The sequence below is a fragment of the Yoonia sp. SWMV100 genome, from assembly GCF_056108365.1.
In genome coordinates this window covers 507,474-562,190 of the sequence record NZ_JBWBAQ010000002.1, presented here as the reverse complement: position 1 = coordinate 562,190, position 54,717 = coordinate 507,474, and the positions used below count along the sequence as shown (strand labels likewise).

The following is a 54,717-nucleotide window of genomic DNA, read 5'->3' as shown; positions in this document are numbered from 1 at the left end:
CGATCTCGATTTCCGGCTATCACATGCAAGAGGCGGGCGCGAACCTTGTTCAGGAACTGGCGTATACGCTGGCTGACGGGCGCGAATACGTGCGCGCGGCAATTGCACGGGGTATGGATGTCGATGCTTTTGCCGGGCGGTTGTCGTTCTTTTTTGCCATCGGCATGAACTTTTTTATGGAGGCTGCAAAGCTGCGCGCCGCGCGTCTTTTGTGGTCGAAGATCATGGAAGAATTCGCCCCGAAAGACCCGAAATCGTCGATGTTGCGCACCCACTGCCAAACCTCGGGCGTGTCCTTGCAGGAACAAGACCCCTATAACAACGTGATCCGCACCGCCTACGAGGCGATGGCGGCGGTTCTGGGTGGCACGCAATCCTTGCATACCAATGCGTTGGACGAGGCGATCGCCCTGCCCACCGAATTCAGCGCCCGCATTGCACGCAACACCCAGCTGATCTTGCAAGAGGAAACCGGGATCACCCATGTTGTCGATCCATTGGCAGGGTCTTACTACGTCGAAAGTCTGACCGCTGAACTGGCGGATAAAGCATGGGCGCTGATCCAAGAAGTCGAAGAAATGGGCGGCATGACCAAAGCCGTCGCATCGGGTATGCCAAAGCTGCGGATCGAAGAAACCGCCGCGCGACGGCAGGCCGCGATTGACCGTGGCACCGAAGTGATTGTCGGCGTCAACAAATACCGCAAAGACAAAGAAGACCCGATTGATATCTTGGATATCGACAATAACGCGGTGCGGATCGGACAGATCAAACGGATCGCCGCGACCAAGGCCGCGCGGGATCCGGGCATTGTTGACGCGGCATTGGCCGAACTTAGTCGTCGTGCGGACGAAGGTGGCAACCTTCTTGAAGCCGCCGTCGAAGCCGCGCGTGCGCGCGCCACAGTCGGAGAGATCAGCATGGCGATGGAGAAAACATTCGGACGGCACCGGGCCGAGGTCAAGACGCTAGCGGGGGTTTATGGCGCGGCATACGAGGGGGACGCGGGCTTCGCAGAAATCCAAGCCAGCGTCGATGCCTTCGCAGCAGAAGAAGGCCGCAGGCCGCGGATGCTGGTCGTTAAAATGGGCCAAGACGGTCATGACCGGGGCGCAAAAGTTATCGCAACCGCATTTGCAGACATCGGTTTTGACGTGGACGTCGGCCCATTGTTCCAGACACCAGCCGAGGCCGCGCAAGACGCGATCGACAACGATGTCCATGTTATCGGGATCAGCTCTCAGGCGGCAGGACATAAAACGCTGGCGCCGAAACTGGTGCAGGCGCTCAAGGATGCAGGCGCGGGCGATATTTTGGTGATCTGCGGCGGCGTGATCCCGCAGCAAGATTATCAGTTTCTCTACGATAACGGCGTCAAAGCCATCTTTGGGCCGGGAACCAACATCCCCAAAGCTGCAAAAGATATTCTTGCTTTGATCAAAGCCGCACGCGCCTAAGGCGGTGTGGGCCGCGTAAACGCAAAAAAGGCAGCGGCTGTGTCACAGCCGCTGCCTTTTTGTTTAGGCGGCGCTGCGTGGGGCCAGCATTAAAACGGCGTACCCCAAAAGCCCGGACACCAATGACCCTGACAGCACACCAAGGCGCACTTGGTTCATGAGCAAGGCGTCATCAAAGCTGAGCGATCCGATGAAAAGTGACATCGTAAAACCGATACCGGCAAGGCATGCAACGCCATAAATATGCGCCCAGTTCGCGCCGTTTGGCAGGCGCGCGAGCCCCATTTTGATCATCAGATAGCTCACGCCGAACACGCCGACCTGTTTCCCGACAATCAGACCCAAGGCAATGCCAAGCGGCAGGGGGGCAATCAGGTCACTGAAGGCAAGACCTGTCAGAACGACACCCGCGTTGGCAAAAGCAAAGATCGGGACGATCAGATACAGGACGTAAGGCGTCAGCCCATGTTCCAGCGCGTGCAACGGGGATTTGCCGAAGCGATCAACAAGAGGAATACAAAATGCGGTAATGACCCCTGCCAAGGTTGCATGCACACCCGATTTCAAGACAAAGAACCACATGATCACACCCAGCAGGATCGCGGGGGCCAGACGGTGGGTGCCACGCAAATTCAGCACGATCAACCCGATCAGCGGCAAAAGCGCGAGAACCAGATAGTCGACCTTTAACTCTGCGGTGTAAAACAAGGCGATGATCACAATCGCCCCTAGATCGTCCAGAATGGCGAGCGTTAGCAAAAATACTTTCAACGACGTCGGTGCGCGGCTACCGACCAACGCCAAGATACCAAGCGCAAAGGCGATGTCAGTCGCGGCCGGAATAGCCCACCCGCGGATCGTCACGGCATCGCCCCAATTGAAATAAGCAAAAACAAGCGCCGGTACGACCATCCCGCCCACGGCGGCCATTCCGGGCAAAATCACATCGCGCGGGTTTTTCAGTTTGCCTTCCAAAATTTCGCGTTTGAGTTCGAGGCCGATCAAAAAGAAAAAGATCGCCATAAGCCCGTCGTTAATCCACAAGATAGCGGGCTTTGCCAGTCCTTCGCCATTGACGGTTACTGCGAAATAGGCGCCTAAAAAACGATCATAATAGGGTGCGAGGCTTGAGTTTGCGACAATAAGTGCCGCAAGCGCCGAAGCCATAAGCAGTATACCCCCAAAAGCGTCGTGACGAAAAAAACGATCGAGCGCGGCGCGAAGAGCCATATGATATATTCCTGTCTGATTAATTTGTATCTGATTTAGGACGTTGTTGCGTTGCATCAAGGCGCAAAACCGCGTTTCTTGGAACCCATAAAGTGTGTCGCAGTGGAATTCTATGATAGAACTTGATCATCTTGCCGTTGCTTGCACGGATCTGGCACAGGGCGCGGACTGGGTTGCGGCGAAATTGGGTGTTCCACTACAAAAAGGTGGGACACACGTGCGCTATGGCACCCATAATATGCTGCTTGGCCTCGCAGACGGTTTGTACCTAGAGGTGATCGCCAAAGACCCTGAAACGGCGCCTGAGGCCGGACACAGTTGGTTTGGTATGGATCACTTTCAAGGCGCACCGCGCTTGGCAAATTGGATATGCCGGGCAGATGATTTGTCGACCCACACGGACATCACTGGTCCGGTGCAGGCGCTCACGCGCGCAGACTTGCGCTGGGACATCACCGTTCCCGATGATGGCAGTTTGCCATACGGCGGCGCGTTCCCCACATTGATGAAGTGGGCCCCTGATACGGTGCATCCAGCGCAACGGTTGACCCCGACGGGTCTGCGATTAGTCCAATTAACAGTGTCACACCCCGATGCGGCTTATGTTGCCGCGCAACTTGCGCTGTCGGACCCGCGCATCCGGTTTGAAACAGGGCCGGCCGGGTTTCACGCGTCGTTCGACGGCCCTGATGGCCCAAAGGACCTGTCATGATCCGACCAGCAACACCCCACGATGCGCAGGCGATTGCTGAGATTTGGAACGCCGTCATCCGCGACACCACCATCACTTTTAATCCTGACGAAAAATCACATGAAGAAGTGGCGGCATTGACGGCGCAGGGCTGCCTCGTCTGGCAGGAAGGCGTTCGAATTCTTGGCTTTGCGCGCTATTTCCAGTTTCGTGGCGGCGCAGGCTATCGGTTTACTGCCGAGCATACGATCATGCTCCACCCCGATGGGCATGCGCGCGGCGGCGGTCGTGCGTTAATGCAGGCCCTTTGCGCGCACGCAAAAGCGGCGGGTATTCATACATTGTTTGCAGGGTGTAGCGGTGAAAACCCCGGCGCCGTGCAGTTTCACGCGGCACAGGGTTTTGAGACGGTTGCAACTTTGCGGGAAGTGGGGTTCAAGTTCGGCCGTTGGATCGATTTGGTATTGATGCAAAAGCGCCTTTGAAAGGACCGCTATGTCGCTCTGGACGCGCATTGCCGAAGCCGTTGCCGCCCTTGCCAAGGGCGAGGGGTTGTTGGCGGTCTTCGAAAAACTTCGCGTTTCGCCAGATCGCACGGTTGCCTTTGCGATTGCTGTCATTGCGCTGGGCGCAAAGATGGCAAAGGCTGACGGGGTCGTCACCAAGGATGAGGTCGTCGCCTTTCGAGAGGTGTTCAGCATTCCACCAGAGGAAGAGGATAACGCCGCCCGTGTGTTCAACCTAGCACGCCAAGATGTTGCGGGCTTTGAAAGCTATGCCAAGCAGATTAAAGCGATGTTCGCTGCTGACGACGCGGTGTTGTGTCACCTGATGGAAGGTTTGTTCCAGATCGCGCTAGCCGACGGCGTTTATCATCCCAAGGAAGACGATTTTCTTTTGACCGTCGCCAAGATATTCGGCTTCGACGACCGGCGGTTTCGCGGCATTCGCGCACAATTTGTCAGTGACGCCGAACGCGACCCGTTTGATGTTCTGGGGGTTTCGCCAAGCGCCCCGATGGACGAAGTTCGCGCCGCATGGCGCAGCTTGGTGCGTGAAACCCACCCTGACCGGATGATTGCCCGCGGGGTCCCGCAAGAGGCGGTAAAGCTGGCCGAGCGCCGATTGGTCGCGATCAATCGTGCATGGGAAGAAATCCAGGGCGTGCGGGCATGAGGATCGCGACATATAATGTCGAGTGGTTCAACGCACTGTTCGATGACCAAGGCCGCCTGATCGATGATGACGGCTGGTCCGGGCGGTGGAACGTGACGCGCGCGCAGCAGACCGCTGCCGTGGGGGCGGTCTTTGCGGCGATAGATGCCGACATGGTTATGGTCATCGAGGCACCTGATACCAGCCCCAGCCGCAGTGCGATCACCGCGCTTGAAAACTTTGCCGCACATTTTGGGCTGCGGACAACTGCTGCCGTCACCGGCTTTGGGAACGACACGCAACAGGAAATTGCGCTTCTTTATGACCCCGGTGTTGTCACGGCGTTACATGATCCGCGCGAAAGCGATGCCTTTCCACGCTTTGATCAGGCATTCGCGATGGATGTTGATATCGATGCCAGCCCCGACGCTATCCAGTGGTCGAAACCGCCATTGGAACTGTCTGTGGATGGTGCCGCGGGGATGCTACGTATCATCGGTGTCCACGCGAAATCCAAAGCACCGAACGGGTCCAAAAGCGAGACCGAGGCGATCCGTATTTCAATCGAAAACCGGCGCAAACAACTGGCTCAATGCATATGGCTGCGCGGCAGGGTCGAAGCCCATCTTGTTGCGGGCGAAGACCTGATCGTGTTGGGCGATTTTAATGATGGTCCGGGGCTTGATGAATACGAAAAGCTGTTTGGCCGATCCGGCGTCGAAATTGTGTTAGGCGAAGGGGACGGCACGCAGATGTTCGATCCGCATGCCCATCTGGTGCTCAGCCGCCGTTTCGGCGCGATGCCCGCAACTGCGCGCTTCAAACGGCAAGGCGAACCTTATTTGCAGGCTTTATTGGACTACATCATGGTTTCGCCGGGGCTGCGCGATCGCACGCCAAACTGGCAAATTTGGCATCCTTTTGATCACCCTGACTGTTATGAGAACCGGCAACTGCGGCATGCGCTGTTGCTGGCGTCAGATCACTTTCCTGTGGTGCTTGACCTTTAGGGGCGCGGTCATTTCGTAAATTTTACCGTGACAGACGCCTCTAGCGCGCTTGCCAGCGCGGACAGGCGGTTCTCGGCGACCTCCCCGAATAGGGGGCGTGCGTGTTCGGTCAGCACAAGCGTCAGCACCCGGGTATTGGCCTTCCACTTTAATACCCCCGGAGGCTCGTCCGCAGATAGCCAAAGCATGGCGCCAAGCCGCATTGCCTTGCCCAAAATCTCGGCCTCTTTGACTTGGGTTGGCGTGAGCATGGCAATCAACGGCTCAAAGCGGCTTTTGTCAATTTTGTTGGTGTAGCGATTCATCAATGCCAACCCCAACATCACCCGTTCGGCATGTTTCAGGCCGCCCAAATTCGCGCGGGTGGCGTTATCAAAGGTGACTTCCCCGCGGTAATCGGGATGTGCGCGCCAGCTGACGTCATGCAACAGACACGCCGCCTTAATGATCCGTTTGCGTTGCCACGTGGCACGGGGGAACAGCGGTTTGACAAAATCATACAGCAACCGGCCAAAACCGGGCAGGCGGGCATCTTTGGCTTCCGCGAACCGGCATGCCTCAACCAAGGGATCGCGTTCGCGCAATTCGCGGGGCATCTGTTCAAACAACATGCCTTCGCGAATACCATAGGACGACACTGCCACGTCTTTGGGTTTGAAAACGCGGACCAATTCCTTGAGGACAATAACGGCCAATGGCACCAGCGACATTCGGCTGTCAGAAATATTGCAGCGGTTGCGCAGATCAAGAAGATCGGATTTTGAAATATAGTCGGCGGTTTTGCTGATTTGCCGCGACGACATGCGGTATTCATGCAGAACCGTCAGGGGGTAGTCTCGCCGTTCCATATCGACGCGGGCGATGGCGCGCCAAGAGCCACCCACCAGAAAAAGCCGCATGCCCGTTTCATGACCCATTTCGGCATGAAGCTGCGCCATTACTTCGCGCACATATGCTTTGACGGCTTTTTTGCCGCCCTTAATTTCGCGCAGCTTCAGCGGACCAAGCGCGGATGTGACCCTTTGGCCAACCTTGCCATCTGCCAAGTCGGCCAGTTCCATCGAGGATCCGCCAATGTCACACACAAGTCCATAGCTGCCCGGCCATCCAAGCAGGACACCTTGCGCTGACAGCCGCGCCTCTTCTTTTCCGTCGATCACCCACAGTTTAACGCCCGTTTCGCGCAGCACCTCTTCGCGAAAATCTGCGCCATCGCTGGCCTCTCGGACGGCGGCGGTGGCGACAGCAGTCAACGGCAGAATGCCCATGCCTTCGGCCAGTGCGGCGAACCGGCGAATTGCTGAAATCGCACGAACTCGCCCTTCGGGGTTCAGGTGCCCGGTTTCGGACAGGCCTGCACCAAGTGCGCACATTATTTTTTCGTTGTAAAAATACGCGGGAGACCGCGCCGCGCCATCAAACACCACCAAACGGACAGAGTTTGACCCAACGTCGATCACGCCAACACGACTTAGGTTTTTCGAGCTTGCGTCTTCGAATAACGGACGCCCAAAAGGGCCCCAGTCGATGGCGTCTGGTTCTGCTTGCGTTGTCATGTGGCCCCCGGCGTCATACCCTTTAGGTATCTGTCAGTCGTCGGTATGCGTCAACCTCGGAACGTCAGAAGCACCGGCTGATCCACGCCCTGAAAGCGACGGGTTTTCCATAAAGAACCGGTGGCAGTTGAATGCAAACTCACCATCCGGGATGATTGCGCGGGTAAACGTGCCGTCCGGTGCCATGACCCAACTTTGCGCGACATCGGCCATGTTGGCGGCCATGACTTGACTGACGATCTGTGCTTTGACGGTTGGGTTTTTGATTTCCACAAGCGTTTCAACCCGCCGATTCAGGTTCCGGCCCATCCAGTCGGCAGAGCTGATGTAGACTTTTGCCTTTTTCGACGGCAGGGCGGCGCCATTGCCAAAACAGACAATCCGCGAGTGTTCCAAGAACCGCCCGACGATGGATTTGACACGGATGTTTTCGGATAGGCCGGCAATGCCCGGACGCAGCCCGCAGATGCCACGCACAACAAGACTGATTTTGACCCCTGCCTGAGACGCGTCATATAGCGCGTCAATCACGTCTGCCTCGATCAGCGAATTCATCTTGGCCCAGATCGCCGCAGGGTGTCCGGCACGGGCATTTTCTGCCTCGGTTGCGATGCGGTCAAGCAAGGTTTGTTTGAGACTAAGCGGGGAAATCGCCAGATTTTCGAGCGTCTCAGGCTGCGCGTAACCTGAGAGATAGTTGAACACTTTGGTCGCATCCCTGCCCAGTTTGGCGTCGCAGGTGAAAAGGCTGAGGTCGGTGTAAATACGTGCGGTAATCGGGTGATAGTTCCCGGTACCAAAGTGGGTATAGGTCACCAACTTGTCGCCTTCGCGGCGTACAACCGTGCTGATCTTGGCGTGCGTTTTATAATTCGTGAACCCGTAGACCACATGGGCACCGGCCCGTTCCAATCGGCGCGACTGCCGGATGTTGGCCGCCTCGTCAAAACGCGCCTTTAACTCCACCAGTGCGGTGACGGATTTGCCATCTTCTGCGGCTTCGCACAAGGCCTCGACGATCGGTGAATTCTTCGATGTCCGGTAAAGCGTTTGTTTGATGGCGACAACATCAGGGTCGCGCGCGGCTTGGTTCAGGAACCGCACGACCATATCAAAGGTTTCATAAGGATGGTGCAGCAGCATATCTTTTTGGCGGATCGCTGCAAACATATCGCCGTCGTGGTCTTGCACGCGCTCGGGGATACGCGGGCTGAACGGCGGCCATAGCAGATCGGGGCGACTGTCCAAAACCAGCGCGTTCAGGTCGGCGATCCCGATCATGCCGCTCACTTCGACAACGGCGTCGTCGGTCACGTGTAGTTCCGCCATGATCAGGCTTTGCAGGGCGGGCGGGGCATCTGCGGAAATCTGAAGGCGCACCACTTCGCCGCGGCGGCGGCGTTTGAGGGCAACTTCGAATTCGCGCACCAAATCTTCGGCTTCGTCTTCGACCTCTAGGTCGCTATCACGCAGGACTTTGAACGCGCAGTTCCCTTTGACTTTGTAGCCCGGAAACAGTTGGCCAATCTGTAGGACCAGCAAATCCTCAAGCGGAAGAAACCGGTGGCCCTGTTCCGACGGCAGCGCGACAAAGCGGTCGATCTGGGCGGGAACGGGCAAAAGCGCGCGCAATGTCCGTTTGTCACCGCTGCGTTCAAGTTGCAGCGCCAGTGCATAGCCTTCGTTCGGCAGGAATGGAAATGGGTGGGCAGGGTCAATCGCCAACGGTGACAACACCGGAAAGACCTGTTCGATAAAGGTATTTTCCAAATAGGCCCGATCGTCTTTCGTCAGTGCATCACAGGTCAGGATATGAATGTCCTGATCCGCCATCTCGGCCTGAAGCGTCGTCAGTACCTCTTGTTGGCGTGTCATAAGGTTGCGGGCATTCACGTCGATCAGCACAAGTTGTTCGGCGGGCGTCAGCCCATCAAGACCGGGTGTCGTGTTCCCGGCATTGGCCAATTCACGCAGACCAGCCACCCGAACGGTATAAAATTCATCCAGATTTGCAGCGGATATCGATAAAAACCGCAGGCGTTCTAGCAGCGGCACCCGCGGGTTTTCTGCCTCTTCCAGCACGCGCCAGTTAAAGCCAAGCCAGCTAAGCTCGCGGTTGAAGAACCGCGCAGGCGTTGCCGTGTCGATGTTGCATTGTGCAGGGGCGGGAAATGCCCCGTCTAGGAAATTTGCTGAGTTCATTGCGGCCTTATGCGCCGCGATTGTTGCGGCTTTGTGACAACTATCGCGGGCCGCGCGTTAGTTGTCCAGCAACTCCGCAGCCAGTGCTTTGTTGATCTTGCGCCCTGAACTGAGCGCCGCGGTGTCAAGCCGTGCAACGATATCCGCGGCAGCCGCAAAAGACCGTTCAATCCGGGTTGTCAGGTACTGCACGAGCGCTGGCTTCGGCATCATCTGGCGATCTGCAAACAGCTTCATAATCAATGCTGAGAGCAGCGCATCATCAGGGTCAGCGATTTGCGTGACGGTGGTGGCCTGCATCCGGCTGGCCAGATCGGGCAACGCGATTGTCCAGCGACTGGGCGCACTGCGGGCAGTCATGAGCAAGGTGCCACCGGTGTTGCGCAGATGATTATGTAGGTGAAACATCGCCTCTTCTGCGGATGCGGGCAGGGTGTCGGTATCTTCGACAATGACTGTCGTGGCATCGGTTTGAAAATCGGCGGGCATGGTTGCTGCCGCGACGGTTTCGCCCCCTGACTGTATCTGGAAAATGCGGGCCAGGTGGCTTTTGCCACAGCCCTTCGGGCCTGCGATGACCAGCTTGCGATCCGGCCACGATGCGGGGGCCGTGAGCATCGCAAATGCATGTGCGTTCGCGGCTGAAACAAAGAAATCGTTCGGCCCCAGCGCGACGCCAGTCGGCCAGTGAAAGGTCAGTTGATCCGCCACGTCAGTCGTCCTTGGACAAGCCGCGATAAAGCAGGCTTTCTTTGTAGTGAGCCAGCCCATAGCGGGTCAAAACGCCTAACACAGCGGCGACAGGTACGGCCACCAGCATCCCGACGAAACCAAACAGCGATCCGAAAACGGACAGCGCAAAGATCAGCCAAACCGGGTGAAGTCCGATCGAATTGCCCACCAGTTTCGGGGTCAGGATGTTCCCTTCAAAGAACTGCCCGACAGCAAAGATGGCTGCCACGGCGATAATCGACCCCCACGCGCCCCAAAATTGGAAAACCGCAAGCCCGATTGCCAAAACTCCACCAACAAGCGCGCCGACATAGGGAATGAATGAAATCAGGCCAGCGATAAAGCCCACAACCAGCCCGAAATTCAGCCCGGCGATCATCAGCGCAACGGCATAATAACTGCCAAGTATCAGACAAACCGTGCCTTGGCCGCGGATGAATGATGCCAGCGTTTTATCAATATCACGTGCCAGCCTGCGAACGGTTTCAACATGATCGCGCGGCAGCAGTTCGTCGATGCGCGCGGTCATGTTGTCCCAGTCAAGCAGCAGATAGAATGCAACCACGGGCACAACCACAAGCAATACCACGATGTTGATCAGCCCCACAGCCGAGCTAAGCACACTGTTGATCAACTCGCCGCCTTTGGACTGGATGGCCTCGCCAATGGCGAGCAATTGTTGGTGGACCGTGCTTTCAGCATCGACGAGCGATGGAAACCTGTCAGTCAAAGCCGATTGCAGGCGGTCGAACAGTTCAGGCGCCGTGTTAATCAGTTGTGTGGTTTGGGTGATCAGCGTCGGAATAACCAAAAGGATGAGCAGAATAAAAATGACCGCTGCAACCAAGGTTATAATGCTGACAGATACTGTTCGGCTAAACCCGGCGCGTTCAAGGCGATCCGCGATGGGGTCAAGGCAATATGCAATCGCGCCACCCAAGATAAACGGCAAGATGACATCGCCAAGCACCCAAAGGGTCGCAAGGAACACGACAGCCGCTATTCCCCAGTATTTTGCTTGTTGTTGTATGGGCAAAGCCATGGTCATTCCTTTGTGCGTTCACCAAATAAATGCGGCATGGGGCACGGTTGCGCAAGGGTAAGCTGCAAAAGACTGTTCATCTGAGAGCTTGCGAGGGCCGCGCCTGCGGATTAAACCGACCCCGACATCGCTTATAAAAAGGGCCGCACCCATGCGCATGAGCCGCTATTTTCTACCTGTTCTCAAAGAAACGCCGCGCGAGGCGCAGATCGTCAGCCATCGCTACATGTTGCAGGCGGGTATGATCAAACAGGCCAGCGCCGGAATTTATTCCTGGTTGCCGCTGGGTTTCAAGGTGCTGCGCAAGATCGAAAATATTGTGCATGAAGAGCAAGAGCGCGCCGGGCACATTGCAATTCAAATGCCAACAATTCAATCTGCGGACCTGTGGCGCGAATCCGGTCGTTATGACGCCTACGGCGAGGAAATGCTGCGGATTAAAGACCGGGGTGGCCGCGAAATGCTGTTTACACCCACCGCCGAAGAGTTGGTGACAGATATTTTTCGCGCCCATGTCACCAGCTACAAAGATTTGCCGCTGACGCTCTATCAAATCCAGTGGAAATTCCGCGACGAAGTCCGCCCGCGCTTTGGCGTCATGCGGGGCCGCGAATTTTACATGAAGGATGGTTATAACTTTGATCTGACCAAAGAAGACGCGCTGCATGCCTATAACCGCCATCTGGTCAGCTACCTGCGGACCTATGAACGTATGGGCCTGCAAGCGATCCCGATGCGTGCGGATTCCGGCCCCATCGGCGGCGATGACACCCACGAGTTTCTGGTTTTGGCTGATACTGGCGAATCCGAGGTGTTTTACGACAGCCAAATCACCGACCTGAAATTCGGTGACCGCGAAATCGATTATGACGACAAGGTCGCCTGCGCCGCCGTGCTGGACGAATTCACCAGCCGCTATGCCCGCACCGATGAAACGCATGACGAAGCCTTGTTCAACGAGGTTCCCGAAGAACGCCGCAAGGTTGCGCGCGGCATCGAGGTTGGCCAGATCTTCTATTTTGGCACGAAATACTCTGACGCCATGGGTGCCATGGTGGACGACGGAAAAGGCGGCAAAGTGCCGGTGCACATGGGGTCGCACGGCATTGGCGTGTCCCGCCTGCTGGGTGCCATCATCGAGGCAAGCCATGACGACAAGGGGATCATTTGGCCCGAAGGTGTCACGCCTTTCCACGTGGGCATATTGAATATGCGCAGCGGTGATGCCGATTGCGATGCCGCCTGCGAGGACTTGTACAAACAATTCACCGCCGCCGGGCTGGAACCGCTGTATGACGACCGTGATGAACGCGCAGGCGCCAAGTTTGGTACGATGGATATGATTGGCCTGCCATGGCGGATTACCGTCGGACCGCGCGGCGTGAAAAACGGCGTTGTCGAGGTGACCTGCCGCCGGACAGGCGAGGCGACCGAAATGCCCGCCGCCGAGGCAATTGCAAAAATCGTGAAGATTTACGATGGCATCGCATAGGTTTTGCCGCACATTGATGTGATGAAGTGGGCGCGATCCTTGCGGATTGGCGCCCATTTTTTCATGGTGCTTTAACGGCGCGCTGTTTTCCTGTTAGTGTAGCCAAAAATTGGGTGTGTTGAGGCAAAAGATGACACAACTTCAGATGATCCGAGGGCGGCAATGATCCGCGTGCTTTGCCTTGCAGGTGGCCTTGCGGGGGCGGCGAGCCTGTCGCAATTTCCAGAATTTTCGCAGCAATATATGCAACGACTGGCGGGGCAAGTGGACGAACTGACCCGCATTGCCAAAGACTTTGACGCATCTGCGCTGGCCGAAGGGTTGGGGCGTGAAGACGCGCTTGAACAGTTGGGCGGCACTGGATTTGCCGACCGCCATCAGGCGGATTTGCGGGCGACTTTTGCGCGGCAGGCACGTTTGACTGAAAACCTTGCCGTATTGCAAAATGCGACCCCGCTTGACCGGCTTTTGATGCCGCAGCGGATGATGGATCCGGAAACACTCGGGGCAGCGTGGGATGATTTTACACCAGCCGTCCCGCTCAGCATGGCTGGCGCCGCTGCTGCCGGAACCGGTTTTTTGGGCGGTTGGGCGGCGTTTGCCGCGTTGATTGGGTTGATCCGTCTGCCATTTCGCCGAAAACCCAAGCCTGCGCAGCATCGCAAAGCGCCAGTGGTCAAGCATGACCCGCCTGTCGCGCGCCCCGTTGTTGTACCCGAACATAAATCACATATCCGCCCACTATCAGGAGCAAAAAGATGACGACAGCATTGATTACGTGGGGCGGTTGGGACGGCCATCAACCTGACAAGGTCGCGGCGGTTTTTGATGCGATGCTGACCGAGGCAGGGATCAAGACGACAGTCACAGACACGCTGACATGCTTTGACGACGCAGAAGCATTGCAAACCTATGACCTGATTGTGCCGGTCTGGACCATGAGCGAGATTACACGCGAAATGGCGACGAATGTGTCAGAGGCGGTGGCGCACGGAACCGGGATTGCAGGGTGTCACGGCGGCATGTGTGATGCGTTTCGTGGCAGCCCGCTGTGGCAATTTATCACAGGTGCAAACTGGGTCGCGCATCCGGGGGGGGACGGCGTCAAGCACAGGGTGAACATTGTGTCGGATGACCCGCTCGTCGCGGGGATTGCGGATTTTGAAGTTGAAACAGAACAGTATTATTTGCACGTCGATCCGGCGAACAAAGTTCTGGCCACAACCCGGACCGATGTTGTGACATGGTACCATAGCCCCAACGGGCCGGTCGATATGCCTGTTGCGTGGACGCGGGCGTGGGGTCTGGGTCGGGTGTATTACAATGCCTTGGGCCACCAAGCCGATGTCATCGCAACAGGACCAGCCTACGAAATGTTGCGCCGCGGAATGCTATGGGCGGCCGAAGGCAAAGCGGCAGGTGCAGGGCAGGACCTGAGCCAGTATCAAAATGCGGGCAATCACGGTTAAATGCGCCCGTCACCGCGTCCCGCAAAGCCCCAAGGATAAATCTGCTTCATTGCGCATAGGCGGTTGACCCGCGCCCAAGGAGCAGAAATATCCGGTCGCACAGGCGGCGCGTCCGTCACATTTTCTTAGCGAGGTCCAATGTCAGCAACAGCCCCTTTTGCGAAATTCGAATGGATGATCGCGTGGCGCTACATTCGCGCCAAACGCGCCGAAGGCGGCGTGAGCGTGATGACGTGGATCAGCCTGATCGGTGTGACCTTGGCGGTCTTTGCGTTGATCGCAACTTTGGCGGTGCGGTCCGGTTTCCGGTCCGAATTCGTGGACACAATCGTCGGCGCCAACGCGCATGTATCGGTGGTCCGATCCGGCGGGGTGATTGACGATTACGTCGATATGGCCAATCGGATCATGGATGTCGATGGTGTGGAAACCGTGATCCCTTTGGTGCGCGGGCAGGCAATGGCCGGTGCCGCAGGCCGGTTGGGATTAGCAGATATATACGGCATTCGCCTTGCGGATTTAAAGGCATCTGACGCCATCGTCCAAAGCGAACGGTCGTACGGTGATTTGGACCGCCTTTCCGAAGGGATCGCGCTTGGGTCGCAATTGGCCGCAAATTTGGGCCTTACGGTTGGTGACAAGATTGAAGTCACCATTCGATCAGGCGCTTCGACACCGATGGGTCAGGCGCTGCGTCGCAACGTTTACGAGGTTGTCTATATCTTTTCGACCGGTCGGTATCAGATCGACGAAATTCGCGCCTATTTGCCATTTGACGTCGCGCAGACGATTTTTAACAGGGATGGCATGGCAGACGAGCTAGAGGTGCGTTTGTTCGATATCAACCGGTCAGAAGAGCTGAAACAGACCATCGCGAATGCAGCGGGTGCCGGTGTCTGGGCCTATAGTTGGCAGGACCGTGTGGGGCGCTACCTGCGGGCACTGACGATTGAAGACAATGTGATGTTCATCATCTTATCGATCCTTGTTCTGGTTGCATCGATGAACATCATCAGCGGATTGATCATGCTGGTGAAAAACAAAGGCCGCGATGTGGGGATTTTACGCACGATGGGCCTGACAGAGGGGTCAATTTTGCGCATTTTCTTTATCTGCGGTGCTGGGATCGGGACGATTGGTACGCTGTTTGGCGTTGTATTGGGGTGTCTGTTCGCGATCTATGTGGATCAGATTTTCAGCCTTGTGAACTATGTCTCTGGTGGTGGTGTTTGGGACCCGTCGATCCGTGGGATATACAGTGTCCCAGCGGAACTGCATCTGTCAGACGTCTTGAAGTCCGTGTCGTTGTCGCTTGGTTTGTCATGGATCATCACGATATTTCCGGCCCGCCGCGCGGCCCGCATGAACCCAGTCGAGGCGTTGCGCTATGAATGATTTCACACTGAAGCTGGCCGACCTGACCAAGACCTACAAAGCCGGCAAACCCGGAGAGGTACGCGTGCTGCAAGGCGTGTCACTGGCTGTGAAGCCCGGAGAGGTGGTGGGACTTGTCGCACCTTCAGGCGCGGGCAAGTCGACCTTGCTCCATATCGCGGGCCTGCTGGATACACCGGACACGGGTTCGGTGATGATCCAAGGGACGGATATGACCAACCTGTCTGACCGCAAACGCACCGCCGTGCGCCGTGAGGCGGTTGGATTTATCTATCAATTCCACCACTTGCTGCCCGAATTTACTGCGCTTGAAAATATTGTTCTCCCACAGTTAGCCAATGGGGTAAGTGAAGGAGACGCCAAAACGCGCGCCATGGAACTGCTTGATAAAGTTGGGATTGCGCCACGCGCCGGCCATCGCCCGGCTGCTTTGTCAGGCGGGGAACAGCAGCGCGTCGCTTTTTGTCGTGCGCTTGCCAATGAACCGGCCTTGCTGCTGGCGGATGAACCCACGGGCAACCTTGACCCCGAGACATCCGAGCGCGTGTTTGAAACCTTGATGACATTGGTACGCGAAACCGGGTTGGCAGCTGTGATTGCGACCCACAATTTGGAATTGGCAGCGCGGATGGATCGGCAGGTGCGTCTGTCAGGCGGCACACTTGAGATGATTTAGATCATGGCATCAGCGTTCTTCCAACGTTAAGCTGCCCGCAACAAGGAGGCAAATTCATGCGATATTTTATGATCTTGGCCACGCTGACGCTGGCGGCTTGCGTCGAAGATGCAGACACAGGCCCCAGCCTGTATCAGGCTGAATGTGCAGGCTGTCACGGTGCGGACGCACGTGGTGACGGGCCGTTTGCGCGGGGGCTGGATAGAACGCCACCTGATTTGACGTTGATTGCGGCGCGCAATGGGGGCGTTTTCCCCCGCGATCAGGTGATGAGCACGATCGACGGCTTGCAGCGCGACGCGCACTTTAGTGTTGCGATGCCAGAGTTCGGCGCGGGCGACATGGGGGAAACCGTGATTGTAGAGGAAGACGGTTTGGGTACGCCTGTGCCAACCAAGCTGTTGATGCTGACAGATTATCTGGAGATTCTGCAGCGCGCGGAATGACTGACAATCGCGTGATATCGTCAGATGATGCGCGGCTGTGCGGGTGGGGTGCGGTAAGGTGTTTCCAATTGATAGATTGGAGACCGTGATGCGCCTGTTGACCCTGACCGCCTGCGTTGCCCTTGCGACCCCTGTGATTGCCGCGCCGGTGCCGTTTACGTCCGGCTGGGCCGAACAGCGGCTGCAGTTGTTTCGTTCGAACGATTACAGCTTTGGCGCCGATCTGGGGATCGTGTCTGACGGGGCGGTGTCGCTGGCATGGACGCGGGTTGCGCGGGACCAATGGGGCGCGCGTGCGGCGTCTTGGGCGTGGCGGGTGGACCAGTCCGTGCCGCCGACCGACCTGTCGGTCAAGGGCGGCGATGACCGCAATGTGTCGGTGTATTTCGTATTTCTGCCAGAGGGTGCAGCCGTGGCCAGCCAAGGGGCGAACATCCGGAGTTTGTTGGGAAATGATCAAGTGCGTATCATCCAGTATGCATGGGGTGGGAACCACCCTCGTGGACAGGTGATCGCGTCGCCTTATGGGCCCGCAGGGCAGGGGGTGACGATTGCCCTGCGCCGAGCGGAAACAGGGGCGTATAGCGAAAGCGTTGATCTGGCGGCAGATTATAGCGCGGCATTTGGTGGTGCGCCCGGGGCGTTGGTGGGGCTTGCCGTTTCAGCAGACAGTGACGACACCGCCAGCGTGATCCGTGCGGGTTTGGGGCCGATCGACCTGCGCTAATGCGGAGGTGGTGGGGAAAACCAGCTTACCGCATGATCCCCTTGAAGCTTCGGTAAATGACATTGTTTTATGTGGTTGGATTGGCGTCCGTCAAACTTCGGGCATTTGTGTCGTCAAGTCCACCTTTCGCCCGGCATCGCCGGGCAGCGCCGATCCGCCCCCACGGGGCGGCGCTTCGCACCACCCCTCGGATCGACACTGCCCTTTGTTGAAATTTTCGGTGGTGCTTGAAGTTCACTAACTTGCACCAAAAGGTCATTTTCCTTGTAGTAAAACGTCCAATTCCTTTGGATCCGTAAGAGATAATTTCACAAAGAACAGATCACCCAGACCCATATTCGAGAGTCCCAAGTCCTTACGCATATTTCTTTGTATATTGTCCATAACTTTGAACATGGTGGCTGTATCACCTTCGCTCATTTTACTCATCTGTGAAATTGATTGGAGGACCTTTGGCGACCCCCATAGTACAGCCTTTGTACGAATATCCATTAGCTCAACAGTCAACTTATTAATATCTGTGGGCTGGCCACCAAGTTCTGGTTTTGTGGCAAGTGCTAACTTTTCGAGTGTCTTAAGGAACTGAAGGTATATTTCCAGCTTTCGTTCGCGATAGGCTGAATCAATTTCGCGTTTTCGATTGCTAACTTGCGTATAGAGTGTCGCTGTTAATCCAAAAACGGCAGTAGCGACAGTTATTGACAGCGGTACATATACTTCGGGCTTGAGCTCTTTCGCGCCCTCAAAGACTGCCAGAAAAATGTGGAAGAGATTATAAGAAATAATCCCAGATACACTGAGCGCTCCTAATATGATTGCGACTGCAAAAAATATGCCAAGAATTTTCATCATCTTTCACCTCTAAACATCCAACTCCTCCGCAAACCGTGCGTTTTCCTGAATATACTGGAACCGCAACTCTGGCTTTTTGCCCATCAGCCGCTCGACCAGATCGGCGGTGTCGCCGGGTTCATCGTCGGTGATTGTGACGCGGATCAGTTTGCGGGTGGTGGGGTCCATCGTGGTTTCTTTGAGGTCTTTTGCGTCCATTTCGCCCAGACCCTTGAACCGCTGCACGTCGATTTTGCCTTTGCCGCCCAGCCCTTTGGCCATCATCGCGTCTTTTTCGGCATCATCGGCCACGTAGACGCGGCGCGCCCCTTGGGTCAGGCGGTAAAGCGGCGGGCAGGCCAGATAGAGGTGCCCTTGGTCGATCATCGGCCGCATTTGCGTGAAAAAGAACGTCATCAGCAGGGACGCGATATGCGCCCCGTCGACGTCCGCATCGGTCATGATGATGATCTTGTCGTAGCGCAGATCGTCGACGTTGAATTTGGTGCCCATGCCCACGCCAAGCGCCTCGCAGAGGTCGTTGATTTCCTGGTTCGTCGTCAGCTTGGACGACGCCGCGCCCAAAACGTTTAGAATTTTTCCCTTCAGCGGCAGCAGGGCCTGGTTCACGCGGTTGCGCGCGCCTTTACCGGATCCGCCCGCAGAATCGCCTTCGACGATAAAGAGTTCGGTGCCTTCGCGGGTCTTCGAGGTGCAGTCGGTCAGCTTACCGGGCAGCCGCAGTTTTTTGGTCGCTGTCTTGCGCGAGGTTTCTTTTTCTTGCTTGCGGCGCAGGCGTTCTTCGGCGCGCAGCACAAGAAAGTCGAGGATCGCACCTGCGGATTTCGTGTCTGCGGCAAGCCAGTTGTCAAAGTGGTCGCGCACGGCGGCGTCAACCATCCGCTGCGCGTCAGTGGTGGCAAGCCGGTCTTTGGTTTGCCCGACAAATTCCGGTTCGCGGATAAAGCAGGACACCAAGGCGCCAGCCCCTGCGGTCAGGTCTTCGCGGGTGATCAGCCCTGCCTTTTTGTTGGCGACCCGTTCGCCGTAGGCTTTGATCCCCTTAAGGATGGCGGCCCAAAAACCGGCCTCGTGGGTGCCGCCTTCGGGGGTGGGGACGGTGTTACAATAGGATTGCATGAAACCGTCGCGGGTGGGCGTCCAGTTGATCGCCCATTCGACCTTGCCGGGGACGTTGAATTTATCCTGAAAGGACACGGTGCCTGCAAAGGGTTTGTCGGAATAGGTGGTCGCGCCCGCAAATACTTCGGACAGGTAATCGGCCAGACCGCCGGGGAATTTGAAAGTAGCGCTCAGCGGGGTGTCGCCGTCGTTGATGCCGGTTTTCCAACGGATTTCAACGCCCGAGAACAGGTAGGCCTTGGAACGCGCCATTTTGAACAACGTCTTGGGCTTTAGCGTGAGGTTGCCAAAGATCTGCGCGTCGGGGTGGAAGGTAACGGATGTGCCGCGCCGGTTGGGGGCCGCGCCGATTTTGGCAAGCGGGGCTTGGGGCACACCGCGCGAAAATTCCATCATGAACAGTTCTTTGTTCTGGGCGACTTCGACGCGCAGGTGATCGGACAGCGCGTTGACCACGGACGATCCAACGCCGTGCAGACCGCCCGAAGTTTGATAGCTGTCGCCCGAGAATTTGCCGCCTGCGTTGAGCGTACAAAACACGATTTCCAGCGCGGATTTGCTGGGGTCTTTGGGGTGTGGCCCGACAGGAATGCCGCGCCCGTTATCGCGCACGGTAACGTGGCCGTTGGCGTGCAGTTCGACCTCGATCCATGTGGCGTGTCCGGCGACGGCCTCGTCCATGGAGTTGTCGATGATTTCAGCGACCATGTGGTGCAGGGCGCGTTCGTCCTTGCCGCCGATATACATGCCCGGACGCAGGCGCACATGCTCCATATCCTCGAGCACTTCGATGCTGCTGGCGTTATAGTCGTCGGGGGAGGCCCCGGAAAGAAGGTCGTCGGCCATGGTCTGCTCATTTTTTCTTAGGTTTGCACCAATATGGCAGGCAGATCGGGGCGGGGCAATCGCGGAATGGGCAGGTCTGGCCGGTTGATCACCCATTGCCCTTCGGCGCAGGCTGGCTAGGGTGTCCCAAAACAGGAGTATTCACATGCGTATCTTTTTCACAGGCGGCAGCGGCAAGGCTGGCAAACATGCCATTCAATACCTTCAAGGGCAGGGACACACGGTCATCAATGCCGACATAACCCCATCCGGTTTGGACGTGTCCGAACTGCTGATTGATTTGACGGATTCAGGCCAAGTCATTGGGGCGATGTCACAATTCGTTGACTTTCATGAATTGGATGCGGGCACTGGCGTACCGAAATACGATGCGGTCGTGCATTTTGCGGCTGTCCCGCGCGTGATGATCGGCACCGATGGCGAATGTTTCCGCCAGAACACCATCACCACCTACAATGTGATCGAAGCGGCCGTAAAACTGGGTATTCCCAAGGTGATTTTTGCAAGCTCTGAAACCACCTATGCCGTGTGCTTTGCGGATGGTGAGGTGAAACCAGACTATGTCCCGATCGACGAAGATCACCCGACGGTGCCGCACGACAGCTACGCCATGTCCAAGGTCTGTAACGAGGCGACCGCGAAATCGTTTCAGGCCCGGTCCGGTATCGATATTTACGGCCTGCGGATCAACAACGTGATCGAGCCGCATGAATATGCCACCAATTTCCCGGCATATCTGGACAATCCCGCGCTGCGCCGCCGCAATATATTCGCGTATATCGACGCCCGCGATCTGGGGCATATGGTCGATTGCTGCCTGAAAACAGATGGCTTGGGCTACGAGGTGTTTAACGTGTCCAACGACGACATGTCGGTCGGGATCACATCAGACGAGGTGATTGCGCAATTCTATCAAGGTGTGCCGGTCAAGCGGCAGATGCGCCCCGATGAAACGTTCTACGCAAATGACAAAGCGAAGCAGATGGTGGGCTTTGCGCCGAAACATTCATGGCGCGACGTGTTGGAATAAGGCGACGCTTCGTGTCGAAGTGTTTCAACCTTAATGGCCCCATCGGCCGTCAAGGTCTGCGTCGAGCCCGCTTTACCAAATTTCTGGGTTACAGCGAGTGTCCGCCTTACCGATTTCATCCGCACAATTTGATGATCGCGACCATTGTTTTTGCGGCGCGATCAATGTAGTTTTGCACCAACGATTGCTAAGGCACATATTCATATAACGGACCAAAGGAAAATTGCCGTTATGTCATCAAGGATTTTGGGGTTCCTGGCCGCATTGTTTGATGCAAGCCCTGCAATGGCGATGACGTTGGCACATCCAGACCTTCCGATTTTTAAAGCCTGTGCTGTAGATATGAACGTCAGTGGTGAGGTTGTTGCAGATCGAATTCTGTCGGTAGGGTGGGCGGAAACAAGCCCGACACCCGAACTAAAAAAGCTTGGCCAAGATCACAGTGTCATGAATAATTTTGGGAACTCGGTCGCCTTTGGTGAAGATACGAAAGGTGACTGGGACGCGCGTATCGACGAGTTGTCCGAAATATTACACCTTGATCCATATGAGCATGCGACAGCCAAAGTTCGTGCATTTCAGGACCCAGATAGGTCCGGCTTTGCGGTGTTGACGTCTGAGCCTGATGGGTTTTGGTCGTGCGAAATTCTTTTGACTGCGTTACCCTTTGACGGATCGCGATTTATGGCTGTTCCACCAAGCAATGGCGATCAATATGCCACCGACGGTATCACATATATGTCGGATCAGAATGGCAGGAGTGAATTTGTTGAGTTTCTCGGCCTGTTGCCGTTCATGCCAACACCTAAGCGCTATTATTCGATCTATGTGTTGATAGAGCCCGAAACAATCCGGACGCGATATAGCCATAGTGTGAGACTGGTTTTCGCAGCGGAGTTCAGTACAATCTTCCCGTATTGATCAGAAGCGATCTTTGGTCACGCGGACGGCAAGGTCGGCTAAGTCCGCAGAGCAGACTTTGCAGAGGGGAAATCTTTCTTTGCTTTCAGCTGATCGGATGCGTCCGGCCCATTGGTATGGGCGTTACCGCGCCCGATCAGGGTCGCAATGTGGATGCGGCATCGCGTTCTCAGATAACGCGGGGTGGTGCGTTCTATTTCTTTCCAAAAGCACGTTTGATCTCGGCGATGGCGTCGATTTGGGACGTGGATAACGTGTCGCCGGCCAACGTGCCAAGGAAGTCTTGCAGCTTGTCCCAAGAGGCGTCGCCGTCGATTTTGTAAAGCCGGCGCGCAAGTCGTGTGATGGCGGGCGATGGGCCTTGGCATTGGGTCATGAGCCAACGACCCAAAACTTGCATTTCTTCGGCTTCTTCCTCTGTGCAGCGCAGGGTTGTTCGCAAATTGACATGCATTTTTTTACGCTGATCGATGGTGGGCAGGTCATCGAGTTCGATAAAGGCCTGTCCGATGGCGCAAATTGCAATACGCGGATCGTCGATCCCCTCGACCGGATGCGCATTGGTTTGCTTGCGAAAGGCAAGTTTTCGCGGTGCGTTTTTGATCACGGTGACGGCGTCTTGGGCGGCATGCACGGCGTCGCGTGGGTTGTTGCGCACCCAAAACCATATGGCACCCCCGACAATGCTCAAAACCAGCAAAACAATTGGCATTATTATTCCTTCACGCAAATTTTGGGATAACCATATGATGCTTTCCCGGGTTTAAAATCCATTTCTGCTCCGCCGCGTATATTTGTCCTATTGTGTCACTTTGATGCCCTGCTACTAGCCTATTGATCTTGCGTTCCCGGAACCTGATAAGGAGGGGAATTGGAGATTGCATGACCCTGTCTCATCCCCCGACCGCTGTGATGGATGCCACCTGTGATTTGTGCAGTTGGGGCGCGCGGACGATACATTGGTTGGATAAGTCCGGCGAGATTAAGATTACCCCAATCCAATCCGATACTGTGGCCGCGTTGATGCGCGACACGGGTCTCTTGGCGCGCAACGTGTACGCCATATTCGGTCGGGGCGCTGTCTGTGTAATCACCGATGCGAAGTTCCGCGCGAGGTTGTTGTCATGAAGGTTGTTGTCCTGGGGGGCTACGGCGTGTTCGGCGCCAAACTGGTCGATCTGCTCACCCGTGATGGCCATGATGTGGTGGTCGCCGGACGTTCGGCCGCGAAGGCGCAGGCCTTGGCGGCAGAGTTTGGCGCGCAGGCTTTGGCGGTGGATCGGTCGGGGGATTTGTCCCCGCTTTGGGCCGTTTTTCCGGACGCGGTCGTCGATGCGGCAGGGCCGTTTCATGCTTACGGCGCGGATCCCTATGGCTTCGCGTCTGCCTGTATCGCGCAAGGGGTGCATTATCTGGACTTAGCGGATGATCCGGCGTTTTGCGCGGGCATCAGCGTGTTGGATGCGCAGGCCAAGGCAGCGGGTGTTTTTGTGCTGTCCGGTGTGTCAAGCGTGCCCGCGATTTCGTCGGCGGCGGTGGCCGCATTGGCCGCGAGCGCGCCGATTGACACGATCAGCACCGCGATTTTGCCGGGCAATCGCGCGCCGCGAGGGCGATCAGTGGTGGAAAGCATTTTGCACCAGTGCGGCACCGATTTCGACGTGCATTTTGACGGTGCTAAGGTGGCGATGCGCAGTTGGTCGCGACCAGCGACGTTTGATTTGGGGCAGGGTATTACGCGCCCGGCATGGATGATCGAAGTGCCTGATCACCGCCTGTTTGCGCAGGCGTTTGGTGCGCGGTCCGTGCTGTTTCGCGCCGGGCTGGAACTGGCGGTGATGAACTGGGCGTTGGCGGTGTTTTCAATGCTGCGCGGGCGGTGGCGGTTCGGCATCCCGGGGTGGTTGGTTGGTTTGGTTTTGTGGCTGTCCAAGCGGCTGTATGGGTTTGGCACAGATGCGGGCGGCATGTCTGTTGCGGTGACACTGCAAACAGAAACCGGCTGGCAAAGGCGGGTCTGGCGCATGGTCGCCACGCGCGGCGATGGGCCTTATATTCCGGCAGTGGCGGCGCGGGTTGTGCTGCGTGATGTGACGGCAGTTGCGCCTGGCGCGCGACCTGCTGTCGCGGTTGTGCCTTTGGCGGCGATCTGTGAAGGGATGGCCGATTTGGCTGTCACGACCGAAATGGTAACCGAAGATATCAAACCGCTGTTTGCGCGCCATTTGGGTGCGGATTATGCAAAATTGCCAGTCGCGGTGACAGATTTGCATGACGTCTACGGCCCACGGCGCTGGGTCGGGCGGGCGCAGGTGACGCGCGGCAGGTCATTATGGACGCGGATGTTGGGGGCTGTGGTCGGGTTTCCCAAGGCTGCGGAAGAAGTCGCGGTACAGGTGCTGATGACGCCGCAAGAGGGCGGCGAAAAATGGGAACGATCCTTTGACGGGCAGAGGTTCGGGTCATTTCTACGCCAGCATAAGGGGCAGATGACCGAACGCTTTGGTGCGCTGACGTTTACGATGGGTCTGCATGTGCGTGATGGTTGCTTGCAGTTCCCTGTGACGGCCGGGCGGATAGGGGTGATCCCGATGCCAAAGTTCATGCTGCCCAAAAGCGTGTCGCGTGAGTACCAGCAGGACGGAAAGTTCTGGTTTGACGTGGCATTACATGCCCCGCTGACTGGCGGATTGCTTGTCCGATACCAAGGCTGGCTGGCGCGTGACATGTCGGCGGATGCGCGCTAACCCACCCCGGTGCGATCATCACCGCAGCTAGCGTATGGACGTTGCGAATAATCCGGCCTAAGTCTCTTGCATGGACCGTATCGCGCAATCTTACCCAGATCATATCCGGGCCATTACGAAACTGGGGATGCCCCTGATCCTGAGCAATGTGGCGCAGTTTGCGATCCATATGACCGACACGATCATGTTGGGGTGGTACGATGTGACCGCGCTGGCCGCGTCGACGATTGCAAGCACCTTGTTCTTTGTTGTGTTCATCGTGGGGGCGGGTTTTGCGCAGGCGGTGACACCGCTGGTCGCAGTTGCCGCCGAGGCAGACGACGAGACCCAAGTGCGCCGTGTGACGCGCATGGGTCTGTGGCTGTCGATATTCTACGGTCTGGCCGTCACGATACCGTTCTTCTGGGCGGATGATATTCTGATCGCGATGGGCCAAGACGTGGATGTGGCGCGCATGGCGCATATCTATCTGCAAATCACGATGTGGCAGATGATTCCGGCGCTGATGGTGATGACGCTCAAATCGTTTCTGTCCGCGCTGGAGCATATCACGATTTTGCTGATCGCCACGGTTGGCACTGCGGTGCTGAACGGGTTTGTCAATTATGCACTGATCTTCGGGAATTGGGGCGCGCCCGAGCTGGGCATCAAAGGGGCGGCTATCGCATCGCTATGCGTCACGATCGCGTCAATGCTGATCCTGATCGCCTATACATTATGGGTTTTGCCACAATACCAGTTGTTCAAGAACTTTTGGCGCAGCGACCGCGAGATTTTAGCACGGGTTTTTGCGTTAGGGTGGCCAATCGGCCTCACATCGCTGGCCGAGGGCGGGTTGTTTAGCGCGAGCGCGGTAATGATGGGCTGGATCGGGCCGATCCCCTTGGCGGCACATGGGGTTGCGATCCAATTGGCCAGCCTGACGTTCATGGTTCATATCGGATTTAGCCAAGCGGCGACGGTGCGTGCTGGCCGCGCGTTGGGCCGGCGCGACTCTGTTGCGTTGCGGCAGGGGGGGATCACGGCTATTGGCATGTCGGCGGTTTTTGCGTTGTTTACGTCGGGGCTGTTTTTGCTGTTCCCGGAACAATTGGTGTCATTGTTTATTGATCCGCAAGAGCCAGAGCGTCTGGCCCTCCTGAGGGTGGGTGGTCAGCTTGTTATGGTCGCTGCATTGTTCCAGATTGTTGATGCAGCCCAAGTCATGGCGCTGGGCCTGTTGCGCGGTGTGCAAGATACAACCGTGCCCATGATCATGGCGACCTTTAGCTATTGGGTGATTGGTCTGCCGATCAGCTATGCACTGGGGTTCTGGTTTGACCTTGGCCCGGTTGGGCTTTGGCTGGGTCTTGTGGTGGGGTTGGCTGTGGCATCTGTCTTGTTGCTGTGGCGGTTCTGGAGCCGCGCCGCGCGCATGGCCTGAACGTTATTCGAGCAATTCCAGATCCCGCAACCGCAGCCGCGGAAAGCGCATTTCGCCAAAATCATCCAAATCGCGTTTATGTGGAAACAGCGCCAGAAACTGCGCCAGCAGATCGCCCCGCAGCCCAAGTGCAAAGAACGTCCCCGGATGCAGGCTTTCGATTTCGATCCCGTTCACCAGCAGGCTTTCCTGACGTGCAAACCCTAGTTGATAAACGTTGATCGGGTTTGCGGGCCGCAATTCGATAAATTGGCTGCCGTCGACAAAGTCGCGCACCGGGATGTAGGCCGCGCGTTTGCCCGTCAGGGTCCGCACACCTGTCGCGCGGTGAAGCAAATGTGCGGTGGGCCCCAACACCAGATCCGGTGCCGGGCGCGACAGCCCCAATGCATCAGCGGTAATTCGTATCAGGCAGTTATTGCTGGCCGGTGCATCTGCTTCGCCTTGTTGAATCACAATAGACCCACGCCAAAGCAGCGTTTCATATTCGCCACTTGCCAGCCGGATCCGATCGCCAGGCAATACATCTTCGATCGTCATCGGTCCGTTGTCTGTCACGACCGTAGCACCCCGACCCAAGGCCGCAAAAGCGTTTTCAAACGCAGGGAGCGCGGGAGCGACCCGCGAAAATTCTGCGATCTGACCGTCATCGTTAAGGTAGGACACGTCGTAACGGCGTGTTGGTCGCACGATGCGATGGTCAGGGGCGCGAGATTTATCTGCAGTGGGCGGAAGTGATCGTGTCATACATGTCCTATCGCGGCTGTCGAGGCGTGAGTGACGCAGGTAACACGCTGAAGTCGTAGCGGGTCGTAGACTGCAATGTTGGCGTGTTGTCAAAAGTCGAAGGGTCGCGGCGGCGAAAATTTGCCACCCGTTGGGCCTTAGCGGTGGCGGCGTTTGATCATGGTGTCGCGTCGCTGGCCGCGCTGCCATGGTGGCGCCACCTCAAAATTGGTGATCGCGGCAAAGACTTTGTGAAGCCAGCGGTTCTGCATTGTCGTTTCTCCCGGTGGATCGGCCAAGTTGGACCGCACAAGGGGTATCATTGTTGCAAATCTGGGCAAGACTTAGGCGACGACACAAAAAATCATTGCAAATTTGAAATGTCTCAAAGCCGGATTGTCGCGATCAGCCGCCCGTAGTCGGCCTCTTTTTGATGCACAGACCGCCGGTAGCTGAAGAAACGGTTGGGGTCCGCATAGGTGCAGTTATGGGTCCAACTGGCGGTGCGGACACCGGCCTGCTGAAGGCGCAGCAGCCCAAATCCGGGCAGATCAAAGTGAAACCTGTCCCCGTCACCCGCCACAAAAAATCGACCAAAGCTCGGGTCGTTTGCGATGAATTGGTCGCGGAAATCCGGGCCGACCTCGTAGGCACGTTGGCTGATGCAAGGCCCGATCACCGCGGTGATATTTTCCGCCGTTGCGCCAAGCGCCACCATCTGTTGCACCGTGTTGTCCAAAATGCCGTGCAGCGCGCCTTTCCATCCGGCATGTGCCGCACCGATCACCCCGGCTTGTGGGTCGGCGAACAGGACGGGCTGACAGTCTGCGGTCAGGATCGACAACACCACCCCATTGGTCGCGGTCACAAGCGCGTCGGCTTTGTGCGCAGGTTGATGGGGGCCGTCCACCACCACCACGGTTGCAGAATGCACCTGATGCACACCGACCAATTGGTCGGGCGCGACATCCATCGCCGAGGCCACCCTTGCGCGGTTGATGCTGACAATTTCATGCTGGTCTGTGCTGCCATAGCCGCAGTTCAACCCCGAATAGACGCCTGACGATGCCCCGCCGCGACGCGTAAAAAACCCGTGCGGGGTGCTGGCAAGGTCGGGGCTGGTGATGATGTCTAGCGTCATGGTTCCAATCCGGGAGGCGGGGTTGCCGAAACGGGATAGATACTGATCACCTTGAATAGGTCGCCCATTTCACTAGGGTGGGTCAAGCGCCGATGTGCGCATATATGTGTTTCCAACGCCGTCCCCTGCAACTTTTCCGCCAGTTTTTGGGCACGTTGCGTGATGCCGAGCCGTTCCAGAAACACGCCTTGCGGGGTCAGGCGGCTGAAATTGGCGGGGCTGGCGTGCGCTGCGATTTGTGCAAAATCGACGTGGGCGGTCAGGTCGGCAGTGCCCGGCGCAGCCAGCGGGTCTGTCGCCTGATGCGCCGACAGCGCCTGCAACGTGTCGCCCTGCGACGTCCAGTCGCCATAGTCGATGATCAGGGCTGTGCCACCAAAGCGCGCGATCTTGTCGCCGACCTGCTGCACGATACCCGACAAGGCCGGGCAAATTTCGACCATGTCGCCGTCTTTGGTATCAGCCAGCCTGTCGTCCAATATCGCGAGTGGTGCAGCGGCAGAGAGCCCGATTGTCAGTGTCCCGTCGGTCACGCCAACCATCCGTTCGCGCCAACCATTCCCGTCACGCATAAACTGGCGGATGGGCAATGCGTCGAAAAACTCGTTCGCCACCAGCCAAAGCGGCGCATCGGGAAGATCGACGACAGTGTCGTGCCAGATGGCGTTGGGGACAGCTGCGGCTTGGGCTTGGCGCAACACGGGCGAGGTCTCGACAAAATGGACGCTCAGCGCGGCGTGAAACCCGGGCACGGCTTTTGTCGCGCGCAAAATATCAGCCATCAGCGTCCCGCGCCCCGGCCCAAGTTCGGCCAGAGTGATACCAATTGGCGCGCCCTGATCCAGCCAGCTTTGCGCGAGGCAAAGCCCGATAAGTTCCCCGAACATCTGGCTGATTTCGGGGGCGGTGATGAAATCGCCATGAACGCCCAACGGGTCGCGGGTCGCATAATAGCCGTAGTCGGGATGCATCAGGCAATCGGCCATATAGTCGGCGATGGTGATCGGGCCCGTCCGCCCGATCCGCGTGATTAGCTGCGCCGCGAGTGGGGTCATCGGCGCAACGCGCGGACGACCACCGTCAGTCCGATCAAAATCATGGGCAGGGACAGGGTTTGACCCATCGTCAGCCCATAGCCATGATAATGCACCGCCAGTCCCAGTTCATTGCCGATGGTCTGGAATTGTGCGTCCGGTTGCCGGACAAATTCCACCAGGAATCGGGCAATCCCGTAGCCAGTGAAAAAGATCCCTGTCAGCAGCCACGGCTTTTTCAGCGCGCCAAACCGGAAGGCGAGGGTGATCAGCAGGGTGCCAAGAAGCAGACCTTCGAGGCCCGCCTCATAGAGTTGTGACGGGTGGCGAGAGCAGTCGTTCAGGACCGTGGCGCATGATTGCGCGGCTTGGCCCGGAAAGATCACGCCCCATGGCAGGTCCGTTGGCCGCCCCCAGAGTTCTGCGTTGATAAAATTGGCGCAGCGCACCAACAGAATCGCAGGCGTTGCGGCCACGGCGATGATATCGGCCAGATCGGGCAGGGGCACGTTTTTGCGGCGGCTGAACAGGAATACGCCGACGATCACCCCGATGAAACCGCCATGAAAGGACAGACCGCCCTCCCAGATTTTCAAAATATCAAACGGGCGTGTCAGGTATTCTGCGGGTTTATAGAACAACACATAGCCAAGCCTGCCGCCGCCGATAACGCCCACAACGATATAGGTCAGCAAATCTTCGAGCTGGCTGATTTGCATGGGGGGACCGTTGCGCCATAGATGCGGGCGGCGCAGTGCCAGTTTGATCAATTGCCAGCCAAGCGCGATGCCCACCACATAGGCCATCGCATACCACCGCAAAGCGATGGTGCGGCCAAGGATGGTGACGGACACGATCTCGGGTGAGATGTCGGGAAAGGGGATGCTTGCAAACATGGCGCTATTCCTTTCGCGGTGTCCGCGCGGTGTCAACCCGGCTTGTACGCAGGCCCGTCACAGCCCATATATAAGAAAGCCAAGAATGGAGAACCCCATGCAGACCAAGAACAAGATTTTTGACGACCTGAGCCAGCTGATGACCAACGCCATGGGCGTGGCACAAGGCGCAAAAGACGAAGCCGGAAATGCAATGTCGTCGATGATGGACCGCTGGCTGGCCGACCGTGATCTGGTCACACGCGAAGAATTCGACGCCGTGCGGGCCATGGCGCAAAAGGCCCGCGAAGAAAACGAATCCCTGTCCGCACGGATCGCAGCGCTTGAGGCGAAGTCGGCCTAAACAAGCGTTTATTGCGCAGCGTGGTCTGCGGGTCCTGCGTTTTTGGATATCCATGACGCAGGGAAACCGCCGTGAGGTTTGGGTAATTTATCGCATAAAATGCGTTGATACCCACCCAGCGCGGAACTCGCGGTGGCTTCGATTTTTCAAAGCGACCGTGATATGTGGATGCGTGTGTTGCATTCTACCCAACCGATAATCGACCGGTGCGGTCCGCGCATGAGGTAGCACGATCTGTTGCCAGACCTCGCCGAGCGGCTTCAAAATCAAATTGAGGTCGCTTTTCATTGCGGCGTTTGGTCAATGCCATTCGGGCAGGCGCGCTACCCGTTCCGGGTTTTTCCTAAAAATGTCAGAGATTGGGTCCATTGTTTCGCTCAAAACAACCGGGCTTGTGAATTTTGCGATGATGGCCGCGTGTATACACGAAGCGGGTAGCGAGCCTACTCCTTAACAGGCAGGCGGGCATAACAATTGGAAGCAATTTGGTGTGTGTGCAGAAAATTCACCATATTCATTCTGAAATGGCTACAATCGTGCGTGAAAAGACGCTGGGGCAAGCCCGCTTGAGGCTGTTAGCCGTGAAGCAGACGATGCCTATCCCGCCTTACGCAGGCTGATCCCATATCGCAATTTGGGGGTTGGAGCGCTAGCAAATCCAATTGTTCGCAGAGATATCTTCCTGTCAGGTAAGCACCACGCATTCGATCGTGATTTCGCGCAGCTCGCCCGTTAGGGTCGCCGACGGTGATGCGTTCGGTACGCGTCGATGACGACGCGCGCAGGTATTACTTTGGCAGTCGCCAAAAGGCGAAACGCCAGCGTCGGCACCGCTGAAAAATCGTCTGATTTAGATGCAAACATTGATATACGTCAATGTTTCATGCGTGCGCCGAACTACAGTTCTCCGAAGGGAAATTGGAGAATGACATGAAAATTATCACACATTTTGCAACCGTTAGTACACTTGCTCTTGTCGCCACATTGGGCGTGGCCAGCATGGAGCAAAGCGGCTTTGTATCGGTTGCTTGGGCGCAAGACGACCACGCAGGCGACGATGGTCACGAAAGTGAGGGTGGGCAAGGACAAGGGTCGCAAGGTGCAGGTGGTCAAGGACAAGGTGGCCAAGGTGAGGGCGCGCATGGGGCGCAATCGGGGCAAGGTAATCAGGGCGGCGACGGCGCCGGGCAGGGCGGCCCTGACGACGATTCCGATTCGAACGGTCCGCAGGCGGGGTCACCCCGTGACAATGACAACCAAGGCGGAAAGCCTGCATGGGCACAGGAAGGTATTCCCGAGGTCGAGCTTGGCCGTCTGAGTGTTGCGCGGTCGCCTGATCAGGTTTTGGACCGCGCCCTTGCTGAAGCCGGCGCAACCTTAACGCCCGAGATGGTGTCGTTTTATAACCAATCCATGGATGAGATCATTTACGATCTTTCAATGAACTGGGACACCATTTCGATCTACGACTCGCCGCTACAGAACCTCGCGTTGTTCAAAGATATCCTTGAGGACGGTCAGACCACGTTGAGCGGCGTGAATGACAGTGACTACAGCAAATTGCTGGCCGTTTTTCTGGGGGTGGCATCGGACAAGACGCTTGTGATCACCGAAGACACTGCGGTCGCAATCTTGACGATCCTTGGCGAGGGTCTTCCGACCCACATTCTCGTTGATCCTGCAACGTTGGCGGCTGACGCCGAAGCGGTACGTGTTGCCGTTCTGGCGGGGCACGGTTGATCACAAGGGCAAATGCACTGCCTCGCCCCGATGGCGGGGCCGTGTTTCGACACCGCAATTATCATTGCACCAAATATCTTTCTGACAGGGACGTTCTGCCCGATCAATGTACGCGGCTTGGACAGGCGCAGTTTAGCAGCCCTGTCTGGTCGCGTGGGGCGGGACGTACCCACGTTCAAATTATACGGGGACAGACATGAATAAGACGACCAAACTGGGGTTGACCGCACTACAGATCGTTGCGGCGGCCGGACTAGCGAATATGGCGGCAGCGCAGGGCAGCCAAAGCGGTTTCCAGACCCGCGTTGCCAGCGTCACCTACGGACCTTACTTAAGAACCGAATTAGGATATGGCCGCACGTCTTTGACTGGAGGATACTGGCAGCCGCCGGGCTATGACGCCGACCCCGAAGTGCAGTTCGATTTGTCGGGCGACGACGTGTCGTCGGGGGTGGTCGCTTTTGGCTTCGATTGGCAAAACGGGTTTCGGGCGGACGTCGGTCTGGTTGCAACGGGCACAAGTGACCTCAGCGGCCTTTGCAGCAGCGCATCAAACGGCACGTCTTGCGATAGTCATGCAGATATCGGGTCCGCATCGGTCAGTACGACAGGGTTGATGGCACATGTGTTCTATGCACCCCTAGAGGAGCGCGGTTCAAATTCGCCGTTGCAACCTTTTGTTTCTGCCGGATTGGGTGTCGCGCGCAACACGGTCGGGGACTGGACGCGCGTGAACCCAACCGCAACACAGGCATCGCGCACATTTTCTGGCGATAAAACTTCATCTCTTGCGTGGTCGGCGGGCGCGGGCCTGTCTTATCAGGTGACCAAACCGGGAGAGTGGCCCGTTATTGTCGAAGCCTCGGTGCGCTACTATGATTTTGGATCGGCCTCGGGAGGCGCGGTGCCCTTAGCGGGTAGCGGAACATCCGAGCCCGTAACGCCCCTGACGTTCGATTTCGAACAGACCGTGATCGCCGTCGGTATCAGGATACCCCTGAAACGGTATTGATCTGGACGGTGGTTTCTGCCGGGCATGGTCATTGCCCGGCAAAGTCTTGGCCACATCCCAAGTTGGGACAGGTGTGTTGCCTTAAAATTCGCTCAGGTATGCAACCAGAATATCCAACGCGGCCTGCAGGTCGGACTTTGCGACCATTTCAGTGACGGTATGGATATAACGGGTGCCCACCACGATCCCGACAGCGCGTGCGCCTGCGGCGGCTTGTTGTGCGGCGGCCCCGTCTTGGCCACCTGCCGCCAACATGGTCCGCTGGTACGGGATGCCCTTTTTGATCGCGAGCGCTTCGATTTCGGCGACCAACGCCCGGTCGGCAATAAAAGAGCTGTCGCGCACGTGCAGGCCGAACCCTTTGCCTTGCTGGGTTGTGGCGTCTTTTTCGGGGATGCCGGGGGTGTCGCAGGCCAATGTTGTGTCAATGCCCAAGCCGATGTCAGGTTTGATCGCATAGGCGGCCGTACGCGCACCGCGCAAACCGACCTCTTCCTGACAAGTGAAGGCAACGTGGATTTCTGCGTTGCGACCTTTGTCACCCAGTTGCCGGATGGTTTCGATGCCAAGCCAGCAGGCCACGCGATTGTCCAGCGCTTTGGACACGAATTTATCGCCGATTTCGAGGAATGGTTCGTCCATCACCACGAAATCGCCGACTTTGACAACATCGCGGGCCTTTGCGCCCATGCCCAGATCAACGAAAAATTCGCCGACTTCGGGGATTTTCTTGCGGTCTTCAGGGCTGGAGATATGGATCGGCTTGCCGCCTGGGTTCATCACGCCCTTGTAGTCACCGTTATCGGTGCACACCAACACGCGCCGTGAAAACAGGTTGCGCGGGTCAAAGCCGCCAACAGGCTGTAGATACAGATAGCCGTCTTTGTCGATGTGGCTGACCAGAAATCCAATTTCATCCATATGACACAGCAGCATGATCTTCAGCGGATCAGGGCCTGTTGCATTGCGTTTACACAAAATCGACCCCATCGGATCGACCGAAATTTCGTCAAACAGGCCGTCAATTTCAGACGAGATCAGGTCGCGGACCCGGTGTTCGTTACCGGGGACACCGGGCATTTCGCAAAGACGTTTGAGTAGGTCGGTGTTCATAAGGTTGCTCCTGTTTTGGCGGCAGATTGATCGCCATGATCAGGATTTGCAACCAGCTTTGCCTGTCGCGGATCGCGACAATGATCGCCGTGATCTGCCATTTTGTTACGGGCCTAAAGGTGACTTGGGTCAAATTGGCCTGCACTGGCACGCGACGCTGAATCGAGGGATTTTGATGCCGGGGTGACGCTGCTTTTTTTGAACCCGATAGCGTTCGCTGCCGCTCTTTCGCTTGGTCCAAGGTCAAGTTTGTCCATCATTTGACCTTGTGGGCCGACGATGTATTTTCCGTCGCTTGTTGTCGCGATGCCGTCGGGGATGCGGTGCGGCGATTGTGCCAGCAGCGCCTTTGTTCCCGGCGAAGGTGGCGGCGGTGCATTGGCCGCCGCGGGCGCAAGGAAATGCGCATGCCCTGCGCTGCTGACGGGGATGTTAATGGCGACATGCTGACCGACGTCGGGAATATTGCCGTGGATTTCGTTGAATGCCCTGAGAAAAATTTTGAGCGTGGCTGTCTTTGCGGCATCGTTCTGACTTGCGACAGCTGCGGTCAGTGCTACCCGGCTTTGCCTGGCAAATGCCACGGACGCCTGCGCCTTGGCCAAATAGTCGCTTTTGTGCGCCATGATGCTACCCAGGCCGACGGCTTCCGGTGCTGCAGGCCCTATCGCACTTAGACGTGCTGCAATTTGTCCGAATTTATCCGTGCTCATCGCGATGCGGTCCAATGTGGCTTGAATAAGCCTGTCAGTCCACCGCGTCAGATCGCCTTGGGTTTCGGTGCCGTTTAAAAAGTTTCTGGTGCTTTCCCGAATATCGCGAAACGACATCCGGTGTGGCAGCGCCAGATCGTTGTCCCCCAACGCGAGCCCTGTTAAATCCTGTCCTCTGCTCAGGGACGCCACCACCTTGGCGAGAAAATACGCGCCGGCGGAAAAATTGGGCCGGTCGTAGGGGCCTGCGGTTTCAATTTGGGGGTAAAGCCCCTGCAGCGCCACAATCAGGTCCGACATGTTTGCATACGTGTGAACAAGCGGCGAACCGTCGCTTTGGGTGTCTGCCGCCATGGTCCGCACGCCGTTGATCCACCCGCGCGCAAGATTGTGGGGCTGCAACATTATTTCTTCGATCAGGTCGCGTGTCGCCATACCATGGAAGCTGTCGAATTTACGCGCATCGCCTTGGATTTTGATCTGTCTTTGGACGGTTGGTGCGCTGTTTGCCTGTTGTTGCAGTACGCAAAGGCGACCGACGACCGGGCTTTGGTTTGCTGCCCTGTTGAATTGGCTTTGGTTTGTGTTGTTCTGCGCACTTTGCTTTTGCCGTTTCGGATCAAATATCGCGGTTTGACGCATGGCGGGTGCACCTTTGTTTCAGGCAGTGTTTAGCCGGGTGGTGTTGATAATTTGTAAAAGTGGGCGCGGCTGTGGTCGGTGCAGTGACGCACACAAAGTACTTAGGATGCAAATCTATCCACAAGAAATCGGCGCAAGTCCCGAGTTATCCCCGAAAAATTGCTTTACAGAAAGTGAATCCACTGCAACGATATGTGGTAGGGGATAAAGGTGAACAACACCCTCCCTAGAGCAGGCACCTAGCGCTTGGGCACTGCCATGACCCCTGCGCCAAACAGTGAGGCCGAGCCTATGGCATTGTCAGAGCATTATCTTGACGCGGACGAAATTCACCCCATCGATCTGGTGGAACATATTGCAGAACATCACGATTGGGAATTTGACCGGATACACGATGATCAGATCGCTATGGTCGTCGAAGGCCAGTGGCGCAGCTATTGTGTGACCTTGGCATGGTCCGCCTATGACGAAACCCTGCGCCTGATTTGCACCTATGAAATGGAGCCTCCGGTTGACCGTCGCCCGGCGCTGTATGAGGCGCTGAACACCATTAACGACCGTTGCTGGGCGGGGTCATTCACGTGGTGGGACGAACAAAAACTGATGGTCTATCGTTATGGTTTGCTGTTGGCCGGGGATCAGATGGCAAGCCCGGATCAGATCGATGCGATGATCAATGCGGCCGTGGCTGCATGTGAACAATACTACCCTGCCATTCAGCTGGTCACATGGGCGGGCCGCACACCTGCGGATGCGGTGCAAGTTGCCATTGGCGGGGCCTACGGCCGGGCCTGAAAAATATAGTGCAAAGAGGGTTTTAACCAAGGCCGTCTTTGCGTAGCCTTGTACCATCAGTTTTAGAAGGTGCATATAAATGGATATGAATGATGTTGCGAAGCGCGGCCTTGTTCTTGTGGGTTGCGGCAAGATGGGTTCGGCGATGCTGGCGGGGTGGCTGCGCAATGGATTGCCGGCCACGTCAGTTTGGGTGATCGACCCGCATCCGTCGGAATGGCTGAAGTTACAGGGCGTCCATATTGGCGCCGACCTGCCCGAAGACCCCGCGATTATGCTGGTCGCGGTAAAGCCGCAGATGATGGCGGCAGCCTTGCCGAATGTAAAAGCGCTGGGCAACGGGACCACGCTGGTGATTTCGGTTGCGGCGGGTACCCCGATCCGCACATTCGAGGCGTTGCTGGGGGATCAGACCCCGATTGTGCGCGCGATGCCAAATACCCCCGCAGCGATTGGCCGTGGTATTACGGCGCTGGTTGGAAACGCCAAAACCTCGGCTTCCGATATGGATTTGGCAGAAGGGTTGCTGTGGTCGATTGGCACAACGGTCCGTCTGGACAGCGAAGATCAAATGGATGCGGTCACGGCCGTATCGGGTTCGGGCCCAGCCTATGTGTTTCATCTGATTGAAGCCTTGGCTGCCGCAGGTGTGGCCGAAGGGTTGCCCGCTGAAATGGCGATGGAGCTGGCAAAGGCCACCGTCGGCGGTGCTGGCGAATTGGCCGAGACAGCGGACGAAGACCCGACACAGTTGCGCATCAATGTCACGTCGCCCAATGGCACCACCCAAGCCGCGCTAGAGGTGTTGATGGACAAGGAAAACGGTTTCCCGGCGCTGCTGGGCCGTGCTGTGGCGGCCGCTGCCAAGCGCGCGCGCGAGCTGGCGAATGAGTGATATCAGCTTTGATGATTTTCTAAAAGTTGACGTGCGTGTCGGCACAATATTGCGTGCCGAACCATACCCAGAGGCGCGCAAGCCTGCGATCAAATTGTGGATCGATTTTGGCGATGAGATTGGCGAAAAAAAGACGTCAGCCCAGATCACGACACATTACGCGCCTGAACGCCTGATCGGCAAACAGGTGCTGGCGGTGGTGAATTTTCCACCCCGCCAGATCGGTAAATTCATGTCCGAAGTCCTCGTTCTGGGCATGCCGGATGACAATGGTGAGGTTGTTTTGGTCGGTCCCGATCAGACGGTCCCCGTGGGAGGAAGACTACATTGAAAAAACTCTTGATGACGCGGGCGTTTCCGGACGCGAATGTCGCGGCTGCGCGTGAACGTTATGATGTGACCGTGCGTGATACGGCGGTCGGTTTGACTGTGGCCGAGGCAGCCGAAGCGCTGGCCAGCTATGATGCGATCATGACCACGCTGGGCGACGGGTTTATCGCCGAAGCTTTTGCGGGCGATATGCGTTGCGGCGTGCTGGCTAATTTTGGCGTCGGCTATAACCACATTGACGCGGATGCCGCCAAAGCGGCGGGCGTTGTCGTGTCAAACACCCCTGATGTGGTGACAGATGCCACCGCTGACATTGGCATGACGTTGATCCTGTCGGCCTGCCGTCGTGCGGGCGAAGGTGAACGCCTTGTCCGCGCCGACAAATGGCATGGTTGGGGGCCGACGCATATGTTGGGTACGCATGTTACCGGAAAACGTGTGGGCATTGTCGGCATGGGCCGAATCGGGCAGGCCGTAGCCCGCCGCTGCCACTATGGTTTTGAGATGCCTGTGATCTATTTCAACCGCTCGCAAAAAGAGGTCGATGTTCCTGCGCGGCAGGTTGAGACGTTGGATGCCCTGATGTCGCAGGCGGATATCGTGGTGGTGACCGTGCCCGGCGGCGGCAGCAATACCAACCTGATTAATGCTGCTGCTTTGGCGGCGATGAAACCCACGGGGATTTTCGTGAACATTGCCCGTGGTGATGTCGTCGACGAAGACGCGCTGATTGCGGCGCTGCAGTCCGGGCAGATTGCGGGTGCGGGTCTTGATGTATTCGTGAAAGAGCCCGTTGTGCCAGACGCGTTTCGCGCGATGGAAAATGTGGTGCTGCTGCCCCATCTTGGGACTGCCGCGCTTGAGGTGCGCGAACAAATGGGCCAGATGGCGCTTGAGAATATCATCGCCTGGGACGAAGGCCGCCCGCTGCCGCAGGCTGTTTAACTAGTCTTTTTTGACGCGGTCTGCCTTTTTGCGCACAAGTGCGCTGCGCAGATCGTGCATCGCAAGCAATAACCCTTCGGTGACCTGATCAAGGTCATCGTCGCTGGCTTTGGATTGCACCCACTGCGCTGTCATATTCATATGATCAATGGCGCGGTGGATGTCATCGATTTGCCGCTGTGCCAGCATTTTCATGCGGTCATCAAGCCAGTTTTGAATGGCTGTGCTGTCTTTGCCCGTCAGTTCATAGCTTCCGTGGGCTTTAAAGTCGCCCCGGTTGGTGTTGATGATCGCAATCTGCTCCATCTCGATCCGGCGCTGCCGGTTCTCGGTATCAATCCGAAAGGCAACAGCACCGTTTTCACGCACGCGAAAGAAGTATTCGGGCAGTTCGTTCATTTCAGGCCTTTGCAGAATGTCTGAATGCGTGCGCACGCCTCTTTGAGCGCGGAATCGGCGGTCGCATAGCTGACCCGAAAATTTGGCGAGAGGCCAAAGGCGGCGCCGAAAACAACGGCGACACCCGTTTCTTCGAGAAGGGCTGTGGCAAAGGTTTCGTCGTTGTCGATCAGCGCCCCTGCGGCGGATGTTTTGCCGATGCAGCCTGCGATCGACGGATAGACATAGAATGCGCCTTCGGGTTTGGGGCAGACAATGCCGGGGGCCTCATTCAGCATCGCAACCACCAGATCACGGCGGCGCACGAACATCTCGTTGTTCGGGGCAAGGAAATCCTGGGTGCCGTTTAGTGCCTCGAGTGCTGCGTACTGGCTGACGGAACAGGGGTTTGATGTGGACTGCGACTGAACCTTGCCCATCGCCTTGATCAGCGGCACCGGCCCTGCCGCATACCCAATCCGCCAGCCGGTCATGGCATAGGCCTTCGAGACGCCGTTGACGGTCAGGGTGCGATCATACAGCTTTGGTTCAACCTGCGCGGGGGTGCAGAATTTGAAATCGTCGTACGCCAGATGTTCGTACATATCGTCGGTCATCACCCACACATGGGGATGACGCAGCAAAACATCAGTCAGTTCCTTGAGTTCATCCCACGCATATCCAGCCCCGGTGGGGTTGGAAGGCGAGTTGAACAAAAACCATTTGGTTTTTGGGGTAATCGCCGCCTCTAGCTGGGCCGCGGTGATTTTGAAGTTGCTTTCAAGCGAGGCGGCGACCGTGACAGGTGTGCCACCCGCAAGCAGCACCATATCGGGGTAGCTGACCCAATAAGGGGCCGGGATGATCACCTCGTCACCGGGGTTCAGGGTGGCAACAAAGGCGTTATACAGCACCTGTTTGCCGCCAGTGCCAACGGTGACTTGGGAAGACGTGTATGTCAGGTCATTTTCGCGCGCGAATTTATCGCAGATCGCTTGCTTCAGCTCGGGGATGCCATCAACTGCGGTGTATTTGGTTTTACCGGCGTGAATCGCCGCAATCGCCGCGTCTTTGATGTTTTGCGGGGTGTCAAAATCGGGCTCCCCGGCACCAAGGCCGATGACGTCCCGCCCTGCGGCCTTTAGTTCCGCCGCTTTGGTGGTCACAGCGATCGTCGGAGAGGGTTTCACGCGTGCAAGTGTCGCAGAAAGGAAAGTCATATTGGTCATCCGGTGGTAAATTTTGCCTATGCATGTCATAGGATGAGTTAATCCAAGAGTACAATCAATAAGGAACGCGCACATGACCGAGACACAGACCGGATGGTATGATGAATCTGCGGCAACCTTTGGTGACCGTCTGGCTGGCGCACGCGAAGCGGCAGGTCTGGATACGAAAACCTTGGCCGACCGGATCGGTGTGAAATCATCGGTCATTACAGCGTGGGAAAATGATGTTCGCGAACCACGCGCCAATCGGTTGCAAATGCTGTCGGGCATCTTGGGCGTATCGCTGAGTTGGCTCATGATGGGCGAAGGGGATGGTCCCGAAGGCCCAGACGAGGCCGGTGCTTTGTCAGGAGATATGCTTGATCTTTTGGCGGAAATGCGGCTTTTGCGGACACAGATCACCCAATCCGGAAAAAAGTTGGGCCAGTTGGAAAAACGCCTGCGGCTTGCCATGAAAGATGCACAATGACCGAAACCCGCGAAAATATGATCAAACGGATGCAGATGCGGTCGATGCGACGCGGAATCAAAGAAATGGACCTGATTTTGTCCGCCTATGCAGGCAAGCATTTAGCGACAATGTCGGATGATGCGCTGCGGCTATATGATGGTTTGCTTGCGGAAAATGACCACGATATTTATGGCTGGGTGGGGGGACAGTTTGCTGTGCCTGACCAATATGCCAGCCTGATCGCGCAGATCGCCGCCGGGGCGCATGGGGTCACCAAGCCCGGATAGCGCCAATATTCGATCAATTTTATCGTTTAACTGAATGTTTTTTATTTCACTTTAGCAGGGTTTTTACGCTGAAGACGGAGTAAGAAATGAGCATTCACAAAGGTATCGATGCGCCGGCAACGACTGGCCACGCGGCGGCGCGTAGCGCCAGTTTTATGGCGACTTACCTTGACGCCCTGACGTTGGTTGAACGGCTGCATCGGCTGTTGCTGGATGTCATCAAAGACGAATTTGAACGCGTCGGTATTTTAGAGATCAACGCCGTGCAAGCGTTGCTGCTGTTCAATGTCGGTGATCACGAGGTCACCGCCGGCGAACTTAAAACGCGGGGGTATTATCAGGGATCGAACGTATCGTATAACCTGAAAAAACTGGTCGATCTGGGCTATATGCACCACGAACGCAGTGAGATTGACCGCCGCTCTGTCCGCGTCCGCCTGTCGGAAAAAGGGCGCAATGTGCGGCAGATCGTCACCAAACTTTTCTTAGGGCACGCGGATGGTCTGGTGGATCGCGGTGTGCTTGACCACGACGGGTTGGAACATATCACGGCATCATTGCGCCGCGTGGAACGGTATTGGACAGAACAAATTCGCTATATCTACTGATCCGTTAGTGCGCAGGAATGTCAGCCGCCCCCATCACCATGCTTTCGAGTTCGCGCAGCAATTTGCGTTCCATTGCTTGCGCATAATCCGCGAATCCTGTGGCTGTTTCGACAAAGGCACCGGGGCCACGTACCACGTAGGATTTATAATATGTCGTGAGTTCCACATCTGTGGTCCCGTCGATGACCAACCCGTTAACAACAACGCCCGGCGGTAAAAAATGCGGGGCGATATCTTGGGGGCGGGGTCCGGTGTTCGCGCGCCCATCCCCCGACAGATCCAGCGTGCGTTTCCAGCAGGTCGGCTGCTGGTCGAGCAGGACAAATCCTGCGAGCATCGCTGACCCGATTGCGGTTGTGGGGGCCGCGGGTTGACGTTGATGTGCCTGTAGTTGCGCAACGGCTGCGTGCAGGGCGGCAGGGTCGGACAGTGCGGTCCACGGCAGAATCACCGACTGGTCCTCTGGTCCGCTCCATTCATAGATCGCGACGGTGATCGGTGCGCCTGGATGCATGAACAACACATCCTGCACGGCCTCGCTTTGCAGTGCAGCCGCGACGCCGTCCAACTGCTGGCGATATTCAACAGTGTCCACCGACCCTGATACATCAAGTCCTAGGGCAAGAGCCTGCCGACAGGCGGCATCGGCCATGTGTGGCAAGCACATCAGAAAAATGACCGCGCGGATCATCCCGGCTGGTCCACAGCAAGGGTGCCGCCAATGACTTGGACCGCGACTTCGCGGATGAGTTTGCGTCGCATCGCAGTTTCATAGTCGGCGAATCCATTGGCCGTTTCCACAAAAGCACCCGGCCCACGGATCACCTGATCACGATAGAACTGTAGGGGGCTGATTCCATCTTCGCCGCCAAAGTCTTGCACGACAAGCCCGTTGACGGTCACACCCTGAAACGGAAAGGCGCGGTAGGCATCCTGCGGGCCGAAACCTTCGTTGTTGATCCCGTCACCAGCAATGTCGATCTTATGAAACAGGCAGTGCGGCATGTCGGTCAGGCGCACGGCGGCATGCCCCAACGCGTACCCCATCGCAGTGGGAAAATCATCGTGGCGACGGGTGCTTTGTAAAACTGTCGCTGCGACACGTTGCAAATCGTCGGCGGAATTGACCAACGTCCACGGCACCAGATCGTCCTGATTGTATCGCCCGCTCCATTCAAACACAAAAAGCGCGACGGGTTCGGGGCTTGCGAAAAATGCGGCTTGGACGTCGGGAGCGATCAGTGCGCGCGCCAAACCTGTGCGCTGCAACCGATCCTCTGCCGCGTCGACCGACGACGATACATCCACCGCCAGCACCAGCGCAAGGCGACAGGCATTTGCCGGGCTTGCAAACATGCAAAGCCCGGCGATAACGGCGGTTTTTACCAATGCCCTGTGTTTTGCATGCTCGCCCACGGCTCTGCGGACGGCAGGCTTTCGCCTGCCTGCAATAGCTCGATCGAGATGTTATCGGGTGACCGGACAAAGGCCATATGGCCATCGCGCGGCGGGCGGTTGATTGTCACGCCATTGTCCATCAGCAGCTGGCACGTGTCGTAAATATTGTCGACCGCATAAGCGAGGTGGCCAAAGTGGCGGCCATCAGACGGTAAGCCATCGTCGCCATCCCAATTATAGGTCAATTCGACGGGGCATTCTTCTTGGCCTTCAGCGGCCATGAAGATCAAAGAGAATCGCCCATCCTCGTTGTCGATCCGCCGGGTTTCTTTCAGACCAAGCAGCGCAAAAAACGCCATGGATTTTTCCAAATCTTTGACGCGCACCATTGTGTGTAGATATCGCAAAGCCATCGCAAGGGTTCCTTTGTATTTTGGATTAAGGGAAACCTAGTGCGTCAGACGACAGAGGGAAATGCCCAAAGACCATTTTGTGATCTTATCGCATTGAAAAGTCAGTCATCCGGGAAATCACACCAATGGCAGTCCCTAGGGGAGTTGAACCCCTCTTTTCAGGTTGAAAACCTGACGTCCTAACCGATAGACGAAGGGACCGCACTTGGTGTGGGGTGCTTTTAGAAAAACCTACGGGGGGGCGCAAGGGGGTTTTTCAAACTTTTTTGTTTTTGCGCAGATTTTTTTTCAGCTGGCGGGTGCCGCGTCGTCCAGACGCAGTTGGACGGACTGCCGACCTTGCCATGTGTTGATCTCGAGCCGACCTGCCAGATGAAACCGTGCGCCGTTGTGTGCCATCAGCAGCGGCCCCAACGGCCCATCCATCCCACCAAAGCAAATGGCGTCAATCCGCGCACCCAGGCCATCGCCGAACGTGACTTTCAGGTGGTTGGCGCCAACCTGCTTGGCGAACAGAATCTGGCAGTCCGGAAATGCAAAACGTGGGGCAGGGGCGCCCGCGCCAAACGGTCCGGCTTGCTCGATCTGTGTGATCAGCGCGACCGTGGCCGCCCCCGGCATCAAAATCCCGTCAAGCTGGAGATCCGCAGGCCCCAGATCCCCCGCACCTTGTTTCGCCAGCAATTCACCCAGCCGCGCCATTGCGGGTTCAAGCTGGTCGCGCGCGACGGTCAGGCCAGCGGCCATTTTGTGACCGCCACCCTTGATCAGCAGCCCGTCCGTGGCCAAACGTTGTATCGCGGCGCCCAGATCAACACCGGACACCGACCGCCCGGATCCCTTGCCAGTATCGCCATAAAGGCCGATCACGACAGCAGGTCGATTGGTGGCTTCTTTCAGACGTGACGCAACAATGCCGACCACACCAGGATGCCAGCCTTCGCCTGCGGCCCAGACCAGCGGGCCGTCCAGGCCGCGTTCGATGGCTTGGTCCATGGCCAGATCGCGCACCCGCGCCTCAATTTCGCGGCGCTCGGTGTTAAGCTGGTCCAGCTTCGCGGCCATTGCTGCAGCTTCGTGCCGGTCAGTGGTTGCCAACAGGCGCGCGCCCAGATCGGCCTGCCCGATGCGCCCGCCCGCATTGACGCGCGGACCCAGCAAAAACCCAAGATGATAGCTGCTGGGCGCCTGATCCAGCCCCGCCACATCGGCAAGCGCAGTCAGACCGATACGTTCCCGGCGCGCCATGACGGTAAGACCTTGGCGCACAAACGCCCGGTTCACCCCCGTCAAGGGCGCAACATCCGCGATGGTGGCCAGCGCCACCAAATCAAGCATCGTCATCATATCAGGGCCTTTGGTGCCCCCCGCGCGCAACTGGCGGTTCGCCTCGACCAACATCAAAAACACGACGCCCGCGGCGCACAGATGCGCCAGATCTCCGCTTTCGTCTTGGCGGTTGGGGTTCACCACGGCCACAGCGTCAGGCAGGGTTTCGCCGCCAAGGTGGTGATCCAGCACCACGACATCTGCCCCCTGTGCGGCAGCTATCGGGCCATGCGACAGTGTTCCGCAGTCGACGCAGACAATCAGGTCGTGATTGGCGGCCAGCATCGCCATCGCCTCGTCATTGGGGCCGTAGCCCTCGTCGATGCGGTCGGGAATGTACAGCGTTGCCTCGTGGCCAATTTGGCGCAGCCAGTCGATCAGCAGCGCAGCAGACGTGCCGCCATCGACATCGTAATCTGCAAAAATTGCGATCCGTTCGCGGCGCCGTGTGGCGTCCAGAAACCGGGTCGCGGCTTTTTCCATGTCACGCAGGCTGCGCGGATCGGGCAGCAGATCGCGCAGGGTCGGGGATAAAAAGGCGGCCGCGTCTGTTGGCGCCACGCCGCGGCGCGCCAGAATGCGGCATATCGGGAGGGGCAGGCCGCTCACTTGGGCCAGCGCCTCGGACAGGCGGTCGTCTTCGGCGGACGGTCCGATCCAGCGGCGACCATTGGCAGAGGCGATGACATTCAAAAATGCTTTGGGATGTGTCTGGGTCATAGGCCTAGACATAAAGAAAGGGCGCAGCCGGTGCTACGCCCTATCCTCGCTTTGGTCAAAATACTCCCGCCGGAGGCGCGTCACGCGGTGGGGTTGCGGTAAATCATCCGACGGACAGACCCCGTTTTTGACCGCATCAGAATCGTCTCGGCGGTGACATAGCCCACTTCTCGTTTGATGCCGCTGACCAGCGATCCGTCTGTCACGCCAGTTGCCGCAAAAATCACATCGGCTGTCACCATGTCGTCGCGGTTATAAATGCGGTCAAAATCCGTGATGCCAGCTTTGGTTGCGCGGCCACGTTCATCATCGTTGCGAAACACCAGACGGCCCATGATCTGACCCCCCATACATTTAAGCGCGGCTGCCGCCAAAACACCTTCGGGTGCGCCGCCCGATCCCATGTACATATCAATCCCCGTCAGGCCCGGTTCGGCGCAGTGCATGACGCCCGCAACGTCGCCGTCCGTGATTAGTCGGATGGCCGCACCGGTGCTGCGTAATTCGGCAATCATGTCTTCGTGGCGGGGGCGTTCAAGCACGCACAGGGTGATGTCGCGCGCAGTGCATCCTTTAGCTTTGGCCAGCGCGGCAACCCGTTCTGCCGGTGACATATCCAGCGTCACAACACCGGGTGCATAGCCCGGACCGATGGCCAGTTTGTCCATATAGACGTCGGGTGCATGCAGCATTGATCCGCGCGGTCCCATGGCAATCACTGCCAATGCGTTGGGCATGTCTTTCGCTGTCAGTGTCGTGCCTTCAAGCGGATCAAGCGCAATATCAACCCCGGGGCCATTGCCGGTGCCCACCTCTTCGCCGATGAACAACATCGGCGCTTCGTCGCGTTCACCTTCGCCAATCACCACCACCCCCGCGATGTCGAGTTTGTTCAGCTGGGTACGCATGGCGTCGACGGCGGCCTGATCGGCGGCTTTTTCATCACCCCGCCCGATGAGCGGCGTGCAGGCGATGGCGGCAGCTTCGGAAACACGGGCTAGGCCCAGTGACAGCGCACGGTCGTTAAAGTCGAGTGGTTTGGGCATCAGGTCGTCCTTTGATCTGTTAACAGCGGTAAATCCTGTCGGCCAAGCCGTCGCAACCCTGTTTGCGCTAAAGGGCGCGCAGAAACTGGTGGAAAAACCATAAGATAGGCGGAATGACGCACGAATTGACTTGATGTTGTTAGGCTCATCCACCAGTTGAAATGTATTAACAAAATATTAAGGTTTTTTGACATGTCATTTTACAAAACATGCGCCGCGGGGCTCGCGGTGCTTTTATCGTTGACGTTTTCGGCGCCCGCCTTGGCCCACGGTGGTGGGCTCAATAGCGAAGGCTGCCACAATCAACGCAGTAACGGCAGTTACCACTGCCACCGCGCCACATCCTCGCGTGCGGCAACCGCGCAAGCAGCGGGATTTTCGTTTCGCAATTGCACTACCGCCCGCAATGCAGGGTATCGCAATATCACACGCGGCAGCTATGGCTATGGCGCGCATCTAGATCGGGATAACGACGGCATTGCCTGCGAAAGCTGATCAGACGGCTTCGATCCGGATTGCGACAGGTTCGCCCGCCACGACACCGGTTTTTTGAAAGTCGGCCATTGCGTCGTCAAGCGCGGTGCGCGTGGTTTTGTGGGTCACGATCAGAACGGGTGCTGTGGTGTTGTCGTGGTCGTATTGACGCATCCGGTCGATCGAAATCCCTGCTTCGCCCAAGGCATGTGCGACTTTGGCCAATGCGCCGGGTTTGTCGATCAGTTGCAGGCGCAAATAGAACGGTGCGGAAACGGCGGCCTTGGCGGCACGGGCTTTGCGCAGTGTTTTTGCGGGCTGTCCAAAGGTCGAAATCCGTAGGCCGCGCGCGATGTCCATCACATCTGCCATCACCGCGCTTGCGGTGGGCCCTTCGCCCGCGCCGGCGCCGCGCAGCACGATTTGGCCCACAGAATCGCCTTCAAGTACGACCATATTGGTGCCGCCTTGCAACTGCCCCAGCGGTGAACGATCCGGCACCAGACAAGGCGACATCCGCTGTTCCAGCCCACGCCCGGTCAATTGCGCCACGCCCAGCAGTTTGATTTTATAACCCATATCGGCGGCCTGACGGATATCGTCGATCGTCACAGCGCCGATCCCTTCAAGGTCGACGGCGTCAAAGTCGACTTGGGTGCCAAACGCGATTGCAGCCAGCAGCGCCAGTTTATGCCCCGCATCAATGCCGCCCACGTCCAACTGCGGATCAGCCTCCAGATAGCCAAGCTGGTTGGCCTCGTCAAAAACCGCCTCGTAACTGAGACCGGCATCTTCCATGCGGGTCAGGATGTAATTGCAGCTGCCGTTCATGACCCCCATGACGCGGGTGATTTCGTTGCCCGACAAGCCTTCTGTCAAGGCTTTGACGACGGGAATGCCACCGGCCACGGCGGCCTCAAAGCGGATCACCTGACCGTTGGCTTCGGCAGATTCGGCCAGTGCCTGACCATGGATCGCCAGCAGCGCCTTATTGGCCGTCACCACATCTTTGCCAGCGGCAATCGCGGCTTCGGTCGCGTTTTTGGCGGGGCCTTCATGGCCGCCCATCACCTCGATGAAGACATCGACGTCGCTGCGCCCGGCGAGAACGACAGGGTCGTCTTCCCAGTCATAGGACGACAGATCAACATCGCGGTTTTTCGTCTTGGATCGGGCCGAAACCGCGCTGATCACGATGGGCCGGCCGGCGCGCGCCTCTAGAACGGCGGCATGTTTTTGCACAATTTTCACAATGCCCACGCCGACGGTGCCCAGACCCGCAATTCCAAGGCGTAAAGGTGTCGTCATTCTGGGGTCCATCCGTGCTGTGAGTCTTATCAGCGTACTAGCGAATTGACGGGTCTACTGCAACGCGGCGATGTCGATCTGACGAAGCGCCGTTGCACGGGCCTGCAACGCGGCGATCCGCCGGGCCATCGCATCGTTGGCGATGGGGGTGACGGGGGGCAATTGGGGAATTGGCGTCAAAATAGGGTAGGGCGCGTTACGTGCTGCATCCGAAATGGTGCCGTCAAGCGCCGGAATATCGGCGCAGGCCGCAAGAACGAAAAGGATAATCGGGGTCAATCGCATGATGGACAGCTTATGCACCGCTTCGCACAAAGAGCAAGACAGCTGGCTATGCAAACTGTGACGTCTGCGATAGGTCAGAAGCAGCGAACCAAAGGGGCGGATATGTTTCAACCAGATGAAGACGGCGTTTATGCCACAGTTCAGGCATCGTCGGTGCGCCGGATCTTTGCTTTTGGGGTCATTGGCGGATTGGGCGCGCTGGTGATTTATACCGCGCTCGTGCGTCCACCTGCGGTACTTTGGTTGATTGTGATGCTGGTGTTCGGGTGCGCAATGCTGGTGCTGGCCGAGGCGATGCGCCGCGCCACGGTGCGGGTTCTGGAATTAACCGCGACTGAATTGCGTGATGATACAGGCGCCGTTCTTGCACTGCTGTCTGATGTTGCGCAGGTGGAACGCGGTGCGTTTGCGTTCAAACCATCCAACGGATTTACCTTGGTGTTAAAAACCAAACAGCCCCGTGCTTGGGCACCGGGGCTGTGGTGGCGCTTGGGTCGCCGGGTTGGTGTCGGTGGCGTGACCTCTGCTGGTCAGGCCAAATTCATGGCAGAGCAAATTGCGCTGCGGATTGTTTATTGAGGCTTAGTCGCAGACTTCGCTTCCGTTATCTTCCTCAAAGCAAATTCGCTGGCTGAAGCGTGGTCTAATAAACGTAAAGGTATCAAAATCGACGTCCTCAAAGTTTGTTTGCACGAATGGTCCAATGCCAATGGAAAAAGGCGCGCTGTACGCTGTTTTGGTCTCGACGAGAAATGTGCGATCCCTGTCAGCGAGAATGGGCAAGCGGTCTGAAACCAGATCAAGTGTTGCATTTGTATGGGCAGGAAAGGCGGTCCCACGTGTTTTTGACCATACAACGTAGTATTTTTTGTCGTCGTCATCATAGCGATAATAAGTGACGCGCAAATCGGGGGTTCCATCTGGCAGCGCAAGCACCGATAGCAGGCTTTGCGCACCGTTAATAAAACTGTTGTCGATACGCTGTTCGCGGCTGAACATATCAGCGATGGTTAGTCCCGCACGCACGCTCATCGATTTAGCTTTGAAAAGGTCAAAGTAGACGACCGTGGACAACAATGCCCAAACGAGAATTGGGACCACAAGCACCAATTCGACCGCTGCTGTGCCATCCTCTGCGTCACGAAAGCGTCTGAAGTAGTTATTCTTCATCGGTTGGTTCCACAACATAAGCCGAGGACGCAACGAGAGCATAAGAGCCGCCAGACACTGCGTTTCCGTTATCGACGATCGCTTTTCCGATGCCCGTTGTTGGCAGCATCGGATTAATACGGACGCAAGCGCGAATGTAAACCAGTCGATTGCTCCCGCCCGTGACGAACTTGACTACTGGTCTTTCGGTCACGCTGCGGTCAATACAATTCACTTGCGATGGGATCGCTACCCAATTGCGGGGGTCGCGCACGTCCATTTCGATCTGCATCTGATTTTCGCAGTCAGGAATGATGCCAGCAACTTCGCAAATACGCTGTCGTAAAAGTTCGCCCGTCGGGTTTTCCATTGTTCCGATGCGCACATCGCGTACCGCGACATCAACGCCCCGTTCCAGCATGACATTTCGTACTGCAATCACGCCATGTTCGTATGTCATCAGAAAGAAGAAAAAAAACACTGGGAAAATGATGACGAACTGGACTGTGACGACACCGCTTTCGTCCGAACGAAAGCGGTGTAGTGCAGATTTAAGTGTCTGTTTCATAGGTTCAACCGTAGATCAGTGATCTGTTTGGCGATGTCTTCAAAGATTTCGTTCAGTGCGGCACCTTGGGTTGCATAGTAATCGCCCTGCGTCGCACATTTATCCATTGCCGTATTCCCGCGTGTTGTCGCACCCATTGCGATCGTGAAAACCCGGATACCTTCGTCTTTGGCGGCTGTGCAGTTTGCATCCAGCCAGATATCAGCCTCGTCATTGGTGTAAGTGACTGGCGCAATATCATCCCATGTGTAGATGCCCGACCTTTCTGTGCTCGTGGCTCTATTGTAGAGCCAGTATAGGTAACTGTAGTTTAAGTAGCCATTCATTTCACTGTAGGTGTCATAGCGATTACGGCGCATACGGGGCTGCGGGACGTTTTCACCATCGGTCATAAGCACGACGTACTTCAACGCTTGGGCTTCGCTTGTGCTGGTTCCTGAGGCGAAATCATATGGACGGACCCCGGCAAAAACCGGATCCACGCTCGATACGCCGGTCCCCAGCAAAGAGCGTGTCGATGGATCAAGAAGTGCGGTTCCCCATTTCATGCCCATGAAGATCGAAGTGTTTGTCAGAGGCTGCAGCGAATTGATCGCTGCTTTCAATTGGTCTGCGTCCTGCGACAGCGCGATGATCCCGTTTTGAGAGGCCGAAGGACATATCTGACGCGCAGAATTTGGATTCGGGGTGTATTGGTCAGTGATAAGATCAACCGTCTCTACCTGCTGATACGACCGCGTCGTGTTGAGCGCGGTTGTATTATATTCAGTTGTAATAAAGTCGATACAGCGTGACGGATTTCTGAAAGTACCGCCATAACTAGTCGCGGTATCGACATTCACGCGCATGCGGTTGAAAATGTCGTTCCCGACGTTCACGTGTGCAGAATACATCACAAGGTTCACTGAAACCCGATCACGCGTATCTGCTGTCAAAACTTCATCAATAAAGTTTGATGCCGCGGTTTTAAGCAGTGAAATACGTGTTTTCTGCTGGCCATTAACCCAAACGTTTTCCCTCATTGATCCCGAGACATCAAGCACGAGCGAGATTTCAATTTCACCCACGCCTTCGATCGCACCCGCAGCAGCGGGCGCCGTCAGCTGGTCGATATTGATCAATTTGAGGAAGAATGTGTTCATGTCTACGCGCGAGTTGACGCGCACCGACCGCGACGAAATGGAGCTGTTCACCACGGGTGCGCCGACAATCGCACCGCCGTATCCCGCTTTTTCAAAGTAGTCGATGACCACATCGGCAGGGTCGATTTCTTGACCAAGCTCAGCTGCCGCAAGCACCGCACGATCGGACACGCTTTGCAGTTCTGCGCGCTCTGCTTCGAAGTGCATGAAATCAACCGCCATGCCGCCGATAATCAGCATGGACACCAGCAGCAGCAACGACATGATGATGATGCTGCCATCCTCGTCTTTTGCAAACCGCTTTATGAACGCAGCGCGCGATCTTGTGGCGCTTTGAAAACGTGTCTTGGGTGTGTGTGTCAGTTGCATGATAATCCTCGGGGCAGTGTCATCGAGTTTTGTACCGTAGAATGATGGCTTCACATAACGATTAATAATTGTCTTCTTTTTGCGTGGCCAAATTTAGGCATCAATGCGCGTGATGCGCGACGAGCGCCTGAATCATTGATACAATACGCATATTTTTAATTTATTGTTTCAATATTGGGTATTGTGCCGTGCCGAAAGTGGGCGAAATTTCGCCGCAACGAGCGTTTGTAAACCATGAAAATCGTGAAAAATTTCTTACAAACATGGCGTTCCGATTCGTTTTGACCACAGGTGCGTCGGACATTGCAGTGTAAAATCGCGGATGCTGTTTGCATAATCAGCATTGGCCTTTGCGCGTCGCTGGGTGATAAAAGGCGTCATGAGCTTACCCCCCGGATTCCTTGACGAACTGCGCACGCGCCTGTCCTTGGGGCAGGTGGTCGGCCGTAAGGTAATGTGGGACAGCCGGAAATCGAATCCCGGTAAGGGCGATCTTTGGGCGCCCTGTCCGTTTCACCAAGAAAAGTCCGCGAGCTTCCATGTCGATGACCGCAAAGGGTTTTATTACTGCTTTGGGTGTCACGCCAAAGGAGACGCCATATCGTTCGTGCGCGAAACCGAGAATGTGGATTTTATGGAGGCGGTGCGTATTCTTGCGGGCGAAGCCGGAATGCCAATGCCGGAACGCGACCCCGAAGCGCAGCAAAAGGCGGATGTGCGCACGCAGCTTATCGACGTGATGGAGCAGGCGGTGCAGTACCATCGTTTACAGTTGCAGACCGGCGCTGCAGCTGCAGCGCGAGAGTATCTGATGCGGCGTGGCTTGTCCGCCGAGGCGCAGGCGCGCTGGGATATCGGGTTTGCCCCAGATCATGGTGGGGTTTTTGCGCACCTGACCGGCAAAGGGATTGCGGCCGATCTGGTGATCGAAGCCGGACTTGCCGCGAAAAGCGACCGAGGCGGATCCCCCTATGATCGTTTCCGCGGTCGCATCATGTTTCCGATCCGCGATGCGCGCGGGCGCGCTATCGGCTTTGGTGGCCGCGCAATGGACCCGAACCACCCCGCAAAATACTATAATTCGCCCGAAACGCCCCTGTTTGATAAGGGGCGTAGTCTGTTCAACCACGGACCCGCCCGCGAGGCTGCGGGAAAGGGCAATGCGCTGATCGTGGCCGAAGGGTATATGGATGTGATCGCCCTATCCGAGGCCGGTTTCGCCGCCACTGTCGCGCCATTGGGCACGGCGATTACAGAAAATCAGTTGCAAATGTTGTGGCGCATTGCGCCTGAACCCATCATCGCGCTGGATGGCGATACGGCGGGCCTGCGCGCCGCGATGCGCGTGATAGATATTGCCCTGCCATTGCTGGCCGCTGGACAGTCTTTGCGGTTCGCCTTGATGCCCGACGGCATGGACCCCGACGATCTGATCAAATCGCAAGGCGCCGGCGCGATGCAAAAGCTGATCGATCAAGCTGTCCCGATGGTGCAACTGCTGTGGCGTCGTGAAACCGAAGGCAAGGTTTTCGACAGTCCCGAACGCCGGGCCGGGTTGGATAAGGTACTGCGCGAAAAAATAAAATCTATCGCCGACCCCTCGGTGCGCGCGCACTATGGCGACGCGATCAAGGAATTGCGCTGGGGCTTGTTCAACACGCGCAGCCGTCCTGCGGGGAAAGGGGCCGCGCGGAAATGGTCGCCGGGAAATCAGGCTGCTTGGAAGCGTGACATAAGCCCCGTTGCAACCAGCAAAGCGTCCGCATTGGGCGCCGGTGTCGCGCACGAAGACCACCTGCGCGAGGCCGTGATTCTGGCGACTTTGGTGACCGCGCCGGCGATTGCCGCTGAATTCGAAGGACCGTTGTCGCAGATGGACTGTCGCGACCCGGCGCACCGGGATCTGCAAGCGTGCATCCTGCGCCACATCGGGACCGACAATTTAGGCGCTGTCATTGATCACGAATTTGGACCCTATGCCCTTGAAACATTGATGAACCAGAACCATGTGGCAATCAGCCCCGCCATTCGTCGGCGTGGCGATGCAGAGCTGGCGCGCCTGTGTCTGGCAGAGGAGTTTGCGAAATTGGCGGCGCGTCGCGGTCATGCCCGCGAAATTCAGGATGCCGTCGAAGACCTAAGCGGCATTGCCGACGAAGGTTTGACATGGCGTTTGGCGCAGTCAACCGCCGCACTGGACCGTGCAGGGCGCGGCGACAACGAAGATAAAGCGGAATACGCCGTTGCCAAAAACGGCGCACGGATGAAAAAAGACGAGCAAAACGCGCTGGACCACCTGTTAGATCAGATAATCTTTGCCAAACCTGGGGGGAAACCTAAATCATGAATGGCAACACAGTGCGAAAACACGGCATGACCTGCTTGCGAATCACGGCGATGCAGGGTTGATTCGACGCTAACCGAATCGGCCGAATCACTTCGGCACTGAAACGATGACTTTGAAAGGGCCCTTTGATGGCTGCGAAAGACAACGACGATCAGAAGAATAGCGACCAAGACGGCGATATCAGCCTTGATATGAGCCAAGCGGCGGTCAAACGCATGATCGCCGACGCGCGCGAGCGGGGCTATATCACCTACGACCAGCTAAACGCTGTCCTGCCGCCTGAACAAGTGTCGTCTGACCAAATCGAAGACGTGATGTCGATGCTGTCCGAAATGGGTATTCAGGTCACCGAAGAAGAAGAGTCAGAAGAAACTGACGACAATCAGGGCGGCACAGATGTCGCGACAATTTCCGGGTCACGCGATGTGATTCTGGGCGGTGCCGAAGCTGAAAAGCTGGACCGCACCGATGACCCTGTGCGGATGTACCTGCGCGAGATGGGCAGCGTTGAACTGCTGTCGCGTGAAGGTGAAATCGCGATCGCGAAACGCATCGAGGCGGGTCGCAACACGATGATCCTCGGGCTTTGCGAAAGCCCGCTGACCTTTCAGGCGATCACCATCTGGCGCGACGAATTGCTGTCCGAAGACATTTTGCTGCGCGATGTGAT

Annotated in this window: 58 protein-coding genes and 1 tRNA gene (2 of these 59 running past the window's edge); 31 read left to right on the top strand and 28 right to left on the bottom strand. The window is 56.9% G+C overall.

Annotated elements, in window-relative coordinates:
* Positions 1-1,457 carry the 3' portion of a methylmalonyl-CoA mutase gene (scpA, locus tag ACXJGX_RS02895; RefSeq protein WP_474778630.1) on the top strand. Its footprint begins 670 nt before the window's first position, so the window shows 1,457 of its 2,127 coding nt (coding positions 671-2,127); the start codon falls outside the window, past its left edge; its stop codon occupies positions 1,455-1,457.
* A gap of 63 nt (positions 1,458-1,520) precedes the next feature.
* On the opposite strand, the gene nhaA is transcribed toward scpA, so the two are convergent.
* The gene (nhaA, locus tag ACXJGX_RS02890; RefSeq protein ID WP_474778629.1) at positions 1,521-2,687 is read right to left on the bottom strand and encodes a Na+/H+ antiporter NhaA; all 1,167 of its coding nucleotides are present in this window, start codon (positions 2,685-2,687) and stop codon (positions 1,521-1,523) included.
* Positions 2,688-2,799: 112 nt separating this feature from the next.
* On the opposite strand from nhaA, the gene ACXJGX_RS02885 reads away from it, so the two are divergent.
* The 4 genes from ACXJGX_RS02885 to ACXJGX_RS02870 are packed head-to-tail and all read left to right on the top strand — an operon-like array spanning position 2,800 to position 5,543.
* Positions 2,800-3,399, top strand: coding sequence for a VOC family protein (locus tag ACXJGX_RS02885; RefSeq protein WP_474778628.1), 600 nt, complete (start codon positions 2,800-2,802; stop codon positions 3,397-3,399).
* Positions 3,396-3,863: an N-acetyltransferase family protein gene (locus tag ACXJGX_RS02880; protein WP_474778627.1), complete on the top strand. Its 468-nt coding sequence runs from the start codon at positions 3,396-3,398 to the stop codon at positions 3,861-3,863. Before ACXJGX_RS02885 ends, ACXJGX_RS02880 begins: the two co-directional genes overlap by 4 nt.
* Before the next feature lie 10 nt (positions 3,864-3,873).
* Positions 3,874-4,554, top strand: coding sequence for a TerB family tellurite resistance protein (locus ACXJGX_RS02875; RefSeq protein WP_474778626.1), 681 nt, complete (start codon positions 3,874-3,876; stop codon positions 4,552-4,554).
* Positions 4,551-5,543 carry an endonuclease/exonuclease/phosphatase family protein gene (locus ACXJGX_RS02870; protein ID WP_474778625.1) on the top strand — a complete coding sequence of 331 codons (993 nt, stop codon included), beginning with the start codon at positions 4,551-4,553 and terminating at the stop codon, positions 5,541-5,543. Before ACXJGX_RS02875 ends, ACXJGX_RS02870 begins: the two co-directional genes overlap by 4 nt.
* Before the next feature lie 8 nt (positions 5,544-5,551).
* Here the strand turns inward: ACXJGX_RS02870 and ACXJGX_RS02865 are convergent, their stop codons facing one another.
* The 4 genes from ACXJGX_RS02865 to ACXJGX_RS02850 are packed head-to-tail and all read right to left on the bottom strand — an operon-like array spanning position 5,552 to position 11,075.
* Positions 5,552-7,099 (bottom strand): Ppx/GppA family phosphatase, encoded by a 1,548-nt coding sequence (locus ACXJGX_RS02865; protein WP_474778624.1) that lies wholly within the window; start codon positions 7,097-7,099, stop codon positions 5,552-5,554.
* 33 nt (positions 7,100-7,132) lie between these two features.
* Positions 7,133-9,301, bottom strand: coding sequence for an RNA degradosome polyphosphate kinase (locus ACXJGX_RS02860; RefSeq protein ID WP_474778623.1), 2,169 nt, complete (start codon positions 9,299-9,301; stop codon positions 7,133-7,135).
* Between the two features lie 57 nt (positions 9,302-9,358).
* Positions 9,359-10,012, bottom strand: coding sequence for a P-loop NTPase family protein (locus ACXJGX_RS02855; RefSeq protein ID WP_474778622.1), 654 nt, complete (start codon positions 10,010-10,012; stop codon positions 9,359-9,361).
* A 1-nt stretch (position 10,013) separates the two neighbouring features.
* The gene (locus ACXJGX_RS02850; protein ID WP_474778621.1) at positions 10,014-11,075 is read right to left on the bottom strand and encodes an AI-2E family transporter; all 1,062 of its coding nucleotides are present in this window, start codon (positions 11,073-11,075) and stop codon (positions 10,014-10,016) included.
* 151 nt (positions 11,076-11,226) lie between these two features.
* Between ACXJGX_RS02850 and proS the strand changes: the two genes are divergently transcribed.
* The 7 genes from proS to ACXJGX_RS02815 all read left to right on the top strand — a co-directional run bounded on the left by proS (position 11,227) and on the right by ACXJGX_RS02815 (position 17,280).
* Positions 11,227-12,567: a proline--tRNA ligase gene (gene proS, locus ACXJGX_RS02845; protein WP_474778620.1), complete on the top strand. Its 1,341-nt coding sequence runs from the start codon at positions 11,227-11,229 to the stop codon at positions 12,565-12,567.
* 162 nt (positions 12,568-12,729) lie between these two features.
* The gene (locus ACXJGX_RS02840) at positions 12,730-13,329 is read left to right on the top strand and encodes a DUF2937 family protein (RefSeq protein WP_474778619.1); all 600 of its coding nucleotides are present in this window, start codon (positions 12,730-12,732) and stop codon (positions 13,327-13,329) included.
* Entirely contained in the window at positions 13,326-14,036 is a 711-nt protein-coding gene (locus tag ACXJGX_RS02835; RefSeq protein WP_474778618.1) for a ThuA domain-containing protein, read from the top strand. The genes ACXJGX_RS02840 and ACXJGX_RS02835 overlap by 4 nt, the downstream gene beginning before the upstream one ends.
* 138 nt (positions 14,037-14,174) lie before the next feature.
* The gene (locus tag ACXJGX_RS02830; RefSeq protein ID WP_474778617.1) at positions 14,175-15,431 is read left to right on the top strand and encodes an ABC transporter permease; all 1,257 of its coding nucleotides are present in this window, start codon (positions 14,175-14,177) and stop codon (positions 15,429-15,431) included.
* Positions 15,424-16,107 carry an ABC transporter ATP-binding protein gene (locus tag ACXJGX_RS02825; protein ID WP_474778616.1) on the top strand — a complete coding sequence of 228 codons (684 nt, stop codon included), beginning with the start codon at positions 15,424-15,426 and terminating at the stop codon, positions 16,105-16,107. The genes ACXJGX_RS02830 and ACXJGX_RS02825 overlap by 8 nt, the downstream gene beginning before the upstream one ends.
* A gap of 56 nt (positions 16,108-16,163) precedes the next feature.
* Positions 16,164-16,553, top strand: coding sequence for a c-type cytochrome (locus tag ACXJGX_RS02820; RefSeq protein ID WP_474778615.1), 390 nt, complete (start codon positions 16,164-16,166; stop codon positions 16,551-16,553).
* 88 nt (positions 16,554-16,641) lie between these two features.
* Entirely contained in the window at positions 16,642-17,280 is a 639-nt protein-coding gene (locus tag ACXJGX_RS02815) for a DUF3047 domain-containing protein (RefSeq protein ID WP_474778614.1), read from the top strand.
* 255 nt (positions 17,281-17,535) lie between these two features.
* Here ACXJGX_RS02815 and ACXJGX_RS02810 read toward each other — a convergent pair whose 3' ends face one another.
* Together ACXJGX_RS02810 and ACXJGX_RS02805 are read right to left on the bottom strand one after the other, a co-directional pair.
* Entirely contained in the window at positions 17,536-18,132 is a 597-nt protein-coding gene (locus tag ACXJGX_RS02810; RefSeq protein ID WP_474778613.1) for a hypothetical protein, read from the bottom strand.
* Positions 18,133-18,141: 9 nt separating this feature from the next.
* On the bottom strand, positions 18,142-20,100 hold the full coding sequence (locus tag ACXJGX_RS02805) for a DNA gyrase/topoisomerase IV subunit B (RefSeq protein WP_474778612.1): 1,959 nt from the start codon (positions 20,098-20,100) through the stop codon (positions 18,142-18,144).
* A gap of 145 nt (positions 20,101-20,245) precedes the next feature.
* Between ACXJGX_RS02805 and ACXJGX_RS02800 the strand changes: the two genes are divergently transcribed.
* Both ACXJGX_RS02800 and ACXJGX_RS02795 read left to right on the top strand, forming a co-directional pair.
* The gene (locus ACXJGX_RS02800) at positions 20,246-21,130 is read left to right on the top strand and encodes an NAD-dependent epimerase/dehydratase family protein (protein ID WP_474778611.1); all 885 of its coding nucleotides are present in this window, start codon (positions 20,246-20,248) and stop codon (positions 21,128-21,130) included.
* 231 nt (positions 21,131-21,361) lie between these two features.
* Complete coding sequence (locus ACXJGX_RS02795) at positions 21,362-22,051, top strand: hypothetical protein (protein ID WP_474778610.1); 690 nt, start codon at positions 21,362-21,364, stop codon at positions 22,049-22,051.
* A 193-nt stretch (positions 22,052-22,244) separates the two neighbouring features.
* On the opposite strand, the gene ACXJGX_RS02790 is transcribed toward ACXJGX_RS02795, so the two are convergent.
* Positions 22,245-22,763 (bottom strand): hypothetical protein, encoded by a 519-nt coding sequence (locus tag ACXJGX_RS02790; protein WP_474778609.1) that lies wholly within the window; start codon positions 22,761-22,763, stop codon positions 22,245-22,247.
* A gap of 170 nt (positions 22,764-22,933) precedes the next feature.
* On the opposite strand from ACXJGX_RS02790, the gene ACXJGX_RS02785 reads away from it, so the two are divergent.
* The 3 genes from ACXJGX_RS02785 to ACXJGX_RS02775 all read left to right on the top strand — a co-directional run bounded on the left by ACXJGX_RS02785 (position 22,934) and on the right by ACXJGX_RS02775 (position 26,221).
* Positions 22,934-23,179, top strand: coding sequence for a DCC1-like thiol-disulfide oxidoreductase family protein (locus ACXJGX_RS02785; RefSeq protein ID WP_474778608.1), 246 nt, complete (start codon positions 22,934-22,936; stop codon positions 23,177-23,179).
* Complete coding sequence (locus ACXJGX_RS02780; protein ID WP_474778607.1) at positions 23,176-24,798, top strand: DUF4166 domain-containing protein; 1,623 nt, start codon at positions 23,176-23,178, stop codon at positions 24,796-24,798. The genes ACXJGX_RS02785 and ACXJGX_RS02780 overlap by 4 nt, the downstream gene beginning before the upstream one ends.
* Before the next feature lie 70 nt (positions 24,799-24,868).
* On the top strand, positions 24,869-26,221 hold the full coding sequence (locus tag ACXJGX_RS02775) for an MATE family efflux transporter (RefSeq protein WP_474778606.1): 1,353 nt from the start codon (positions 24,869-24,871) through the stop codon (positions 26,219-26,221).
* Between the two features lie 3 nt (positions 26,222-26,224).
* Here the strand turns inward: ACXJGX_RS02775 and ACXJGX_RS02770 are convergent, their stop codons facing one another.
* The 5 genes from ACXJGX_RS02770 to lgt form a co-directional block, all read right to left on the bottom strand.
* The gene (locus ACXJGX_RS02770; RefSeq protein ID WP_474778605.1) at positions 26,225-26,968 is read right to left on the bottom strand and encodes a Hint domain-containing protein; all 744 of its coding nucleotides are present in this window, start codon (positions 26,966-26,968) and stop codon (positions 26,225-26,227) included.
* A 137-nt stretch (positions 26,969-27,105) separates the two neighbouring features.
* Positions 27,106-27,270 (bottom strand): hypothetical protein, encoded by a 165-nt coding sequence (locus ACXJGX_RS02765; RefSeq protein ID WP_474778604.1) that lies wholly within the window; start codon positions 27,268-27,270, stop codon positions 27,106-27,108.
* A gap of 62 nt (positions 27,271-27,332) precedes the next feature.
* On the bottom strand, positions 27,333-28,088 hold the full coding sequence (gene pgeF, locus ACXJGX_RS02760; RefSeq protein ID WP_474778603.1) for a peptidoglycan editing factor PgeF: 756 nt from the start codon (positions 28,086-28,088) through the stop codon (positions 27,333-27,335).
* A complete protein-coding gene (locus tag ACXJGX_RS02755) occupies positions 28,085-29,143 on the bottom strand; it encodes a class I SAM-dependent methyltransferase (protein WP_474778602.1) in 1,059 nt (352 codons plus the stop codon). Before ACXJGX_RS02755 ends, pgeF begins: the two co-directional genes overlap by 4 nt.
* Positions 29,140-30,018 carry a prolipoprotein diacylglyceryl transferase gene (gene lgt / locus ACXJGX_RS02750; RefSeq protein WP_474778601.1) on the bottom strand — a complete coding sequence of 293 codons (879 nt, stop codon included), beginning with the start codon at positions 30,016-30,018 and terminating at the stop codon, positions 29,140-29,142. The genes ACXJGX_RS02755 and lgt overlap by 4 nt, the downstream gene beginning before the upstream one ends.
* A 97-nt stretch (positions 30,019-30,115) precedes the next feature.
* Here lgt and ACXJGX_RS02745 point away from each other — a divergent pair, with 97 nt between their 5' ends.
* From ACXJGX_RS02745 to ACXJGX_RS02735, 3 genes are all read left to right on the top strand, one after another.
* Positions 30,116-30,361 (top strand): accessory factor UbiK family protein, encoded by a 246-nt coding sequence (locus ACXJGX_RS02745; protein WP_474778600.1) that lies wholly within the window; start codon positions 30,116-30,118, stop codon positions 30,359-30,361.
* A 930-nt stretch (positions 30,362-31,291) separates the two neighbouring features.
* Positions 31,292-32,101: a hypothetical protein gene (locus ACXJGX_RS02740; protein ID WP_474778599.1), complete on the top strand. Its 810-nt coding sequence runs from the start codon at positions 31,292-31,294 to the stop codon at positions 32,099-32,101.
* A gap of 196 nt (positions 32,102-32,297) precedes the next feature.
* The gene (locus tag ACXJGX_RS02735) at positions 32,298-33,113 is read left to right on the top strand and encodes an outer membrane protein (protein WP_474778598.1); all 816 of its coding nucleotides are present in this window, start codon (positions 32,298-32,300) and stop codon (positions 33,111-33,113) included.
* 81 nt (positions 33,114-33,194) lie between these two features.
* On the opposite strand, the gene ACXJGX_RS02730 is transcribed toward ACXJGX_RS02735, so the two are convergent.
* Positions 33,195-34,226 (bottom strand): M42 family metallopeptidase, encoded by a 1,032-nt coding sequence (locus ACXJGX_RS02730; protein ID WP_474778597.1) that lies wholly within the window; start codon positions 34,224-34,226, stop codon positions 33,195-33,197.
* A 113-nt stretch (positions 34,227-34,339) separates the two neighbouring features.
* On the bottom strand, positions 34,340-35,581 hold the full coding sequence (locus ACXJGX_RS02725; RefSeq protein ID WP_474778596.1) for a hypothetical protein: 1,242 nt from the start codon (positions 35,579-35,581) through the stop codon (positions 34,340-34,342).
* Between the two features lie 291 nt (positions 35,582-35,872).
* Between ACXJGX_RS02725 and ACXJGX_RS02720 the strand changes: the two genes are divergently transcribed.
* From ACXJGX_RS02720 to ACXJGX_RS02705, 4 genes are all read left to right on the top strand, one after another.
* Positions 35,873-36,376 carry a type III secretion system chaperone family protein gene (locus ACXJGX_RS02720; protein ID WP_474779174.1) on the top strand — a complete coding sequence of 168 codons (504 nt, stop codon included), beginning with the start codon at positions 35,873-35,875 and terminating at the stop codon, positions 36,374-36,376.
* A gap of 79 nt (positions 36,377-36,455) precedes the next feature.
* On the top strand, positions 36,456-37,271 hold the full coding sequence (gene proC, locus ACXJGX_RS02715) for a pyrroline-5-carboxylate reductase (RefSeq protein WP_474778595.1): 816 nt from the start codon (positions 36,456-36,458) through the stop codon (positions 37,269-37,271).
* A complete protein-coding gene (locus ACXJGX_RS02710) occupies positions 37,264-37,602 on the top strand; it encodes a tRNA-binding protein (RefSeq protein ID WP_474778594.1) in 339 nt (112 codons plus the stop codon). The genes proC and ACXJGX_RS02710 overlap by 8 nt, the downstream gene beginning before the upstream one ends.
* A complete protein-coding gene (locus ACXJGX_RS02705; RefSeq protein ID WP_474778593.1) occupies positions 37,599-38,546 on the top strand; it encodes a 2-hydroxyacid dehydrogenase in 948 nt (315 codons plus the stop codon). Before ACXJGX_RS02710 ends, ACXJGX_RS02705 begins: the two co-directional genes overlap by 4 nt.
* Here ACXJGX_RS02705 and ACXJGX_RS02700 read toward each other — a convergent pair whose 3' ends face one another.
* Together ACXJGX_RS02700 and ACXJGX_RS02695 are read right to left on the bottom strand one after the other, a co-directional pair.
* A complete protein-coding gene (locus ACXJGX_RS02700) occupies positions 38,547-38,945 on the bottom strand; it encodes a hypothetical protein (protein WP_474778592.1) in 399 nt (132 codons plus the stop codon).
* Positions 38,942-40,144, bottom strand: a complete 1,203-nt coding sequence (locus ACXJGX_RS02695; protein ID WP_474778591.1) for a pyridoxal phosphate-dependent aminotransferase — start codon at positions 40,142-40,144, stop codon at positions 38,942-38,944. Before ACXJGX_RS02695 ends, ACXJGX_RS02700 begins: the two co-directional genes overlap by 4 nt.
* Before the next feature lie 82 nt (positions 40,145-40,226).
* Between ACXJGX_RS02695 and ACXJGX_RS02690 the strand changes: the two genes are divergently transcribed.
* From ACXJGX_RS02690 to ACXJGX_RS02680, 3 genes are all read left to right on the top strand, one after another.
* Entirely contained in the window at positions 40,227-40,622 is a 396-nt protein-coding gene (locus tag ACXJGX_RS02690) for a helix-turn-helix domain-containing protein (protein ID WP_474778590.1), read from the top strand.
* Positions 40,619-40,891: a succinate dehydrogenase assembly factor 2 gene (locus ACXJGX_RS02685; RefSeq protein WP_474778589.1), complete on the top strand. Its 273-nt coding sequence runs from the start codon at positions 40,619-40,621 to the stop codon at positions 40,889-40,891. The genes ACXJGX_RS02690 and ACXJGX_RS02685 overlap by 4 nt, the downstream gene beginning before the upstream one ends.
* Positions 40,892-40,977: 86 nt before the next feature.
* Positions 40,978-41,499 carry a MarR family winged helix-turn-helix transcriptional regulator gene (locus ACXJGX_RS02680; RefSeq protein WP_474778588.1) on the top strand — a complete coding sequence of 174 codons (522 nt, stop codon included), beginning with the start codon at positions 40,978-40,980 and terminating at the stop codon, positions 41,497-41,499.
* Between the two features lie 4 nt (positions 41,500-41,503).
* Here the strand turns inward: ACXJGX_RS02680 and ACXJGX_RS02675 are convergent, their stop codons facing one another.
* The 6 genes from ACXJGX_RS02675 to glpX form a co-directional block, all read right to left on the bottom strand.
* Complete coding sequence (locus ACXJGX_RS02675) at positions 41,504-42,190, bottom strand: DUF1194 domain-containing protein (RefSeq protein ID WP_474778587.1); 687 nt, start codon at positions 42,188-42,190, stop codon at positions 41,504-41,506.
* Positions 42,187-42,855 carry a DUF1194 domain-containing protein gene (locus ACXJGX_RS02670; RefSeq protein WP_474779172.1) on the bottom strand — a complete coding sequence of 223 codons (669 nt, stop codon included), beginning with the start codon at positions 42,853-42,855 and terminating at the stop codon, positions 42,187-42,189. The genes ACXJGX_RS02675 and ACXJGX_RS02670 overlap by 4 nt, the downstream gene beginning before the upstream one ends.
* Before the next feature lie 26 nt (positions 42,856-42,881).
* Positions 42,882-43,310 (bottom strand): VOC family protein, encoded by a 429-nt coding sequence (locus tag ACXJGX_RS02665; protein WP_474778586.1) that lies wholly within the window; start codon positions 43,308-43,310, stop codon positions 42,882-42,884.
* A 126-nt stretch (positions 43,311-43,436) separates the two neighbouring features.
* Positions 43,437-43,511, bottom strand: a tRNA-Glu gene (locus ACXJGX_RS02660).
* An 87-nt stretch (positions 43,512-43,598) separates the two neighbouring features.
* Positions 43,599-45,359, bottom strand: a complete 1,761-nt coding sequence (gene recJ, locus ACXJGX_RS02655; RefSeq protein WP_474778585.1) for a single-stranded-DNA-specific exonuclease RecJ — start codon at positions 45,357-45,359, stop codon at positions 43,599-43,601.
* An 80-nt stretch (positions 45,360-45,439) separates the two neighbouring features.
* The gene (gene glpX, locus ACXJGX_RS02650; RefSeq protein WP_474778584.1) at positions 45,440-46,405 is read right to left on the bottom strand and encodes a class II fructose-bisphosphatase; all 966 of its coding nucleotides are present in this window, start codon (positions 46,403-46,405) and stop codon (positions 45,440-45,442) included.
* A gap of 192 nt (positions 46,406-46,597) precedes the next feature.
* Here glpX and ACXJGX_RS02645 point away from each other — a divergent pair, with 192 nt between their 5' ends.
* Complete coding sequence (locus ACXJGX_RS02645) at positions 46,598-46,900, top strand: excalibur calcium-binding domain-containing protein (protein WP_474778583.1); 303 nt, start codon at positions 46,598-46,600, stop codon at positions 46,898-46,900.
* Here ACXJGX_RS02645 and ACXJGX_RS02640 read toward each other — a convergent pair whose 3' ends face one another.
* Both ACXJGX_RS02640 and ACXJGX_RS02635 read right to left on the bottom strand, forming a co-directional pair.
* Complete coding sequence (locus tag ACXJGX_RS02640; RefSeq protein ID WP_474778582.1) at positions 46,901-48,187, bottom strand: homoserine dehydrogenase; 1,287 nt, start codon at positions 48,185-48,187, stop codon at positions 46,901-46,903.
* 54 nt (positions 48,188-48,241) lie between these two features.
* Complete coding sequence (locus ACXJGX_RS02635) at positions 48,242-48,472, bottom strand: hypothetical protein (RefSeq protein ID WP_474778581.1); 231 nt, start codon at positions 48,470-48,472, stop codon at positions 48,242-48,244.
* A 102-nt stretch (positions 48,473-48,574) separates the two neighbouring features.
* On the opposite strand from ACXJGX_RS02635, the gene ACXJGX_RS02630 reads away from it, so the two are divergent.
* Positions 48,575-49,051, top strand: coding sequence for a hypothetical protein (locus ACXJGX_RS02630; RefSeq protein WP_474778580.1), 477 nt, complete (start codon positions 48,575-48,577; stop codon positions 49,049-49,051).
* Positions 49,052-49,054: 3 nt separating this feature from the next.
* Here the strand turns inward: ACXJGX_RS02630 and ACXJGX_RS02625 are convergent, their stop codons facing one another.
* Genes ACXJGX_RS02625 through ACXJGX_RS02615 form a run of 3 tightly spaced genes read right to left on the bottom strand, consistent with a single transcriptional unit; the run spans position 49,055 to position 51,700 of the window.
* Positions 49,055-49,642, bottom strand: coding sequence for a TadE/TadG family type IV pilus assembly protein (locus ACXJGX_RS02625; protein ID WP_474778579.1), 588 nt, complete (start codon positions 49,640-49,642; stop codon positions 49,055-49,057).
* Positions 49,632-50,189 (bottom strand): TadE/TadG family type IV pilus assembly protein, encoded by a 558-nt coding sequence (locus tag ACXJGX_RS02620; protein ID WP_474778578.1) that lies wholly within the window; start codon positions 50,187-50,189, stop codon positions 49,632-49,634. Before ACXJGX_RS02620 ends, ACXJGX_RS02625 begins: the two co-directional genes overlap by 11 nt.
* Positions 50,186-51,700 carry a vWA domain-containing protein gene (locus ACXJGX_RS02615; RefSeq protein ID WP_474778577.1) on the bottom strand — a complete coding sequence of 505 codons (1,515 nt, stop codon included), beginning with the start codon at positions 51,698-51,700 and terminating at the stop codon, positions 50,186-50,188. The genes ACXJGX_RS02620 and ACXJGX_RS02615 overlap by 4 nt, the downstream gene beginning before the upstream one ends.
* A gap of 379 nt (positions 51,701-52,079) precedes the next feature.
* Between ACXJGX_RS02615 and dnaG the strand changes: the two genes are divergently transcribed.
* Both dnaG and rpoD read left to right on the top strand, forming a co-directional pair.
* Positions 52,080-54,047: a DNA primase gene (gene dnaG / locus ACXJGX_RS02610; RefSeq protein WP_474778576.1), complete on the top strand. Its 1,968-nt coding sequence runs from the start codon at positions 52,080-52,082 to the stop codon at positions 54,045-54,047.
* Between the two features lie 128 nt (positions 54,048-54,175).
* Positions 54,176-54,717 carry the start of an RNA polymerase sigma factor RpoD gene (gene rpoD / locus ACXJGX_RS02605; RefSeq protein WP_474778575.1) on the top strand. Its footprint extends 1,432 nt past the window's final position, so 542 of the gene's 1,974 nt are visible here — the first part of the coding sequence; the start codon lies at positions 54,176-54,178; the stop codon falls past the right edge of the window.

Coding starts and splice junctions, on each gene's coding strand:
- nhaA (WP_474778629.1), bottom strand. CDS start 2,687: ATGGCTCTTCGCGCCGCGCTCGATCGTTTTTTTCGTCACGACGCTTTT.
- ACXJGX_RS02885 (WP_474778628.1), top strand. CDS start 2,800: ATGATAGAACTTGATCATCTTGCCGTTGCTTGCACGGATCTGGCACAG.
- ACXJGX_RS02880 (WP_474778627.1), top strand. CDS start 3,396: ATGATCCGACCAGCAACACCCCACGATGCGCAGGCGATTGCTGAGATT.
- ACXJGX_RS02875 (WP_474778626.1), top strand. CDS start 3,874: ATGTCGCTCTGGACGCGCATTGCCGAAGCCGTTGCCGCCCTTGCCAAG.
- ACXJGX_RS02870 (WP_474778625.1), top strand. CDS start 4,551: ATGAGGATCGCGACATATAATGTCGAGTGGTTCAACGCACTGTTCGAT.
- ACXJGX_RS02865 (WP_474778624.1), bottom strand. CDS start 7,099: ATGACAACGCAAGCAGAACCAGACGCCATCGACTGGGGCCCTTTTGGG.
- ACXJGX_RS02860 (WP_474778623.1), bottom strand. CDS start 9,301: ATGAACTCAGCAAATTTCCTAGACGGGGCATTTCCCGCCCCTGCACAA.
- ACXJGX_RS02850 (WP_474778621.1), bottom strand. CDS start 11,075: ATGGCTTTGCCCATACAACAACAAGCAAAATACTGGGGAATAGCGGCT.
- proS (WP_474778620.1), top strand. CDS start 11,227: ATGCGCATGAGCCGCTATTTTCTACCTGTTCTCAAAGAAACGCCGCGC.
- ACXJGX_RS02840 (WP_474778619.1), top strand. CDS start 12,730: ATGATCCGCGTGCTTTGCCTTGCAGGTGGCCTTGCGGGGGCGGCGAGC.
- ACXJGX_RS02835 (WP_474778618.1), top strand. CDS start 13,326: ATGACGACAGCATTGATTACGTGGGGCGGTTGGGACGGCCATCAACCT.
- ACXJGX_RS02830 (WP_474778617.1), top strand. CDS start 14,175: ATGTCAGCAACAGCCCCTTTTGCGAAATTCGAATGGATGATCGCGTGG.
- ACXJGX_RS02825 (WP_474778616.1), top strand. CDS start 15,424: ATGAATGATTTCACACTGAAGCTGGCCGACCTGACCAAGACCTACAAA.
- ACXJGX_RS02820 (WP_474778615.1), top strand. CDS start 16,164: ATGCGATATTTTATGATCTTGGCCACGCTGACGCTGGCGGCTTGCGTC.
- ACXJGX_RS02815 (WP_474778614.1), top strand. CDS start 16,642: ATGCGCCTGTTGACCCTGACCGCCTGCGTTGCCCTTGCGACCCCTGTG.
- ACXJGX_RS02810 (WP_474778613.1), bottom strand. CDS start 18,132: ATGATGAAAATTCTTGGCATATTTTTTGCAGTCGCAATCATATTAGGA.
- ACXJGX_RS02805 (WP_474778612.1), bottom strand. CDS start 20,100: ATGGCCGACGACCTTCTTTCCGGGGCCTCCCCCGACGACTATAACGCC.
- ACXJGX_RS02800 (WP_474778611.1), top strand. CDS start 20,246: ATGCGTATCTTTTTCACAGGCGGCAGCGGCAAGGCTGGCAAACATGCC.
- ACXJGX_RS02795 (WP_474778610.1), top strand. CDS start 21,362: ATGTCATCAAGGATTTTGGGGTTCCTGGCCGCATTGTTTGATGCAAGC.
- ACXJGX_RS02790 (WP_474778609.1), bottom strand. CDS start 22,763: ATGCCAATTGTTTTGCTGGTTTTGAGCATTGTCGGGGGTGCCATATGG.
- ACXJGX_RS02785 (WP_474778608.1), top strand. CDS start 22,934: ATGACCCTGTCTCATCCCCCGACCGCTGTGATGGATGCCACCTGTGAT.
- ACXJGX_RS02780 (WP_474778607.1), top strand. CDS start 23,176: ATGAAGGTTGTTGTCCTGGGGGGCTACGGCGTGTTCGGCGCCAAACTG.
- ACXJGX_RS02775 (WP_474778606.1), top strand. CDS start 24,869: ATGGACCGTATCGCGCAATCTTACCCAGATCATATCCGGGCCATTACG.
- ACXJGX_RS02770 (WP_474778605.1), bottom strand. CDS start 26,968: ATGACACGATCACTTCCGCCCACTGCAGATAAATCTCGCGCCCCTGAC.
- ACXJGX_RS02765 (WP_474778604.1), bottom strand. CDS start 27,270: ATGATACCCCTTGTGCGGTCCAACTTGGCCGATCCACCGGGAGAAACG.
- pgeF (WP_474778603.1), bottom strand. CDS start 28,088: ATGACGCTAGACATCATCACCAGCCCCGACCTTGCCAGCACCCCGCAC.
- ACXJGX_RS02755 (WP_474778602.1), bottom strand. CDS start 29,143: ATGACCCCACTCGCGGCGCAGCTAATCACGCGGATCGGGCGGACGGGC.
- lgt (WP_474778601.1), bottom strand. CDS start 30,018: ATGTTTGCAAGCATCCCCTTTCCCGACATCTCACCCGAGATCGTGTCC.
- ACXJGX_RS02745 (WP_474778600.1), top strand. CDS start 30,116: ATGCAGACCAAGAACAAGATTTTTGACGACCTGAGCCAGCTGATGACC.
- ACXJGX_RS02740 (WP_474778599.1), top strand. CDS start 31,292: ATGAAAATTATCACACATTTTGCAACCGTTAGTACACTTGCTCTTGTC.
- ACXJGX_RS02735 (WP_474778598.1), top strand. CDS start 32,298: ATGAATAAGACGACCAAACTGGGGTTGACCGCACTACAGATCGTTGCG.
- ACXJGX_RS02730 (WP_474778597.1), bottom strand. CDS start 34,226: ATGAACACCGACCTACTCAAACGTCTTTGCGAAATGCCCGGTGTCCCC.
- ACXJGX_RS02725 (WP_474778596.1), bottom strand. CDS start 35,581: ATGCGTCAAACCGCGATATTTGATCCGAAACGGCAAAAGCAAAGTGCG.
- ACXJGX_RS02720 (WP_474779174.1), top strand. CDS start 35,873: ATGGCATTGTCAGAGCATTATCTTGACGCGGACGAAATTCACCCCATC.
- proC (WP_474778595.1), top strand. CDS start 36,456: ATGGATATGAATGATGTTGCGAAGCGCGGCCTTGTTCTTGTGGGTTGC.
- ACXJGX_RS02710 (WP_474778594.1), top strand. CDS start 37,264: ATGAGTGATATCAGCTTTGATGATTTTCTAAAAGTTGACGTGCGTGTC.
- ACXJGX_RS02700 (WP_474778592.1), bottom strand. CDS start 38,945: ATGAACGAACTGCCCGAATACTTCTTTCGCGTGCGTGAAAACGGTGCT.
- ACXJGX_RS02695 (WP_474778591.1), bottom strand. CDS start 40,144: ATGACTTTCCTTTCTGCGACACTTGCACGCGTGAAACCCTCTCCGACG.
- ACXJGX_RS02690 (WP_474778590.1), top strand. CDS start 40,227: ATGACCGAGACACAGACCGGATGGTATGATGAATCTGCGGCAACCTTT.
- ACXJGX_RS02685 (WP_474778589.1), top strand. CDS start 40,619: ATGACCGAAACCCGCGAAAATATGATCAAACGGATGCAGATGCGGTCG.
- ACXJGX_RS02680 (WP_474778588.1), top strand. CDS start 40,978: ATGAGCATTCACAAAGGTATCGATGCGCCGGCAACGACTGGCCACGCG.
- ACXJGX_RS02675 (WP_474778587.1), bottom strand. CDS start 42,190: ATGATCCGCGCGGTCATTTTTCTGATGTGCTTGCCACACATGGCCGAT.
- ACXJGX_RS02670 (WP_474779172.1), bottom strand. CDS start 42,855: ATGTTTGCAAGCCCGGCAAATGCCTGTCGCCTTGCGCTGGTGCTGGCG.
- ACXJGX_RS02665 (WP_474778586.1), bottom strand. CDS start 43,310: ATGGCTTTGCGATATCTACACACAATGGTGCGCGTCAAAGATTTGGAA.
- recJ (WP_474778585.1), bottom strand. CDS start 45,359: ATGACCCAGACACATCCCAAAGCATTTTTGAATGTCATCGCCTCTGCC.
- glpX (WP_474778584.1), bottom strand. CDS start 46,405: ATGCCCAAACCACTCGACTTTAACGACCGTGCGCTGTCACTGGGCCTA.
- ACXJGX_RS02645 (WP_474778583.1), top strand. CDS start 46,598: ATGTCATTTTACAAAACATGCGCCGCGGGGCTCGCGGTGCTTTTATCG.
- ACXJGX_RS02640 (WP_474778582.1), bottom strand. CDS start 48,187: ATGACGACACCTTTACGCCTTGGAATTGCGGGTCTGGGCACCGTCGGC.
- ACXJGX_RS02635 (WP_474778581.1), bottom strand. CDS start 48,472: ATGCGATTGACCCCGATTATCCTTTTCGTTCTTGCGGCCTGCGCCGAT.
- ACXJGX_RS02630 (WP_474778580.1), top strand. CDS start 48,575: ATGTTTCAACCAGATGAAGACGGCGTTTATGCCACAGTTCAGGCATCG.
- ACXJGX_RS02625 (WP_474778579.1), bottom strand. CDS start 49,642: ATGAAGAATAACTACTTCAGACGCTTTCGTGACGCAGAGGATGGCACA.
- ACXJGX_RS02620 (WP_474778578.1), bottom strand. CDS start 50,189: ATGAAACAGACACTTAAATCTGCACTACACCGCTTTCGTTCGGACGAA.
- ACXJGX_RS02615 (WP_474778577.1), bottom strand. CDS start 51,700: ATGCAACTGACACACACACCCAAGACACGTTTTCAAAGCGCCACAAGA.
- dnaG (WP_474778576.1), top strand. CDS start 52,080: ATGAGCTTACCCCCCGGATTCCTTGACGAACTGCGCACGCGCCTGTCC.